This window comes from Streptomyces daqingensis (assembly GCF_014645895.1).
GTDB lineage: Bacteria > Actinomycetota > Actinomycetes > Streptomycetales > Streptomycetaceae > Streptomyces > Streptomyces daqingensis.
In genome coordinates, this window is record NZ_BMMP01000014.1 from 1 (window position 1) to 57,671 (window position 57,671).

At 70.9% G+C, this 57,671-nt stretch carries 41 protein-coding genes (1 of these 41 running past the window's edge); 15 read left to right on the top strand and 26 right to left on the bottom strand.

Translation table 11 applies throughout. The annotated features are described in order from the left end of the window. Nucleotides 1-380: 380 nt before the first annotated feature. The 21 genes from IEY56_RS20355 to IEY56_RS20455 all read right to left on the bottom strand — a co-directional run bounded on the left by IEY56_RS20355 (nucleotide 381) and on the right by IEY56_RS20455 (nucleotide 29,415). The gene (locus IEY56_RS20355) at nucleotides 381-851 is read right to left on the bottom strand and encodes an Ig-like domain-containing protein (protein ID WP_229712068.1); all 471 of its coding nucleotides are present in this window, start codon (nucleotides 849-851) and stop codon (nucleotides 381-383) included. A 324-nt stretch (nucleotides 852-1,175) separates the two neighbouring features. Then, complete coding sequence (locus IEY56_RS20360) at nucleotides 1,176-2,225, bottom strand: IPT/TIG domain-containing protein (RefSeq protein WP_189038703.1); 1,050 nt, start codon at nucleotides 2,223-2,225, stop codon at nucleotides 1,176-1,178. A gap of 74 nt (nucleotides 2,226-2,299) precedes the next feature. Then, on the bottom strand, nucleotides 2,300-3,043 hold the full coding sequence (locus IEY56_RS20365; RefSeq protein ID WP_189038704.1) for an IPT/TIG domain-containing protein: 744 nt from the start codon (nucleotides 3,041-3,043) through the stop codon (nucleotides 2,300-2,302). A gap of 1,767 nt (nucleotides 3,044-4,810) precedes the next feature. Next, on the bottom strand, nucleotides 4,811-5,446 hold the full coding sequence (locus IEY56_RS20370) for a DUF4232 domain-containing protein (protein WP_189038705.1): 636 nt from the start codon (nucleotides 5,444-5,446) through the stop codon (nucleotides 4,811-4,813). 627 nt (nucleotides 5,447-6,073) lie between these two features. Further along, nucleotides 6,074-6,424, bottom strand: coding sequence for a hypothetical protein (locus tag IEY56_RS20375; RefSeq protein ID WP_189038706.1), 351 nt, complete (start codon nucleotides 6,422-6,424; stop codon nucleotides 6,074-6,076). A 462-nt stretch (nucleotides 6,425-6,886) separates the two neighbouring features. Then, nucleotides 6,887-8,470 (bottom strand): adenosine deaminase family protein, encoded by a 1,584-nt coding sequence (locus tag IEY56_RS20380; RefSeq protein ID WP_189038868.1) that lies wholly within the window; start codon nucleotides 8,468-8,470, stop codon nucleotides 6,887-6,889. Nucleotides 8,471-8,980: 510 nt separating this feature from the next. Then, a complete protein-coding gene (locus IEY56_RS20385; protein WP_189038707.1) occupies nucleotides 8,981-9,556 on the bottom strand; it encodes a transcriptional regulator in 576 nt (191 codons plus the stop codon). After that, entirely contained in the window at nucleotides 9,549-10,949 is a 1,401-nt protein-coding gene (locus IEY56_RS20390) for a helix-turn-helix transcriptional regulator (protein ID WP_229712069.1), read from the bottom strand. Before IEY56_RS20390 ends, IEY56_RS20385 begins: the two co-directional genes overlap by 8 nt. Nucleotides 10,950-11,437: 488 nt before the next feature. Next, on the bottom strand, nucleotides 11,438-11,890 hold the full coding sequence (locus tag IEY56_RS20395; RefSeq protein WP_229712070.1) for a dihydrofolate reductase family protein: 453 nt from the start codon (nucleotides 11,888-11,890) through the stop codon (nucleotides 11,438-11,440). Between the two features lie 102 nt (nucleotides 11,891-11,992). Next, the gene (locus IEY56_RS20400) at nucleotides 11,993-13,165 is read right to left on the bottom strand and encodes an HTTM domain-containing protein (protein WP_189038709.1); all 1,173 of its coding nucleotides are present in this window, start codon (nucleotides 13,163-13,165) and stop codon (nucleotides 11,993-11,995) included. 26 nt (nucleotides 13,166-13,191) lie between these two features. Beyond that, complete coding sequence (locus IEY56_RS20405) at nucleotides 13,192-13,755, bottom strand: DUF5819 family protein (RefSeq protein ID WP_189038710.1); 564 nt, start codon at nucleotides 13,753-13,755, stop codon at nucleotides 13,192-13,194. 503 nt (nucleotides 13,756-14,258) lie between these two features. Then, nucleotides 14,259-15,638, bottom strand: coding sequence for a hypothetical protein (locus IEY56_RS20410; protein WP_189038711.1), 1,380 nt, complete (start codon nucleotides 15,636-15,638; stop codon nucleotides 14,259-14,261). A gap of 357 nt (nucleotides 15,639-15,995) precedes the next feature. Continuing rightward, entirely contained in the window at nucleotides 15,996-16,502 is a 507-nt protein-coding gene (locus tag IEY56_RS20415) for a GNAT family N-acetyltransferase (RefSeq protein WP_189038712.1), read from the bottom strand. A 186-nt stretch (nucleotides 16,503-16,688) separates the two neighbouring features. After that, complete coding sequence (locus IEY56_RS20420) at nucleotides 16,689-17,966, bottom strand: ATP-grasp domain-containing protein (RefSeq protein WP_189038713.1); 1,278 nt, start codon at nucleotides 17,964-17,966, stop codon at nucleotides 16,689-16,691. A gap of 143 nt (nucleotides 17,967-18,109) precedes the next feature. Continuing rightward, entirely contained in the window at nucleotides 18,110-18,859 is a 750-nt protein-coding gene (locus IEY56_RS20425) for a thioesterase II family protein (protein WP_189038714.1), read from the bottom strand. Further along, a complete protein-coding gene (locus IEY56_RS20430; RefSeq protein WP_189038715.1) occupies nucleotides 18,856-21,942 on the bottom strand; it encodes a type I polyketide synthase in 3,087 nt (1,028 codons plus the stop codon). The genes IEY56_RS20425 and IEY56_RS20430 overlap by 4 nt, the downstream gene beginning before the upstream one ends. Further along, the gene (locus IEY56_RS20435) at nucleotides 21,939-24,539 is read right to left on the bottom strand and encodes a non-ribosomal peptide synthetase (protein WP_229712071.1); all 2,601 of its coding nucleotides are present in this window, start codon (nucleotides 24,537-24,539) and stop codon (nucleotides 21,939-21,941) included. Before IEY56_RS20435 ends, IEY56_RS20430 begins: the two co-directional genes overlap by 4 nt. Nucleotides 24,540-24,579: 40 nt before the next feature. Further along, on the bottom strand, nucleotides 24,580-25,152 hold the full coding sequence (locus tag IEY56_RS20440) for an aspartyl/asparaginyl beta-hydroxylase domain-containing protein (RefSeq protein ID WP_189038716.1): 573 nt from the start codon (nucleotides 25,150-25,152) through the stop codon (nucleotides 24,580-24,582). A gap of 85 nt (nucleotides 25,153-25,237) precedes the next feature. Continuing rightward, nucleotides 25,238-26,506, bottom strand: a complete 1,269-nt coding sequence (locus tag IEY56_RS20445) for an MFS transporter (protein WP_189038717.1) — start codon at nucleotides 26,504-26,506, stop codon at nucleotides 25,238-25,240. Further along, nucleotides 26,503-29,103, bottom strand: a complete 2,601-nt coding sequence (locus IEY56_RS20450; RefSeq protein ID WP_229712072.1) for an ATP-grasp domain-containing protein — start codon at nucleotides 29,101-29,103, stop codon at nucleotides 26,503-26,505. The genes IEY56_RS20445 and IEY56_RS20450 overlap by 4 nt, the downstream gene beginning before the upstream one ends. 60 nt (nucleotides 29,104-29,163) lie before the next feature. Continuing rightward, nucleotides 29,164-29,415, bottom strand: a complete 252-nt coding sequence (locus tag IEY56_RS20455) for a hypothetical protein (RefSeq protein ID WP_189038719.1) — start codon at nucleotides 29,413-29,415, stop codon at nucleotides 29,164-29,166. Nucleotides 29,416-29,725: 310 nt separating this feature from the next. Between IEY56_RS20455 and IEY56_RS20460 the strand changes: the two genes are divergently transcribed. Continuing rightward, nucleotides 29,726-30,952 (top strand): helix-turn-helix domain-containing protein, encoded by a 1,227-nt coding sequence (locus tag IEY56_RS20460; RefSeq protein WP_189038720.1) that lies wholly within the window; start codon nucleotides 29,726-29,728, stop codon nucleotides 30,950-30,952. Between the two features lie 72 nt (nucleotides 30,953-31,024). Here the strand turns inward: IEY56_RS20460 and IEY56_RS20465 are convergent, their stop codons facing one another. Further along, nucleotides 31,025-32,227: an MFS transporter gene (locus tag IEY56_RS20465; protein WP_189038721.1), complete on the bottom strand. Its 1,203-nt coding sequence runs from the start codon at nucleotides 32,225-32,227 to the stop codon at nucleotides 31,025-31,027. Between the two features lie 147 nt (nucleotides 32,228-32,374). Between IEY56_RS20465 and IEY56_RS20470 the strand changes: the two genes are divergently transcribed. From IEY56_RS20470 to IEY56_RS20505, 8 genes are all read left to right on the top strand, one after another. Next, entirely contained in the window at nucleotides 32,375-33,652 is a 1,278-nt protein-coding gene (locus IEY56_RS20470; RefSeq protein ID WP_189038722.1) for an ATP-grasp domain-containing protein, read from the top strand. Beyond that, complete coding sequence (locus IEY56_RS20475; protein WP_189038723.1) at nucleotides 33,649-35,928, top strand: ATP-grasp domain-containing protein; 2,280 nt, start codon at nucleotides 33,649-33,651, stop codon at nucleotides 35,926-35,928. The genes IEY56_RS20470 and IEY56_RS20475 overlap by 4 nt, the downstream gene beginning before the upstream one ends. Continuing rightward, complete coding sequence (locus IEY56_RS20480; protein WP_189038724.1) at nucleotides 35,925-37,886, top strand: prolyl oligopeptidase family serine peptidase; 1,962 nt, start codon at nucleotides 35,925-35,927, stop codon at nucleotides 37,884-37,886. Before IEY56_RS20475 ends, IEY56_RS20480 begins: the two co-directional genes overlap by 4 nt. Before the next feature lie 57 nt (nucleotides 37,887-37,943). Then, entirely contained in the window at nucleotides 37,944-39,110 is a 1,167-nt protein-coding gene (locus tag IEY56_RS20485) for a fatty acid desaturase (RefSeq protein ID WP_189038725.1), read from the top strand. Continuing rightward, entirely contained in the window at nucleotides 39,107-40,084 is a 978-nt protein-coding gene (locus IEY56_RS20490) for a proline dehydrogenase family protein (RefSeq protein ID WP_189038726.1), read from the top strand. The genes IEY56_RS20485 and IEY56_RS20490 overlap by 4 nt, the downstream gene beginning before the upstream one ends. Nucleotides 40,085-40,348: 264 nt before the next feature. Further along, nucleotides 40,349-41,503, top strand: coding sequence for an aminotransferase class V-fold PLP-dependent enzyme (locus IEY56_RS20495; protein WP_189038727.1), 1,155 nt, complete (start codon nucleotides 40,349-40,351; stop codon nucleotides 41,501-41,503). Then, nucleotides 41,500-44,589, top strand: coding sequence for an AMP-binding protein (locus tag IEY56_RS20500; protein ID WP_189038728.1), 3,090 nt, complete (start codon nucleotides 41,500-41,502; stop codon nucleotides 44,587-44,589). The genes IEY56_RS20495 and IEY56_RS20500 overlap by 4 nt, the downstream gene beginning before the upstream one ends. After that, the gene (locus IEY56_RS20505; protein WP_189038729.1) at nucleotides 44,586-45,788 is read left to right on the top strand and encodes a cytochrome P450; all 1,203 of its coding nucleotides are present in this window, start codon (nucleotides 44,586-44,588) and stop codon (nucleotides 45,786-45,788) included. The genes IEY56_RS20500 and IEY56_RS20505 overlap by 4 nt, the downstream gene beginning before the upstream one ends. 226 nt (nucleotides 45,789-46,014) lie before the next feature. On the opposite strand, the gene IEY56_RS20510 is transcribed toward IEY56_RS20505, so the two are convergent. The 4 genes from IEY56_RS20510 to IEY56_RS20525 form a co-directional block, all read right to left on the bottom strand. Then, a complete protein-coding gene (locus IEY56_RS20510) occupies nucleotides 46,015-47,217 on the bottom strand; it encodes a DUF1266 domain-containing protein (protein ID WP_189038730.1) in 1,203 nt (400 codons plus the stop codon). Nucleotides 47,218-47,320: 103 nt separating this feature from the next. Continuing rightward, on the bottom strand, nucleotides 47,321-47,662 hold the full coding sequence (locus tag IEY56_RS20515; protein ID WP_189038731.1) for a YciI family protein: 342 nt from the start codon (nucleotides 47,660-47,662) through the stop codon (nucleotides 47,321-47,323). 319 nt (nucleotides 47,663-47,981) lie between these two features. Then, complete coding sequence (locus tag IEY56_RS20520; RefSeq protein WP_189038732.1) at nucleotides 47,982-48,977, bottom strand: aldo/keto reductase; 996 nt, start codon at nucleotides 48,975-48,977, stop codon at nucleotides 47,982-47,984. 364 nt (nucleotides 48,978-49,341) lie between these two features. Continuing rightward, a complete protein-coding gene (locus IEY56_RS20525; RefSeq protein ID WP_189038733.1) occupies nucleotides 49,342-51,228 on the bottom strand; it encodes a RiPP maturation radical SAM C-methyltransferase in 1,887 nt (628 codons plus the stop codon). Between the two features lie 538 nt (nucleotides 51,229-51,766). On the opposite strand from IEY56_RS20525, the gene arsL reads away from it, so the two are divergent. From arsL to IEY56_RS20555, 6 genes are all read left to right on the top strand, one after another. Then, entirely contained in the window at nucleotides 51,767-53,017 is a 1,251-nt protein-coding gene (gene arsL, locus IEY56_RS20530) for an arsinothricin biosynthesis radical SAM protein ArsL (protein WP_189038734.1), read from the top strand. A gap of 29 nt (nucleotides 53,018-53,046) precedes the next feature. After that, a complete protein-coding gene (locus IEY56_RS20535) occupies nucleotides 53,047-54,306 on the top strand; it encodes a GNAT family N-acetyltransferase (RefSeq protein WP_189038735.1) in 1,260 nt (419 codons plus the stop codon). A gap of 32 nt (nucleotides 54,307-54,338) precedes the next feature. Next, the gene (locus IEY56_RS20540; RefSeq protein WP_189038736.1) at nucleotides 54,339-55,445 is read left to right on the top strand and encodes a GTP-binding protein; all 1,107 of its coding nucleotides are present in this window, start codon (nucleotides 54,339-54,341) and stop codon (nucleotides 55,443-55,445) included. Between the two features lie 17 nt (nucleotides 55,446-55,462). Beyond that, entirely contained in the window at nucleotides 55,463-56,260 is a 798-nt protein-coding gene (locus IEY56_RS20545; RefSeq protein WP_189038737.1) for a methyltransferase domain-containing protein, read from the top strand. Between the two features lie 105 nt (nucleotides 56,261-56,365). After that, nucleotides 56,366-57,451, top strand: coding sequence for an inorganic phosphate transporter (locus tag IEY56_RS20550; protein ID WP_189038738.1), 1,086 nt, complete (start codon nucleotides 56,366-56,368; stop codon nucleotides 57,449-57,451). A gap of 13 nt (nucleotides 57,452-57,464) precedes the next feature. After that, on the top strand, nucleotides 57,465-57,671 hold the 5' portion of the coding sequence (locus IEY56_RS20555) for an ArsR/SmtB family transcription factor (protein WP_189038739.1). The gene runs 123 nt beyond the window's last position; only the first 207 of its 330 coding nucleotides appear in the window; the start codon lies at nucleotides 57,465-57,467; its stop codon lies off the right edge, out of view.

Genomic DNA, 57,671 nt, shown 5'->3' on the forward strand with positions numbered 1-57,671 from the left:
AACTAACCGATCGACCTGAGGAGCGGGCATGGCGAATCCACTCGTAGGCGGCCCCGCCCGGAACGTGACGGAGCCCGCGTCACTGCCACTGGGCCCCTTATCTCACGGCGTTGGCGACGCCCCGCCCGAGATGCGTCGCCGGTGTGCCGTTGCGGGGCCGAGAGTGTGTCGGGCGGCGGTGCACTCAGGCAGAAGCAGGTTCATCGAGCTGATGGCCGCCGGAGGTGCCCTTCATGTCGAATCTCCTGAAGTGCTGAACCCGTCCGCCCCCGGGCGGGGGTCGGACGGGTTCGGCGGCTGTGGTCAGGGGCTCTGAGAGCAGGCCCTGTTCTCGCCGGTGCACGCGCGGCGCCAGGTAGTGGCGCGGGTTTCGAAGTGCGCTACTCGGTGTGGATGTTGATGCTCTGCGCGGGGCCGCCGCATCGGCAGGGAGTTTGTGGAGAGGCGGGGGGCGACGGGGGTGTGGGTGTCGCGGAGACCGTGACCGTCGTTGAGGCGCTCGAGGCGAAGCACTCGGCGTTGCCGTTATAGGCCGCGGTGATGGTGTGGGTGCCGACGGTGTCGAAGGTGGTGTCCGGGAGTCTCGCGGTGTTGTCTGCCCCCACCTGCTTGGTATCCAGGATGTCTCCTCCGTCGAAGAAGGTGACTCCCAGGCCTCCGCTGGGATCGTTCGGGCAGGAGACGGTGGCGATCAGCTCTACGGGGGCGCCCACTGCGGCGCTGGACGGTACTGCCTGCACCGTCGTGGTGGAGGATTCCTGTGCGGCTGCCGGGGTCGCGAAGGCCACTACGGCGACCAGCGCCGTGGCGGCACTCCCCCACCAGTTTCTCGGTACTCGTCGCCGTTCCACATTTCCTCCTCCTCGACGGGCGGGCCGTCGATGATCGACTGACTTCGCCGGTCTTTCTACGTGGTCACCCTGGAAATCGACGGAGGAGTGAGCTGCGTGGCTCCACATGGACCAGGGAGCTCACCTGAACGAGGAGGCATGCAGAGGGACTACGTGCGGATGCGCGTTCGCCTGCCTCGGGAGCCTGTTTCGGGTTCGGGCAGGCCAACGATTCGGCGGAAGACGTCACTTCCAAGTCCGGCCGTGCAGCAAATAGCAGCACCGAGGGGCCGGCAGCTGGGAGGCGTCTCAGGTATCGGGCGCCCGGTGGCCCCGGGGCGGGGGTTAAAGCATCGGCGGCGGCACGCGGGTGTAGTTCAGGGAGACGCTGTCGCCGCCGGCAGTGGTGACGCCGACCGGGACGATGCCGGCCGGACCCGCCGGGGCCACCGCCGCCACGCTAGTGTCCGATTCGACGGTGAAAGGGGCGAGCACGGCACCGAACCGGACCGCGGAGGTGGTGGTCAGCCCGCTGCCGGTGAGAGTGACGAGGGCGCCGGAGCTGACCGGGCCCTGTTGCGGCGTCAGCGCGGACAGGACGGGCGGCGCAACGTAGGTGTAGACAGCGGGGTTGCTCACGCCTCCAGGGGACGTGACGGTGACCGACGCCGAACCCGCCGACCGCGCCGGAGTCACCGCGGTGATCTGCGTCGAGGAGTTGACGGTGAAGCCGGCCGGGGTTCCTCCGAAGCTGACCGCCGTCGCACCCGTGAGACCGCTGCCGGTGAGGACGACGGTCGTTCCCCCCGCGGTCGGGCCGCGCACCGGGAGGACCGCGCTGAGCACTGGAGGCGCGGCGTAGAAGAAGTAGACGGCGTTGGAGGTTCCACCGGGAGTGGTGACAGTGACGGGCGCGGCGCCGGTGCCGGCCGGTGTGACGGCGGTGATCTGCGTGGCTGAGACGACTGTGAACTGCGCGGGAACGGCAGCGAAGTTCACCGCTGTCGCACCCGTGAGGCTGGTCCCGGTGAGCGTCACAGTGGTGCCTCCCGAGACGGGCCCCTGCTCGGGGGAGATGCCTGTGAGCTCGGGAAGTGCCGCGTAGACGTAACTGATCCCGTTGCTGGTCGATGTGCCGACTCGGACGGTCACTGTCACAATTCCGGTTCCTGCGGGGGCCAATGCGGTGATCTTGGTAAGGGAGTTGACCGTGAACCCGGGCGAGGCACGAGTGCCGAAGTTGACGGCAGTGACTCCCGTGAAGCCGGTGCCGTTCAGGATGACGGTGTTGTTGCCCGGGGGCGGACCGCCGGCCGGCACCACGGAGGCGAGAGTGGGCGCGGCGGCAAGAGCGGCGACGGGCGCTGGCGTCTTTGCGTGATCGCGGTCGTTCACTACGTCTCCCGTGGTTCTGGGCCCGTGGTGCACCGCCCGGGTCGGGCCGGTGCACCACGGGCTTCTTGCGGTTCTCAGATGCCGGGACCCGCGATGTAGGTGTATGCGTCCGCTGCCGTGGCGCTGCCGGCGTCGTTGGAGACGACCACGTCCACCGCACCGGCGGCCCCGGGCGGTGTCACCGCGGAGAGGGAGGCGTCGGAGAGAACGGTGAAGGGAGCCGGCGTCCCGTCGAAGGTGACCGAGTCCGTGGTGGTGAGAGCGGTGCCTGCAATGGTCACAGCCGTACCGCCCGAAGTGGGTCCGGAGTCCGGAGTGAGCGAAGTGATGGTGGGGTCGGCGACGTAGGTGAAGGTCAGGCCGTTGTTGGTGCCGCCAGCGGTGGTGACGGTCACTCCGACCGGTCCCGCGGCGCCGGCCGGAGTGACGACGGTGAGCTGGCTGTCGGAGACCACAGCGGGGGTGGCGCTGTTGGCGCCGAACGCGACGCTGGTGGCGCTGGAAAGACCGGTGCCGTTGATGGTGACGGTCTCGCCTCCGGCCGTCGAGCCGCCGGTCGGGCTGATGGTCTGCTTGAACGGCGCTCCGACGTAGAAGAAGGACACCGGATTGCTCGTTCCTCCAGGGGTCGTCACCGTGACCCCGACCGTCCCGCTGCCGGACGGTGATATGGCAGTGACCTCCGTGGGGGACACGTTGGTGACTCCGGTGGCTGATTTGTTCCCGAAACGGACCGCGGTGGTGCCGCTGAGGTTCGTCCCGGTGATCGTGACGGTGGTGCCGCCTCCGGTGGAACCCTGATTCGGACTGATGGGCATGCTGGCTCCTCCTCGCCCGGAAATGCTGTACATTCCCGAGCAGTAATGAAAACGGTTCGGAATTCACGTACGTCGGGGTGAGCGCGAGGTGCACTCGCGTTCTCTGCCAACGAAAACCCGGTCGGATGCCTGCGAGTTCTTCGACGAAGCATCAGCAGGGGTGTCTGACGGTTTTCGGGGCCAGGTCGCACGCTTACCGAAATCTCATGCAACAAGTAGCCCATCCGGCCGTTCCGGTGACAACAGCTCAGGCACTTCCTCGCCCCATCGAGGCAGGCGCCAAGAAGTGAAAACGAGCGCAACACAGGCGTATTCGTTAAGAACTGCTTATAGGCTAGTGTGAATTACAGTTACGGAGATCAGCGGCACGCCGACGTGGCCGGTCCACGGGGGCAGAGAAAGCGCAGTCACCAACCAGGGCCCCGGCCACCCTCAACATCCCGAGGAAGCCAGGCGGCGATGACCGTCAGGTGCGCCTGCCCGCGGCTGTCCAAGATCCCCAACTCCGGGCCCGGCCCAACGCCTTCGACGCCGCCACCGCCTCGCCGATCGTGACAAGAGACCTCACGGTCACCTTCTGACGACACAGCCGTTCACTCCGCGCGGCCACGGCATCACACCGAGACCGCGGCATCAGGTGCCGCCTCTCAGTACAGTTGGCAAGGCAGACAAGCACAAGAGTACGGACGCGATGCTGCAACCTTCGATGCCGGATATCCGCTGAAGGCCGTTAATGCTGGGGCCGGTGCCCCTTGCAATCACGGTGATCCCGCCATGCGACGATGCGGCCAGCGAGCCCAAGGTGACACTCATGGACTTCGAGATCCGTCCGCGTCAGGGAATCGCCCCTTCATCCTCGGCACGGCGATGGACGACGCGGCCAGGACCGCAGAGGAGTGGGCATGCACGCCGTCCAACTCGAAGACTCCGGCGGGGATGAACTCAAGGTGCCAGTGCGCACCCACGCTTTCTCACCATCCTGGTCGCCAACGAACGCACTCGACTCAACGCCGTGGCCGTCCGTCGCTTCCAAGAGGAGGATGCGCCCGTCCGCGTCCTGTTGCACCGTACTGATGTCTTCCGCACCCCGCTCGACGACCTCCCGGCAGTACTGGAGGGCCAGGGGCACGAGCTACAAGAGGGAGTACGGACTCGAGGTGCTCGACCTCGGACTGATCTTCTCCAACGAAAGTAGCTTCGAATACCCCGAAGGCGACGATGGAGACCCCTCTACTTCGACACCGTGCTCGTCAGCGACAACAACCACCCCTTCTTTCATGGGCGTTGGTGAGGTCAGTAGCGGACGCCTAAGCTCACAACACGGTCCTCTGCTCGTTTGGCAAGGCGGACACCCGCTGAAGAGCGTGCCTCCGGCCTGGTTTGGCCCTGCACCAGCAACGAAGTGGACGGTGCCGTCTCTGGCGACTGCGTGGCACGGCGAGCACTGCAGGAGCTGACCAACCACCGAGGTTGGCACTTCGATCCGACCACGTTGCAGTGAAAGGACCATCGACGTTCAACTCCGCCCCCGTCGGGGCGCCGGTCCGTTCAACCTGGGCGCCTCCCTCGATGAGACGCAAGACGTCGCCGAAAGCATCGAGGGGGCGCGTGTAGAGCGCGACGTGACCTCCGGAGGTCAGGAGGTCCGCCTGTTCGTCCGACTGCCTCTGTTGCCCAAGGGGCATCTCACCCCGCTCCCCTACGGTTGGGCACCGTCGCCTGTGCGCGCAGCCGAAGGGGACCGAGGGGAGCTAGGGCAGGTGGTCGCTACTTCGCCGTGTGCGTGGGGTATACCTCGACATCGGTGTAGGCGCCCTTGATGTCCCCTGCTCCTGCCGGCCACTTCACAGTCACCGGGTGGGTCTCATTCGGGGGCGTCACCAACAGGTGGGTCGGGTGCGCGTGGCTGTCGCCGCTGGGGTCGATGTCGTAGGCGAGGTTGAAGACAGCCGCGTCACCGGGCTTGAGCGTAGTCACACGCGGCTGGGCCTGGGCGCGGCTGATGGGGTTGGAGGTGTTGTCGACGTCCTTGATATCGACGCCCGGAAAGCCCGTCGCCGAGCAGGTAGTCGAACCTCGGTTGACCATGGTGACGTTGATCCTGCCGGCGTCGGCGTCGGGAGCGGCGTCCTCGGCGGTGACAGTCAGGTTCGCGGTCTTGCAGAAAGCGGCCTTCCCTTCCGCTTTCGCCGCCTTGCTCGCGGAGCCGGCGCGGGCCTGCATGTCCTGCTCAGAACCAGCCTTTGCCTCCCCAGAACCGGAACCGCCGGACGATGCCGACGAAGAGGGCGAGGTGTCCTTGGAGGACGTCTTCTTGCCGGAGTCGTCACTCCCGCAGGCGGTGAGTGAGAAAGCGGCAGCGACGCTGACAGCGGCGAATGCGGCGACACGGGTGTACTTCACGATGTTCCCCCCAGCGATACGTAGTGCAAACGGTCAAGAACATTTGTATCCCGCACCACGTCACAGGCAGCTCTTCACGAAGTTGACGTTCCGTCACAGCTGCGGGCCTCGGTTCCTGACCCAGAGATCGAGCCGCGCGGGACTACTTCGCGCGGTGGTAGGTGACGGTCTCGTCCGGGCAGCCGCGGGCGAGCTGGGCGAGTTTCCTCTGCTCGGCCCGATCCACGGCCAGTTGCCAACGCAGTCTCGTGGAAACCCAGCCGGGCCGTGTAACGGCAGGCCGCCAGCTTCGCAAGCGGCATCCACTCGGCCAGGGCACGCTCACCACAGCCACCAGCGCTCAGGTCGTCGGCGTAGCGCTCGCGCTTGCCTGCAGGCCACTTCGACGCCCCGCCCCGGATGCCCAGACTTCGGCCAGGGGCACGAGGCGGTCGATGTCGAGGACACGCTGGTCGGTGACGGTCTTGTCGTCGTAGTAGGAGCGCCCGGGGCCGCCGGTGAGGGCGCAGTCCTCGCCGTGCTTCGGCTTCTTCCGCGTCGGTGGCGACGTCGGAGCGCACGGAGCCGTCGTTGACCTCGGCCTCCGGCACCTGGCCCTCCTCGGACGAGGGCCGGGGCCTCCAGCCCTCACCTGCGCCTGAAGCTACGCATCCACTTGCGGCTGGTGAAGAAGCCCATCAGGAGTACCACAGCGCCGAAGCACCACCACAGGAAGGACTCCAGCACCGCCCCGAACCCGGTCTGACGCACAAGGAAGTCGCTGCCCAGCACGACCTCGTAGGCGCCCACCTGCTTGCCCTTCGGATAGTCGTCACCCGCATCTTCCAGCTGCACGGCAGACCGGTCGCCCCTGGCCGCCCCCTGGGGGAGGAATTCCCCGTGACACGAGTAGTCGGAATTCTTGCTGGTGGGGTTGTCGTCCGAGCAGTAGTCCACGGTGAACGTTCCCGTCGTGCCGGCAAGTCCTGTCGCCTGCACACCCTGGACGGAATTGACGAGCACTGACCCGGCACCGAACAGCGTCAACACCGACCCCAGCAACAGCCCCACCACACGCCACCCGAGCGCATGTTCCGACGCCTTTCTGCCCCCCCGACGCCACGCCCCCGGCACTCTCGTTACTGGCCTGCTCGCTCCCCGTTCCGGCGCGAGCGCCAGACGTCGTCTCTCCACCCATCGAAGCATCGTAGAGCCAGGCGATACCCGAACCAGCCGTTAGCACGAAGGCCAGCGGCCGGCGGGACGATGATTGTTTACCAGCGCAACCGCAGCCCTGGACTTATGTCGTCACCAGCGCCGTCGGACGCCTCCAACTCCTCCCCAGCGCCGGCTGACCAACGGATCCATCCGTCCCTGCGGTCGTGCCCTCCGACCGCAGGGCCCCGGCCCCGCCCCGGCTCGTTGGCCGAGACGGGGCGGGGTGGGCGACGAGGTCAGAGGTCAGCGCTTGCCGGGGTGCGTGCGTTCGAAGGTGGTGAAGGCGGACTCCAGGCGCCACTGGGCGGCTGCCTTCGGGCTGTCGGCCAGGAGACGGCCGCAGGCACCGCGGGGCCAGCCGGTTCCGGGCAGTTCCGCAGCGCAGACCGAGGCGGGCCGATGACCGTCGCGCGTGGGGTTGCCGCGCCACAGGCTGCGGCCGGGCAGGAAGGCATACTCCAGCGAGGCGCGCGCCATGTCCTTCAGTTCGGGGTAGCGCAGCCGGTAGGTGGTTGACGCGTACTGGTACTCGCGGCTGATGTCGGTCCGGGAGATGCCCGGGTCGTCGGTGGACAGCACGACAGGCACGCCGTATGCGCGGTAGGTGTTGAACGGGTGGTCCTCACCCTTCACACCGAGGATCTGCGCGTTGCTGGTGAGCGGCACCTCGACGGCTGTCTCCCGGCGCGCCATCGTGCGGGCCAGCTGCTGCCAGTCGTTCTCGTGGACGAGGTCGACGCCGTGGCCGATGCGCTCGGCCTTCGCCACATTCACCGCCTCGCCGATGTGGAAGGACAGATCCTCGGGCTTGACCAGCCCGGGCCACAACTCCCCGGCGTGCAAGGTGATGTGGGCCTTCGGGTACTGCTTGCCCAGGTAGTTCAGCATCCGCATCTGGAGCCGGTAGTTGCGCAGCGCGCTCTCCCCGTCCTCGGGCTGGACGAGGTTGACGGCGACGAATCGGGGATCGCGTTCGGCCAGCCGCAGTCCAAGGGCGATCTGGGTGAAGACGCGCTCCGGTGAACTGCCGCGGGAGACCTGCGAGATCCAGCGGACGGGCAGCCGGCAGGCGCCGCCGGGGTGTGCGGTGTCGCAGCGTGCCTCAGCGCGGAACTCGGCGTTGGTGCGGTCGGCCTCCTTCCGGGCCTGCGCCACCAGCCGGTCCAACTTGCCCCCGGCTAGCAGCTTCTGGTGCATCCGTGCCGGGTCCGGGTCCCAGCCCGTCTCTTCGGCGAGCTTCTTCGCGCCCTCGGAGGCGGGGGTCGCCATCGTCTCCAGGTAGGACTGGTTCTGCCGGGTCGCCTGCTCGGCGACTTCAGCGAGGAGCTTGCCCGGATGGCGCCAGGTCACCTCGCCGAACTTGCCGAAGGCGGCGAAGAAGTGGTCGTGCCCGGACTCGCCTTGCGGGAAGTCCTCCATGGACCAGGCCCGCACCAGTTCCTTGTGGAATGCCTTGTCGGTGCGCGCGTCGGCGGCCGGGCGGGCGCGGTCCTTGCACGGCGGCTGCACTGCGGTCATCGTCTTCTTCTCGATGCACAGCCCGTCCTGCGCGGCGAGTTCGATGAGGTATTCGGTGCTGACGGCGCCGGAGAGGTGGTTGTGCAGGTCGCCGCCCTTGGGCAGCTTCCGGAAGAAGTCCCGCAGCCGGCCGGGGTCGTTGCGGGCGGATTCCAGATAGGCGGCGGTGCCCGCCTCGGCGGGTGTGGCGGGCAGCCGGGCGGTGAGACGGGCCTTGTCGGACCGGTCCCCTTCGGACTGGGCGGCGGCCGGCGCTGCGGACAGTGCGGTCAGGAGACAGAGTGCGGCGGCGCCCGTCGGGTACAGCATCCGACGGCGGCCGATCCGGGATCGATGAGTCACCTCGTCATGATCAAGGGATCGGGCGCTGTATGAGGGCGGCCGCAGAACTGTCACTCGATCGTGCGATCGCCCCCCGAGGCAGCGGGAGTTGGCAGTCGACCATCCCTTCCCGAGACGAGCGGCCGGTTCCGAACGCCCCGACTCGTCTGGTCGGACTGGCAGAAACGACCTGCTGTTCCAGGTCACCTCATGGTGGCGATTTGCCTCGACGGCCGTGTGACCGGATGGATATCGAGCGCCAAGAGGGCACCGCGCGTGCAGAGTCAACCGGGCAGCACGACTCCCTCCCGGGACGCACGCGGCGTGGGCATGGCTGCGGGATGGACGTTCTACCGCCTATGGCAGCACCGCAGTTGGGCCGACGCCGGGGTGGGGCTGAGGCACCACAACTAGGGTTGCCGTTCCACTGCCCACCGTCCGTGTGATAGCGGCTCGGAATCCTGTCGGGGCGGGCGCGCCGGGTTCCTTGAGCCTGTGTCAGGCGGAGAAGGCGACTGCGGTGACGTATTCGTATTTGCCCCATTCGCTGCCGAGGTCGGGAAGGGTGTCGTCCCAGGCGTCGGCGAGGGCTTGGTCGTCGCCGGTGTCCCAGGCGTGGATGATGCGGTCCCAGTTGCGGATGGTGAAGCGACGGAAGTTCAGCACCCTGCGGTGCCGGTTCTGCACGCTGGTCTGGTCGAGGGGGTGGATCTCCACGCGTGTGCCGCCTTGGGCGTTGAGGCGCTGGCGTAGGTGGTTGGCGATGTTGTGGCGACGGTAGGCGCGGTAGGCGGCGTCGATACGTTCCCTGTTGGCGGGACTGGGGGTCTGGGTTCGCCGACGCCAGGCGCGCAGAGTGCGGGGGGTGACGGTGATACCGGCCTCGCGCATGGCCCGGTAGCCCGCGGCGGAGCGGGTGAGGTAGTTGAGGCGGGCGTTGAGGCCGCGGCGGGTGGTGACCGGGGAGATGATGCCGCCTTCGAGGGCGAGGCGGTCCAGGACGTCGGCGGCGGCCTGGCTGCCCTTGGTGCCGTCGGCGCCGAAGAGGCCGAAGTTGATGTTCCGCTCAGGCACCGGCCGCCTCCCCGCGGGTGAGGGTGTAGGTGTTCTTGATCTTCACCTGGGCGATGTCGCGGCCTTCGGTGAAGACCGTTTGCCAGTCGCCGATGAGGTGGAGTTCGTCGGTGCCGAGGATCCCCGCGACGGTCAGCCCGTTGGTGTGGGCCTTGTAGGCCTTGCCCCACAGGTTCGCGAACGCCTGGGAGCGGATGATGTGGACCCAGTCCTGCCGGTTCAGCTCGCGGTTGTAGGTGGAGGAGCCGGCGGTGGAGACGAACTTGGCGTACATCGCTTTCACATACGCCAGGGTGACCTCGTCGTCTTTCTCCAGCGCGTTCTTCCGCGCGGCCGCGAAGGTGAGCCGGAGACCTTCCAGGAGGCCTTCGCTCTCGCCGGAGGTCCACGATTCGTGGATCAAAGGTTCTTCGCAGAGGCCGTAGCGGGGGCTGGAGCAGCGCTGCAGGAGGCGCAGGGTGGATTCGGTGACCCACAGCCGGCCGGGCTCTTCGCGGTTCCCGATCGGGTTGGGCAGCGCCTCGTGGTGCCAGTCGGGCGGGGTGATCAGGTGCACGCCGGAGCGGCGCTTGTCATAGGCGGGGCCGCCTTCTGCTGGGCCGAGGTGGTGCTCCAGGGTGCCGATCGGCAGATGCGCCTTCAACGCGGAGAGGTAGGCGCCGTTGACGTCCAGCGCGGTCACCTCCGCACCCGGGGGCAGAACCGCGTCGGGAGCGCTCCACTTCGGGCGGGCTTCCCAGATGTCGTTGCCCTCACGACCGGGCTTCTTGTCGAAGATCGGCGGCAGGACGGCGTGGTAGGTGAAGTCGTACCGGCCTGTGCGGCGGCTGATCTCCAGCAGATGCATCGCATCCGGGATCGCCTTGTACTCCAGATCCGCGATCGCCGCCTCAGCATCCCCACCATTCTCCGACAGCGCTTCGTGGACACGGTCCGCGATGAACAGCTCACCCTCACCCGGAGCGTCCTTACCGCTCGCCCGCCCGGGACGCACCTGACGTGCGGGGCGCGAAGTTGAGGCATAGCGCTTCGAGGATGGGACTCTCGGGGGCGGGGCCGCAGCAGACGGAGCGCGTTCCGCGTGGGCGGTGTTCTGGGACGCAGTATCCGCCCCGGGGGCGGTGGGCCCGTCGTTCCGCGTCTGCGGCTGCTGAGCCGCTTCACGAACTTCCAGGCGCTTCTGAATACCGGTCAGCAAGTGCACGTACAGGGCGCGGGGCTTGCTCCCCGGCTCCGGCTCCCACCGGCCGGTCTCCCACCCGCTGACCGTCTCTCGGGACACCCCGACCTTCACGGCGACCTGGTCCTGCGTCAGCTTCCACGCCCGGCGCAGGCGGCGCCTCTCCGCGACAGCGGGGAGGCCGTCGTCCACCGGGCCGGTCGCGTCGAGCAAAGCATCAACGGCCGCGAAGTCAGCCTGGGCTCCCGGTCTTTGCACACCGCTCCCCTTTCACTTGCGCATCACCTCACAGCATATTCCACAAAGTGGGGCTGGTCTGCAGTTTCAGCGAACCGCTGATCCTTACGCGACCAGGCAGGCAAGAACGAGACGCGACTGCGTGAGATCAAGGTCCCAGCCCGCCGTCAAGCAACGGGAGGAGCGACTCAACCGATGACTAGACCCGTCCCCTGCGCATCAACGGCAACGACCTGCAGAGGCCTCTGCCTCAGCACTGGGGCAGAGGGCAGCCAGGCCGCCTCGGGCGCCACCAGCCCAGTCGTTCAGCCGACAAAGAGGGGGGCGAACTCAACGTTGGACCGGGTATCGCAGATGAAGGGCGCGGCGTCCCTCTACGACGATCGGGTCCTCGAGGAATTGGCGGCCTCGATCCAGCTTGCCGAAGTAGGGGATTCCCTCGCCGAAGAGCACCGGCACCAGGCTTACGCACACCTCATCCAGCAGACCGAGATCGAGTGCAGCCTGGATGACGGTCGCGCTCGCGACGGTGACGTCCTTCTCCCCGCGATCTGCCGAGCCCGGCCGATCGCCGCCTCGACACCGCTGACGAAGGTCGTCGTCGGCCACCTCGTCTCCGCGTTCGCGGGCGGTCGGTGAGTGACCACGACAACGGGAGCGCCCGCTGGATGCTTGTCCCCCCAGCCATCGGCGATGTCGAACAACCGCCGCCCGGCGACGATCGCACCGCATTCGTCGGTCAGCTCCCGCAGCATCTGCGCGCTGGCGTCATCGACGCGGAAGGAGACGGTCTCGTTGGGGTTCGCCACAGGTACGTCCCCCGCCTCGTACCACTCGAACAACTCCCCTGGCCGGTCCTCGAAATCCGCAACGAAGCCGTCCAACGACATCGTCATATGGCTGATCACTTTGCCCACCGGAGGCTCCCTGACTGATCGTCGACTGTCCTCCTGTACCGACCTCGTGTGCAGGGGAATTCATCGCCACGCCGCTCCGGGCCTGAAGAGGAACTCCAATCCCTATGTGGGCAGCGGCGTTCCGCTCGGTGTGGACTCCTCGGAGGCCTTGGGTGAAGGCAGCGACGGAGCATCGGTGTGTACCTTCTCGGAGGACGCGCGGGTGCCGAAACGCTTCAACGGGCCTGCGGGCAACCAGATCGCATCGGCGGACAGCATGGCAAGCGAGAAGTACGGAAGTCCCATCAAGAGTGCGATGCCGCAGTGTTCGAAGAAGGTGGCGGCCAGCATCCAGTTCTTCGCCCGGGGGTGCAGCAGCGCAAGGGGGAAGCAGACCTGCAGGAACAGCGTGGCCCAGGTCAGCAGGGCGACGAGGGTCTGACTGGAACAGATGGCGTCGGTGAGGGCTGGGAACGGGGTACCTACCGCGCGGAGGGCGTAGTAGACGGCGGTGCCCTCTCTCCAGGTCTCCCCGGCGAGCTTCGCCGTGCCCGCCGAGTAGTACACGAGAATGACCTGTCCCAGCATCAGAGCGACAGCCGCGTTGTGTACGGCGTTGCCCGCTGCCTCCAGCCAGCGTGCCTGCACGCTCTCAGGGGTCCGGCGCGCCCACCAAGCCCAGCCCTGGCCGGCCCACGCCAGCACCAGTGCAGTCACCAGCCAGAGACGGCCGGCGCTCGCTCCCAGGACACACACGGCAAGCAGAGCACCCACCGCCAGCCACACGACGACGCCGTGCCACCCCACTTGGGCGCTGCCCCTGCGGGCTCGCCGGGCATCAAGCGACCACTCCCGCCCGCATCGTGAAGCCAGGAGATAGATGGCGGTGTAGCGGACAAGGCTGTCGGCACCGTACTCCAAGGGCTGGGCGTAGTTCTGCAACGAGCAGACGCCCAGCAGGAACAACACGCACGCCAGGCGCGTATGCCAGCCGACCAGCAGTTGCACACTCGCGACGACGGCCAGGAGGTATACACACAGGTGCCAGCCCGGTGACGCGGAAAGCGAGAGCAAGCTCAGGGAGGGGGCGCTGTCGAGCGCGTCCGAAGCCATTCCCCACGTCCACGCCCCCTCGAGGCCGTAGATGCTCTCCCGTTGCGGCCAGTCGCAGAACAGCGCAACCAGCCAGGAGACTGCGACCCCGATGCGGACCAGTGCTACCTGCCGCCCGCGGCGTGATTTCTGCGTCAGCCAGTCCGCTGCCCGGGTGAGCGCACCCGTCCTGGTTCCGGCCACGGAAGCCTTCTCGTAACCTGCCCCCGTCATGACTGCCCCTTCACGTCCTGGTCTTCGGCCTGCACCTCAAGCCACTGCGATGCTTCTCGCACGAAGCGCATACGCTCCCCGCCATGCAGCGCCGGCTGCCACGGCGACCTCGTCCAGTCAGGGACGATCACTCGGGCCTGCACCTTCGTGATCCGGCCCTGCGGAACATGGCCGGCGAGCCGCGACACCAGCACGCGGGACAGGTAACGCTGCATGCGCTGCCTTTGCTCGGGGTCCCTGGCCGCGCGGAAACGCGGCAGGGCGGTGGGGAGTTGGTTGAGCTCGGCGTGGCTGAGGAAGATCCGCCCCTGCGTAGTCCTGCTCTCCTGGGCAGTGAGGTCGATCCACCGTGAGGTGACCGTTCCCCGTGACCCCTCGACGCGGACGCGTGCCTCGACGTACCCCGCGTGCGGTTCAGGAGCGAACAGTCGCCATCGCGCGTGCCATTCCGGCAGCAGCCAACTGCGCGTCACCGTCGCCGTGGCCTGGGACGCGGAAGCGGGCGCCGCCACGTATCCCAGCGACATCAGCGCGTGTACCACCGCCAGCAGCACTGCCATTACGCAGACACCCCAGGCGGCCCAGCGTGGCCCACGAGAAAAGGCGCCCAATCCGGCCCTGGGAGTGGCTTGTTGCTCTTTGGCCCAACTCTCTGTACGCATCGCCAGAAAGATCGTGGAACTGAACTACGCGCTCAAAACCACCACGCCCAAGCGGAACGCCGAGCCACCCGCACGAGTGAAAGAAGGGATCGCGCTACCGGGAGAGCATTCGGCTCGCGGCGATGCACCGCGCTGCCCCTGGGACGAGTCCTCACAACACCCGGTAGAGGCAGGGGATTTGGTGGGGGCCCGGGCTCTTTCCTCACGCAGGACGGCGGGTCTCAGAAGGTGGTGCCGTCGCGAAGCATGGCGAGGCTGTCGTCATACAAGCGATAGGCCCGAGACGCCGCTGACGACGTCGACGGCGCCGTAATCGCACGTACCTGACCGCACCACCCTCGACCGGCTGCGGGAGCGAACGCGAGACGAGCCGCCTTGGAACCCTCGGCTGCTCCTTGAGGTCAGGTGCCCGCCGGGAACTTGCCCTCGGTGATGAACCATTCGCGGTTGATCGATGGGAAGTCGATGTGCTTCGACGGGCGGTTGCCGATGATCACGAACGGCAGCTGCGCGAACAGCGAGCTCTCGAGGGTGAGTCCCCCGTACAGCTTCCACTGGCCGCCCCCCTGAGCGCCGTCGGTGAACTCGCCTGTCGCCCGCAGGTACGGGCCGATGAAGGCGACAACGCCCACAGTGTCGTAGAGGCTGACGTTCGCCTCAGGACCGACCGCCGTGCGCAGTTCGCCCTTGCCGGAGACGTCGACCGTGCCGCCCGGAAGCGTCTCGCCGTCCGCACTGCTCTCCGGCTCCCAGCCCGACGCGTCCGAGTACCGCGTGCCCACCTTCACCGATCCGGTCGCGTCCTGGTCGACGTCGACCTGTACTTGGCCGTTCGCTTTCACCTTCGCGACCAGGCTCAGCTTCACTGTGACGACGACCGGCACCGGGCCGACCATGATCACGGGGTGGGCCGTCGCCTCGGCCAGCGGGAGACGCCGGTCGAAGTCGGCCTCGACGGTGCCCTTCACGCGCCAACTGGCCTTGTAATCCGTGCCGATGCCGACCGATGCGGTGACTTCGGCCGGGTCGTCCGAGCCGTTCCCGTCGTAGGAGAAGTCGACCTCGGGTGAGACCTCCAGGGAGCCGTCCAGCACGGTCCCGGGGATCTCCCCCTCATCGGGGCCGGGGAGCTCGGTGTCGAAGTCGAAACGCAGGTCGCTGCCTCTGGTGCCCGCGCCTTGCGATTCCTTCCCGGGTCCCGTCGTTCCGCGTGCGCTCTCCGCCCCGTTCCTCGCCACCTCGAGCCCCTGCACCTGCGGGTCGACCTTCCAGGCTGAGGACGAGACGGGGACCTGGCCGTCGGCCTTCGCCCCGCCGAGAACCTCCGCCAAGTTGGTGCGGGACGTGCGGAGTTCGGCCTTGCCGCTCTCCTGGGACCGCACCTTCCTGACCTTGACGAGCGCACCCTCGGGGGCTGCGTCCGTGGGCGGGCTGGCGATCACGTCGCCCTCGCGGACGTCGATGCCGTCGGTGCTGCCGCCCCGGTCCTTCTGGCTGAGAACGGCCCGGCCCGCCTTGGCGTCGTAGGAGGACAGCGTGACGTCCGCGTCCTTGAGGGTGTTCGGCCCCCGGCGGTCCGAGGGACGGCTGATCCTCGCGGAGTCGGACCGGGCTCGCGCGACTTTGAGTTCGGAGGCCGGGTTCCGGCTGCCGTCCGCGGAGGCGCCGTTCGGGCCGGCGGCCTCGGAGGTACCGAACGCGCTCGGAACCGCGATGCCCGCCGCCAGCAGGCCGGATATGCAGATCACGGAGAACCAGGCGCGGCCAGTAACACGCTTCACGTGGAACCTCTTCGCTCGCGCGGGCACACGGCCCGTGGGGGGTGGGGGCGCCACAAGCTACTCCGCGGTTATCCGGGTTCCAAGCACGCGGCGAATACCTGTCACGATCCGAGCATTCGCGCCGCGGGGAGTCGTGTCACGTGCGTTTCGAGAGCGGCACACACGCACCGCCGGCCCCGTGCCCGGCGCCCTGATGCTCTCGGACGTGCCTGCTGGCTGACATCGGGAACGGAGCACGGGGGCGCGTCAACCGGGAGTGGCTGCGCGTTGGTTCTGCCTGCGCCGGCACGTCGCGCCCGGACCGTATTCCGGCGGGTCGGCCTGCCGGCGTACGGTCCGGGTGCTCGCGGTGTTGCTCTACGCCTCTGCCGGCTCGCGGAGCGAGCGGTGCATGATGTGCAGCCCGACGTAGCCCTCCGTCGGATGCCGGAACCCCTCGGGCAGCGTGCCCAGGATCTCGAAGCCGAGGGACTCGTACAGCTTCACCGCGTGCCTGTTCGTCTCGACGACCGCGTTGAACTGCATCGCCCGGAAGCCGGCCGCGCACGCCCACTCCATCGTGTACTCGCACAGCGCCCGGCCCACCCCCCGTCCGCCGTGCACCGGGTCGACCATGTAGCTGGCGCTGGCGATATGCGAGCCGTTGCCCTTGTGGTTCGTGTTCATCTTGGCGGTGCCCAGGACGGTTCCCGCGTCGTCGACGGCGACGACGGTGCGGTCCGGGGCCGGCAGGAGCCACCAGCCCTGGCCCTGCTCCTCGCTGAGGTCGTTCGGGAAGGTGAAGGTCTCCCCCGCTGCGACGATCTTGTGGAAGAAAGGCCAGATGGCGGGCCAATCCTCGGTACTGGCTTCCCTGATCAACATGCGGACACGATGCCGGTACAGCGTGCGGGACCGCAATCGCTTTCGCTGCCAGGGCAACTACCGGGCGCCGCCCGCAGATTCCGCAGAGCGGCGCGTACGGGGGTGGAATCCGCTCGGCGCCCGCCGCAAGGCCGGTCCTGGCCTCGGGACGGGCGCCGGTGACGGCACGATGCGCATGCGGAGAGGTCAGACCGTGCCCGGCTCCGGGGATGTGACGCGGAAGAGGAAGGACAGGCCGGCGGCGTTCTCCCGGGCGCGGGCGAGGGCCTCCTCGGCGTCCGGTGCCGACGCACGGGCCCGTGCGATACGGGCGAAGGAACCCTGGCCCGACAGCTCCTCCCCCGGCGACAGCAGCACGGTCACACCCGGGTCGAGGTCGTCGGCCTCCACGCCGTCCGCGAGTCCCACGTAGGTTCCCGACGCCTCAGGGGCGGTGTACCAGATCGCCTCGCAGCGCGGTTCGGCGTCCGCCTCCAGGATGGAGCGGATGTCCGGGAGGACCTTCTCGCCGAAGGCCTGCCGGGTCTGGAAGTCGATCATGTCGACGCCCACCGCGTCCTTGACCAGGTTGAAGATCTCGTCGCCGCCCACACGCAGGTGGGTCTCGATGACTCGCGGCCCGTCGGCGGTCAGCACGACCTCGGTGTGCGTGGGGCCGAACTCCACGCCCAGGGCGTCCAGGACGCGTCGTGCGTGGTCCTCGACCGCCTCCCTGACGTCCGCTTCCAGGGGCGCCGGCAGGACGTGGCCCAGCTCCACCATGTTGACGGGGTCCGAGAACTTGCGCGTGACGGCGAGGACGACGTGCTCGGCCGCCTCGGAGAAGGCCTCGACGCTGTACTGCGGCCCCTCGTGGTACTGCTCCGCCAGCACCCCCAGCCGGGCGATGCCCGGGAAGTCACCCGCAGCGGTGCGGTAGGCGGCTGCCGCTTCGTTCGGCGAGCGGACGACGGTGACCCCGAAACTCGCGGTGCCCGCCGTGGGCTTGACGATGAACGGGTACCCCGCCTCCTCGCCGAACGCGAGCAGGTCCGCCTCGTTGTACGCGCGTCCCGCCTTCGTGTCGTCCACTCCGGCCTCGCGCAGCCGCTCGCGCATGGCGTGCTTGTCCTGCACGAGACGTACGGTCTCCGGGCTGTGGGTGGCGACGCCGAGGGCCTCGCCGACGGCCGCCGCTCGGTCCTGGTCGTGCTCCCAGAACGTGGTGATCCTGGTGACCGGCTCCAGCGCGTGGACGGCCCGCGCCAAAGCGATGACCTCCTTGACCGGGGTGTCCTGACGTACCGCCAGCACCCGCTGGTAGTCACCGGACTCGGTGATGCGGGCCAGGTGCTCGGGCCGGCAGATCACCGAGATCCGCACCGACTCGTCGAGGGCGCGCAGCCGCGCGGCGTAGTCCAGCCGCGGGCCGATCGCGAACATCAGGAAGTGGTCCGGCGTGCGCTTCGGGTCCAGGTCAGCCATGGGAGGGCCTTTCGTCAGGTCGGGAGGGTGGGGACGGGGTGCGGGGCGTGAGACGGAGAGCAGCTGTCGCGTGCGGGTGGAGCGAAGGTCTCGGGGCGCGGCGGTCCGGAAGTGCGGGACCGCGTACGGCCGTTCCGTGTGCCCTATCCGCCACTCGGCACGGCCCCCGAGGCCAGGGCCGCTTCGACGAGGAGGTACGGCGGGTTCGGCGTCAGGTAGAAGTGGTCGCCCGGAACGGTGTGCCGGGTGAAGCGTCCGCCGGTCACCGCCGCCCAGCCGTCCGTCTGCGACGGCGCCACCAGCGGGTCGCTGTCGGCGGCGATCGCGGTGACGTCGCAGCTGAGCGCCGGCCCGGGACGGTGGACGTAGGCGTCGAACATCCGGTAGTCCCCGCACACGTACGGGAGGATCAGCTCCCGTACCTCCGGGTCGGCGAGCAGCTCGGCGTCGGTGCCGCCGAGGGAGGCGAGTGCGTCGGCCACGGCGTCGTCGTCCAGGTCCGACGCCTTCGACGCCTCGGGATGCGGCAGCTGCGGGGCGCGCGCGCCGGACGCGAAGAGGTGGCTGATCCGGTGGCCGTCCGCCTCCAGCACGCGAGCTGTCTCGTAGGCGACGACCGCGCCCATGCTGTGGCCGAGGAAGGCCACGGGCCGGCCGCCGAGCAGGGGCCGTACGGCATCGGCGATGCCGGCGGCCATGGTGAGCAGTTCGGTCGGCGGCGGTTCGGCCAGGCGGGCCGCACGCCCCGGGTAGCACACGGCGTGGATTTCGTACGAGGGGAGCCCCGCGGCCCACGGGTGGTAGAAGGACGGCGATCCGCCGGCGTGGGGGAAGCAGATCAGCCGGTGTTCCGCCTCGGGGCGGGGGGTCGTGCACTTCAGCCAGGCGCTCATCGGCGGTCTCCCGTCACGAGCAGGGACTCCACCAGCGCCGTGTGCCGTCCGAGCGTGGTGCCGGTCATGAGTTCGCGGATGGGGACGCGGACGCCGAGGTCGTCGCCGATCCGGCGGGCAAGCCGGACCAGTTGGAGGGAGTCGCCGCCGAGGTCGTAGAAGTCGGACTCCGCCGAGAGGCCGGGGCTGCCGAGCAGGTCCGTCCACAGTGCCTCCACCGCTTCGGCCGGGGTCCTCCTGGCAGCCGCCGAGGCCGCTGCGTCTCCGGAGGGTACGGCCGGGGCAGCCGGTGCGAGGGGGTCGCCCGGGGCGGCCTCCGGGGAGCCGGCGTTGTCGTAGGACCGGGTCCCGGCGGGTGAGGCGGCGCGGGGTCTTGCCGCCGGGGCGAGCAGCCGCGGGCCTGCGAAGGCGTGGCCGGGCAGGTGGGCCGGGCGGCCGTCGCCGGCGAGGGCGGCCGCGTCCACGGGCAGGCCCCTGGTCCACAGGCCCGCCAGGGCCAGAAGCGTCTCCTCGGCCGGACGGTCCGACTGCCCGGGGCTCAGCGGTACCGCGGTCAGCCCGGCGGCCTCGGCCATCGCGCTGAGCGTCTTGCCGGGGCCCGCCTCGACGGCCACGGCGCCCGGGTACGCCTCGGCGATCGCGGCCAGGCCCGCCGCGAACCGCACCGTGCTGCGGGCCTGCTGGGCGAAGGTCCCCGGCTCGACCGTGCTGCCGGTGGCAAGCAGGGTGCCGGTGGGGTTGTACACGTACGGCAGGCCGGCGCGCCCCAGCGTGAGGCCCGTCGCGGCCTCCCGCAGGCGGGCGGCCGCCGGGTCGATCATCGAGGTGTGGAAGGCGTGGCTGGTACGCAGCACGCGCGCCTTGCCGCGGTCGCCGAGCCATTCCGCGAAGGCGTCCGCGGCTGCCTCGGGGCCGGCCAGCACGCAGCTCTCCGCCGTGTTGACCGCGGCGAGTTCCAGCCGGTGGCCGGTGTTGTCGGCGAAGTCCCGGGCCAATTCCAGGGTGCGCTGCTCGCCGAGGGCGAGCGAGACCATGGTGCCGGGCGGGCAGGCCTGCATGGCCCGTCCCCGCTCCGTCACCAGTGCGACGGCGTCGGCGAGGCCGAGGACGCCGGACAGGGCGGCGGCAGTGATCTCCCCGAGGCTGTGCCCGGCGAGGGCGACGGGCCGGGCTCCGAGGGTGCGGAGTGCCGTGGCGGCCGCGTACTCGACGCAGAACAGGGCGGGTTGCGCCAGTTCCGTCCGGGCTAGTTCCCCGGCCGGGAAGCAGGGGTCGTGGAGGGCGGCCCGGACGCGGTCCGCGAGCTGGGGCTCCAGGTGTTCCAGGCACTCCTGCAGTACGGCGGTGAATCCGGGCAGCGCCTCCTGGAACGGCAGGGCCATTCCGGGGTGCTGGCTGCCCTGCCCCGGCAGCAGGAGCACCACCGGCTCGGCGGCTGCGGTGCGCACGGGGGCGGTGCGCAGGCGGTCGGCGAGTTCCTGGTGGCTGCGGCCGGCGACGGCGGTGCGGTGTGCGAGGCCGGCGCGGCCGGCCGCCAGTGTGTGTGCGATGTCGGTCAGCGGCACGCCGGTGAGTTCGGGGAGCCGGTCCGCGAGCCGCCGTGCCGTGTGCCGTAGGGCGTCCGGGCTGACGGCGGAGAGCATCAGGACCCGCTCCTCCACGCTGTCAGTCCGCTGCCGGCCGGCGGTGACGGGCGCGGCGGCGGACTGCTCGATGACGACGTGTGCGTTCGTCCCGCCGATACCGAAGGAGCTGACGCCGGCGCGTCGCGGTCCCGGGCTGTCCCACTCTTCGCGCGCGACGGGTATGCGCAGCGGTGAATCCCCGGTCTCCAGCAGCGGGTTGAGGCCGCGGAACCCGGCCACGGGCGGCACCTCGCCCTCGCGTACCACGAGCAGCGCCTTGATGAGCGAGGCGAGGCCCGACGCGGCGTCGAGGTGGCCCATGTTGGCCTTCACCGCGCCCAAGGCGATCTGCCCCGGCCGGGCGCCGAGACGCCGCAGGACGGCAGACGCGGCGGACCATTCGATGGGGTCGCCGACGCGGGTGCCGGTGGCGTGCGCCTCCAGGTATCCGAGCGAGTCGGCGGGGACGTCCGCGGCCGCGAGTGCCGCGCCGATGACGGCCTCCTGGCCGGTGGCGGAGGGCGCCTGGTATCCGGCTTTGGCGGAGCCGTCGTTGTTGACGGCCGTCCCGATGATCGCCCCGTACGGGTCGCTTCCGTCGGCGACGGCTTCCTCGTAGGGCCGCAGTACGACTGCGACGACGCCTGAGCCGGCGAGTGTGCCGTCCGCCTCCGCGTCGAAGGGGCGGCAGGCGCCGGACGCGGAGAGGATGCCGCCCGGCAGGTGGAGGTGGCCTGTCTGGGGGAAGTCGACGGCCGCCGCGACGACCACGGCCTGCTCGCACTCACCGTTCAGCAGCGCCTGCACGGCGAGGTGCACCGCGACCAGGGAGGAGGAGCAGGCGGTCAGCACGCTGAGGGCGGGGCCGGTCAGCCCGAGGCGGTAGGCGATCCGGGTCGCCATGTAGTCGGGCTCGGTCGCGCGCAGCACCTCCTCGATGTCCGCGGGGTTCAGGCTGCCGGAAGTGAGCATGGCCCGCAGATACGCGCTGCTGCTCGCCGACGCGTACACGCCGGTGACCCGGGACTCGGTGACGGGGTCGACGCCCGCGTCCTCGAGCGCCGTCCACGCCGCTTCCAGCATCAACCGGTGCTGCGGGTCCATGAGTTCGGCCTCGCGCCTGCTGATGCCGAACAGGGTGTGCTCGAAGCGGTCGGCGTCGGCCAGGAGGCCGCGTACGGGGACGTAGTCGGGGTCGTCCGCCACGCCGGCCGGTTCACCGGAGGCCAGGAGGGTGTCGCGGTCGATGCGCGTGGTGAGAACTTCGCCGCGCAACAGGGCGCGCCACCAGGTGGGGATGTCGGCCGCGCCGGGGAAGCGTCCGGCCATGCCGGTGACGGCGACGTCCAGTGAGCGGTCCCGCTGGGTGTCCTCACCGGGATATGAGGGGCCGGACGGCGGTTCGGAGTCGGCCCTGTGCTGCGCCGGGCCGGGTATGTGCGGCAGCGGATCGGTCATCGGGCCGCTCCCTGCTGTGCGCGGCGCCGGCGGGCGCGGGCGGCGCGCTCACGGCGTGCCTGCTCGACCCGGGCGCTCGTCCCGGCCGCTTCCGCGCCTCCGGCGGCACCGGAGCGGACCAGCGTGGCCTGGGCGTCCACCGTGGAGCAGCGGAAGAGATCGACGACGGAGGGCCGTACGCCGGTATGCCTGCCCAGGGCGTCCTGGAGCTGGATGATCAGCAGTGAATGGCCGCCCAGGTCGAAGAAGTTGACGTCGCCGGGCACGGCCGCCGAGGTCTCCAGGACCTCCGCCCACGCCGCCCGCACCCCCGCGACGGGGTCGGCGGCCTGGTCAGGCGAGTTCACCCCGCCCGCCGACTGCGGCTCCGCGGCGGTCGGTTCACGCCGCTCGGCGAGTTCCGCCAGGGCTGCGCGGTCGGCCTTGCCGTTGACGGTGACCGGGAGGGCGGTCAGCGCCCGCAGCCGGGACGGCACCGCGGCCTCGGGCAGCGTGCGGGCGAGCTGCTCCCGCGCGGCGGGCAGCGTGTCTGGCGCGTCGGTGACGACGAAACCGGTGAGGCGGGTCCCGGCGGCGTCCGGTACGACGACGGCCTCGCGCACGCCGGGGCAGGCGCGCAGCGCCGCCTCGACGGCGTCCGTCTCGACGCGGTGGCCGCGGATCTTCACCTGGTTGTCGCGGCGCCCGAGGAACTCCAGGGCGCCGGCCGGGTTCCAGCGCACCAGGTCGCCGGTCCGGTACATCCGGGCGTCGCCGCCCGCGAAGGGGTCGGCGAGGAAGGCGCGGGAGGTGGCGTCGGGGCGGCCGTGGTACCCGCGTGAGACGCCGGCGCCGCCGATGTGCAGCTCTCCGGTGATGCCGGGCGGCACCAGGCGGCCGGCGCCGTCGAGCACGTAGAGCCGGGCGCCCGGTACGGGCCCGCCGATGTCGACGGGCCCGGCGTCCTCGAAGCGCCGGTAACTGGCCCAGACGGTGGTCTCGGTCGGCCCGTACTCGTTGACCAGGCTGCTGTGTCCGCCCAGCGTCCGCACGTGACGCCGCAGCAGCGCCTCCGGGAGTGCCTCGCCGGCAGTGATCACGGTGGTCAGCGAGGCGAGGCGGGAGGGGCCGAGGCGCTCTGCGGCGGCGAGCAGCGTGTCGTACAGCGACGGCACGCACAGCAGGTGCGTGACGGCGTGCCGTTCGACGAGCCGCAGCAGGGCCTCGGGGTCGCGGAACTCATCCGGACCGGCCACGACGAGGCGACCGCCGGCGGTGAGCGTGCCCCAGAGGGCGGCTGCCGAGGAGTCGAAGGCGAGCGGGGAGAGCAGCAGGAAGACCGGGGCGCCGGGGTACACCTGACGGCGGGCCAGGGTCGCGGCGGCGAGTTGGCCGTGTTCGACGACCACGCCCTTGGGGGCTCCGGTGCTTCCGGAGGTGTAGATCAGGTACGCGGCGTCGTCCCCGGGTTCCGTCTCCGCGAGCGGGAGGGGTTCGCCCTCGTGGCGCACCGCGGGATCGTCGGCGGTGACGAGGGCCGCCCCCAGCGGCGCCACGCGCTGCTCGGCCCCGCCGGTCACCACAACCGCCGAGACCTGGGCGTCGGAGAGCACCGCCGCGATTCGCTCGTCCGGGTTGGCCGGGTCGACCGGTACATAGGCGGCCCCGGCCCGCAGGATGCCGAGCACCGCCGCCACCATGGCCGCGGAGCGCTCGGCGAGGACGCCGGCCCGGTCACCGGGCCGGACGCCGGACGCAACCAGCCTGGCGGCGATCCTCCCGGCCCAGGCGTCAAGTTCGCCGCGGGTGACCTGCTCGTCCCCGCAGACCACGGCCACGTCGCCGGGGCCGGCGGCCGCCAGCGCGGCGGCCCGTACGTGCACGGGCTCGGGTCCGTCCTGCTGCAGCGGCTCGCCCAGCCCGTGCTCCAGCAGCTCCCGCTGCCCGGCCTCGTCCAGCAGCGGCAGCGCGCCGGCGGTCACGGCCTCCTCGCCGCACAGCGCTTCCAGCACCGTGCGCAGCTGGCCGAGGAGGGCGGTGACGCAGTCCTCGGTGTACCGGCCGGTGTCGTGCAGCGCAACGAGCTGAGCGCCGTCCGCGGCGCCGGTGCCGTCCCGCAGGGCGATGCTGATCTCGCGGTCTCCGTGGAGCGAGCCGGCGGCCTCGCCGAACCGGAACTCCACCAGCGGGTTCGGCAGTTCGGGTGCCGGGGCGCCGGCGCCGCACAGGGCGGCGGACCGCTTGAGCGAGAGGTCCGTCCCGGCCAGCAGTTCGGCGCGGGTCAGGTCGTCGCGCACCGCGAGTGCGACCGGCACGTCGGGGGCCGCGGCCAGGACGTGGTGCGTCCCGGTCCTCCGCGTCAGGGTCACGGCGAGCGCGGTGAGCCCGACGGTCAGCGGCGTGACCGCGTGCTGCTGCGCCGTGCGTGCGACCGCCGCCCGCAGCCCGGCGTCGAGGGGCAGTCGCACGGCCCCTGTCCGTCCGGCGGGGGCGCGTCGGGGCCCTCCGACGCCCAGGGGACGGTCGTTGACGGCGGCGCGGACCTCGTCGGCCCACTGCTCCCGGCTTCGGTCCGCGGCCGGGGAACGGCCGAGGGAGGCGGCGGACGGCGATGGCATCTTCAGCTCCTTGGGTGGCGGTCGGTGCGCGGGCGGCAGATCAGTCGGCCAGCGTCATCGTGAGGTGGATGCGGTCCGTGGCACCCGCGTTGTAGGCGGAGTGGTGGCGGAGGGTGTTGAGGATGTGCACCCGGCCGTCGGTGGGCACGTGGTAGGTGTGGCCGCTGCGGAAGAGCAGGCGGCAGTCCTCGTTGGTCTGGATCGCCACGTGCGCGACGCGGGAGTGGTCGGTGTGCATGTGGTAGATCTCGCCCGGGTGGAGCGTGACCAGGCGCATGCGGCCGGGTCGGAACGGCAGCTGCCGGTACAGCTCGTGGAAGTAGGTGTCCCTGAGCGCCTCGTTGAAGAACGCGAACTCGCTCTCCTCGAAGTTCTTCTCGCCGGTCTCCTGGTTGAACTGGCCGGTGCCGGCGTCGCGCCACGGGTCGGCGGCGCCCGCACGGTGGGTCAGGCCCAGGCGGCGCAGGCGGTCCTCCGGCTTGCCGGAGGGCGCGTCGGGAAGGCGCTCCAGGTACTGGTGGTAGGCCGCGACGATCTCGTCGTGGTCGAGCTGGAGACCGGCGACGATCTCGACGAGCTCGCTGTCGATGGTGCTGAGCGTGGGCGTGGACATGGGGTGATCTCCGATCTTTCTGCGGGCGGATGCCCGTACGGGACGTGCCAGGTGCGAGGCGTGCGCACCGGCGGGAGGGGAGGGTTCAGGGAGTGGTCGCGTGCGGCCGCGTCTGCTGCGCGGTGCGGACGGACCAGGAGACGAGCGGGCGGCTGACCAGCCCGACGAGGAGGAACAGCCCGCCCAGCAAGAACCAGCCGGGCCGGCCGAGACCGAAGGCGAGACCGCCGAGCACCGCGGGCGCCAGCGCCTCGGCGACGCCGCCGCCGAGGCCGAAGACCCCGGAGTACTGCCCCTGGGCGTGTGGGGCGGCGAGTCCGAAGGAGTACTCCATGGCGGCGGCCGCGTGCCAGAGTTCGCCCAGCGTGTAGACGGCCACGGCCGTCACGAGGAGCGCGGCGGCGGCCCAGCCGGGCACGCTGCCGGCCTGCATCGTCAGGATCAGTCCGGCGCAGATCGCCCCGCCCGCCCAGCGCATCCGGCTGCCCGCCGACTCGGGGTCGGAGACGTTCTTGCTGACCGCGACCTGGAGGGTGATGACCAGGACGGTGTTGAGCACGAGCACTCCGGAGACCATCCAGCGGGGCGCCTGCGTGTGGTCGACGATCCACAGCGGCAGCAGGAACGTCGGGACCGCGAAGTGCAGTGACATCACGCAGTTGAGGACGGTGGCGACCACGTAGGGCCGGTCGCGCAGGGCGTCCCAGCGGCCGCTGAGCGGCGGTGCGGGGATGCGCGCCGGCCGGGGCAGCCGCAGCAGGGCGAGTGCGCTGCCCGCGAAGGCCAGGGCCCTGCCGCCGACGAGCATCAGGTACGCCGGTGCCGTGTCGAGCTGGATGGCGACTCCGGCGGCCAGCGCGCCCAGCGAGATGCCCAGGTTGGTGGCGGCCCGCAGGTAGGCACGGAAGCGGGCCGGGTCGTCGCCGCCGAAGGCGCGGATCAGGGGCGCTCTGCTGGACTTGTCGGCTGCGAACACGATGCCGGTGAGGACCGAGATGAGGAGGAACGACCAGAAGGAGCCGACCAGAAGGAAGCAGCCTATGAAGACGGTGCCGGAGAGCATGACCGCGATCTGGGTCTCGCGGGCACCCCACCGGTCGGCGACGCGGCCGCCGAGGACGCCGGCGACCAGGCCGACCATCGCCCCGGCGAACAGGCCGAACGCCACCTGGGACATGGGCAGTCCGACGACCCTGGTGAAGTACAGGGCGCTGGAGGACATGAACATTCCGCTGCCGAGGGCGTTGACGAACGTCGCACCGGCGAGCGTGCGCTGCGGGCCGCGTCCGGGCAGGAGCCGCGTGAGCACTCCCGGCTTGCCGGCGGGCGTGCCGGTTCCGGGCTTCGTCGTCACGGCCACAGCGCGTCCCGGAAGTCGGCGTCGGGGCGCTGCTCGCGTCCCCAGGCCCGCAGTTCGCGGCCCGTGACGCCCTGCGGGGCCACGACCAGACGCTCGTCGAACCAGGCGCGTACGGCCTCGAAGCGCTGCTGCAGCTCTTCCTCGGTCGATGCCGAGACCAGGACCTGGCCCATGCGGTGGTTGGTGTTGTCGATGTCGCCGAGGAAGGTGCCTCCCGCGGGGAACTCCACCCTGGCGTACTCGACGCCGGGCAGGGCCCGCAGCTCGGCCGGCGCGGGGCAGGACAGGAGCGTCCCGGCGCGGCCCTTGAGGTAGCTGGTGCCGAACAGCTCCGGGTGGTGCTCGACGTCGGCGGCCGGTTCCCGGCCGAGGGCGCTCAGCAGCGCGGCCTCGCCCAGGTGGATGCCGAACTTCGCCTGGATCTGCTCGTGGATGAGGGCGCCGCCGCGGCGGGCGGCGCATTCGCTGAAGGTGAGCCGGTCCGTGCCGGGGTCGTGGAAGAGCTCCATGTGGAAGACGCCGTCACGCAGGCCGAGTACTTCGAGGCTGCGGCGGACCACCGGTTCGGCGAGGTCGTACGCCCAGGTCTCGTCCTTGGGGTCGAAGTGCCGCAGCCACAGCGGGGTCTGCTCGTCGATCATGGTCAGGCAGGGGGCGCCGTAGCGGCCGACGGCGAGGAAGCGCACCTCGCCGTCGTGGAGGAAGCCGTCGGCGATCCACTCGTCCCCGCCGACGTACTCCTCCAGCACGAACGTGCGCTGCGCGGTCCGGTCGGAGCGGTAGCGGCGGCTGAGGGTGCGGAGCGCCTCCGGGCCGTCGACGGCGGCGGTGCGGGCGGTGGCGGCCCCGGCGACCGGCTTGAGTACGGCCTTGTCGTACTCCCACGGGACGTCCGAGACGTCGTGCACGTCCTCGATCACCGTGACCCGGGCGGCGGGGATTCCGGCCTCGGCGACCTTGCGCTTCTGGAGCGACTTGTCCCGGAAGTACACGGCTGTCACCGGGTCGAGGGCGCGGCAGCCGAGGCGCGGGGCGAGGAGACCGGCGGTCACGAGCGCCCACTCGTCGGAGGTGAGGACGGCGTCGAACCGGTGGTCGCCCAGCCCGGCCCGGTGCAGGGCCATCAGGATCGCCTCGGGGCTCTTGGGATCGTCGACCAGGAGGACGTTCAGCTCCTCGGGGACCTCGGCGAGGCCGTGGTCGTAACCGGCGGCCCCCCAGGCGACGACGGCGTCCACGCCGTGCCGTAGGCAGGCCTGCATGACGTACTTGTCGGTGCCGAGCAGCAGCACGCTGGGACGGCGGACTTCCGTGGTCACGAGGTACACCTCGTCCTTCAGGCTCTGGATGGTGTCGCGGTCCGCGCGGATCGCCGCCAGGTCAGGCGCGGTCATGAAGATCCTCATGGGGCTGGTGAGGAGGTCGGCCGTGGGTCTGATCCGCTTGCCGGCGGCGAGCTTGACACCGGCGAGGTACACGCTGGGCAGGGCCGAAATGCGGTCCACCGCGTCCTGGTCGACGGCCTCCACCACCCCGTCGGACTCCGTGCTGGTGCTGTGCACGGCAGCCGCGGCCCGCGGGGCGTAGACCAGGCCCGCGTAGCGGTCGGTGAACTCCCCGGGGCGGGCGTACGCGAGAGCGGTGAGGTCGGCCTGGTTGGCTCCCAGGCAGGCGTCGTGGAAACCGGGGTTCATGTTGCCGTTGAGGCGGGCGCCGATCTCGACGAGCGCGGGACCGTCCGGAGTCATGATCACCTCGGCGTGGGCCGGGCCGTGCCGGATGCCGAGCGCCTCCAGGACGCTGTCCACGTAGGCGATCAGTTCGGGCACCGGCGCGGCGTCCGGCTCCAGCAGGACGTCGAGGTCGTAGACGTTCTTCCCGCCGGGCAGGAGCTGCTTCTCGTACTCCCAGACCCCGCACACGTACCGCCCGCCGTCGACGCTGACGGTGTCGACGATGTACTCGGTGCCCTCCAGGAACGACTGGACGAGGGCCTCGGTGTTGGGCCGGTCGAAGATGTCCGTCGAGCCCAGCACCGCGCGGGCGGCAGCCAGGACCTCGGCGTCGTCGTGGCAGCGGTAGACGTGGTCGGTCGACGCCGAGCTGAGCGGCTTGACGACGACGGGGTACGAGCCCGCCCGCTCGGCCCACTCGACGAGGGCCTGCGGGTCGGAGCTCCTGTACTGGTCGGCGCAGCGCACTCCGGCGCGGCGCAGCGCCTCGATCATCTCGTACTTGTCGCGGCGGGCACGGGAGAGGGCGGTGCCGTTGGTCGCCAGGCCGAGGCGCTCGCTCAGCGCGTCGGCGAGCGGGACTCCGGGCTCCTGCCCCGCGAGCACGGCCACCGGGCCGAGTGCGGTGAGGGCTTCGGCGGTCCGCTCCAGGGCCGCCTCGTCCGGGCAGTGGAAGTTCTCCCGGTAGGCGCCGAGGTCCGGCTGGAGCATGGTCGACATGGGTTCGGCGGTGCTGTGGACGTGCACCACGTCGATGCCGAGCCGGGCGAAGGCCGGCGGCAGGAAGGTGCCGGTCGAGTACCCGTCCACGATCACTGCGGTCTTGACCGGGCGGGCCGGGGTCGAGTCGGGAGCCATCGAGTCCATCACTCTCTGTGCGGCGTGCAACGTACGAGACGGGGCCGGTGGGCCCGGGCCTTACGCGGCCGGGGCGACCGGCCAGCCGATGTCGTCACCCGCGCGACGGCCGGCAGCCAGCGGGACGGGCCAGCCGATGGCTCTCTCGCCCTCAGCGGTCGGGGCGACCGGCCACCCGATGTCGTCACCGGCGTGGTGACCGGCGACCGGCGGGGCGGGCCAGCCGATGTCCGGCGTGGGGCCTGCGACGACAGCGGACAGGGCGACGACGGCGACGGCACCGGCGGCGGTGCGGACACGAGCGGGATGCATAAGGGACACGACTCTCCTCGGAGAACGGATTGGGTCAGAACCGTTGAAGCAGCCGTGGCCGCCCCGTTGCCCGAGAAGTTAGAGCAGGAAGTCAGCATTTGGCAAGTCGTTGCCAAATCTACTGGCAACTCCCTCCAGGAAGCGGAGGGGCATTTCTCCGACAATGTCGCAGGTCGGCGGGCAAGTTTTGCCTAAGTGGCCGTTCCCCGGCTAGCCTCTGCCCCCACCACGGCGATGTGCGCAGGGTTACCGTGACAAGCCCGACCCGGCCGCTCCTTGCCAGGCCTGTACGACCACTGGGGTTGATCACGTGCTGGAACAGCCTTTCTTCGGGCGTCGGCTCAAGCAGCTGCGCACCGAGCGAGGCCTGTCGCAAGCCGCGCTCGCGGGCGACGGCATGTCGACCGGCTATCTTTCCCGGCTCGAGTCCGGCGCCCGGCAGCCCACCGCGCGCGCCGTCGAGTACCTGGCGGCGCAGCTGGACGTGAAGATCACGGCCTTCGAGGAGCCCGGCGCCACCGATTCGCTGGCACAAGCACTCGCCATAGCCACCTCGGACCACTCCGACGAGACCATCGAGGCCCTGGAGCGCTCGCTGTCGACCGGCGACGGCCAGGACCCGCTGCTGCGCTGGCAGGCCCTGTGGCAGGTGGCTCAGTGGCACCGCAGCCACAACCGGCACACCCGGGAGCGTGACCACCTCGAGGAACTCGTCGCCGTCGGCGACACCCTGGGCCTGCCCGCGCTGCGCGCGCGAGGTCTGACCCAGCTGGCCCGCTGCCTGCGCGCCTGCGGTGAGATCACGCCGGCGGTGGAGGCGGCCAGGGCCGCCCACCAGCTCGCCGGCGACCACGACCTGTCCGTCCAGGACCTGGCGGGCAGCCTGCTGGCGCTGGTCTCGGCCGAGGCGGAGGCCGGCAGGCTCTCCGAGGCGCGCGCCCACGCGGACGATCTGACCGCCCTGACCAGCGGCCGGTCGGACGCCCTATGGGCCGAGGCGCGGTGGACCGCCGCCGCCGTCCGGGTGCGCCAGGCAGACCTGGAGTCCGCCCAGCCGCTGCTGGAACAGGCACTCGAAGGCTTCAGCAGCGCGGAGGACCTCACCCTGTGGACTCGGCTGCGCGTCGCTGCCGCCCGCCTGCACCTCCTGAAGTCCCCGCCGGAGCTGGACGCCGCGGAGCAGTACGTCGAGGAGACCGAAGCCGGCCTCGCCTTCCTGGGCATCCCCGCCCTGGAGCAGGAAGTGCTGTCCCTGCGGGCGGACATCACCTACCAGGCGGGACGTTTCGCGGACGCGCGTACGCTCCTGGACCGCGTACGCGGGCTCGAGCTCCAGATGACCTACCGCAACCGCGTCCGCCTCGACGTCCTCGACAGCCGGCTGCTGATCATCGAGGGCGAGGAGCAGGAAGGGCTGCGCCGGATGCGGGCGCTGGCCGAAGAAGCACAGGCCGCGTCCAACATCGACCTGGCGGCGGAGATATGGCGCCTGCTCGCCGAGACGCTCGCCCAGGCCCACGGGCCCGCACAGTCCTGAAGCCCCCGGGCGTCGCCGCAGCCCTGGAGCCTCCCTCCCCAGCGGGCGCGGGAGGCTCCAGGGCTGCGGGAGTCACCCGAGGCGGCGGCCCCGGACCAGTCCCCCGGCGGCGAGGAACAGGAAGCCGCTGCAGCCGAGGACCATGCCGGTCCAGCCGTACGCCTGGTACAGCGCGGTGCCGATCATCGTGCCGACAGCGCCGCCCACGAAACTCACCAGCATGAACAGGGTGTTGAGGCGGGCGCGGATCCTCTCGTCGAGCCGGAAGATGCGCACCTGATTGGCGATCTGCGTACAATTGCCGCCGTAGACGAGCAGGTTGGCGCCGATCACCAGGGCGGCCATCGAGGTGTCGCCGGCCGTGCCCAGCAGCAGGAAGGCGACACCGGCGCACCCCAGGGCGAGCATGTTGCCGAAGTACGGGCCGCGTTCGTCGCTCAGCCGCCCCGCCGAGTAGGACAGCAGCGCCGCCGGGAGGCTGAACAGGCCGAACAGCCCCGCCCAGGCGACTCCCTTGCCGAACGACGGCCCGGCGAGGTGGAAGGCGAGGGTGGCCCAGAAGGCCGCGAAGGCGGCGGAGACGGTCGCGCCCAGGTAGGCCGACAGGCGCAGTTCGGCGTGCGCGACCAGCAGGCCCGGCATCGAACCGATCAGTTTCCGGTAGGGGACGCCCTCGCCGGAGCCCCGCCGCCGTTCCGGCAGCAGCCGCGGCAGGAAGAGGACGAGGCCGCCGGTGAGCACGGCGGCGACCAGGTAGGCGGTGCGCCAGTCGTCGCTGAGTTCCACCACCGTGCCCGAGAGGGTGCGCGAGAGCGTCGAGCCCAGGGTGAGGCCGATCCCGATCGTCCCCACCGCCCGTCCGCTGTGCTCCGGCCCCGCCATGGAGGCGGCGGTCGGCATGAGGATCTGCGGGATGACCGTGGTGGTCGACAGGGCGACGGTGGCGACGGTGAGCGTGGCCAGGTTGGGGGCCGCGGCGGCGGCCAGCAACCCGGCGGTGGTCAGCACCAGCAGCACGGTGACGAGGCGGCGCAGCCGGGCGGCGTCCGCGAGCGGGACCACCAGGCTGATGCCGATGGCGTAGCCGACCTGCGCGGCCATGGCGACCAGGCCGGCGGCCGAGTCGGACACCCCGAGGCCCGAGGCGATGGCGTCCAGCAGGGGCTGCGGGAAGTAGATGTTGGCGACCGTCAGGGCGCCTGCGACGGCGAAGGTCAGTGTGATCCCACGCGACAGGCCGCTGCGGCCCGGCGCGGGGGGTGCTTCGACGGTCAAGGCCGTTCCCCTCTGCGGTGACGTTGTCTGTTGAGCACGGAGCATATTGCCATTTGGGCAACCCTTGTGGCAACCTCTTGCCAATTCCTGGAAACCCCCGTTGCCGACAACGGCTCCGGCGGTGTCCCCGAACGCAAGGTGGAGTACATGAGGAGCCAGCAAGTGCCCCCGACAGCCGTGCTCGTGGATGCCTACACGAGCGGCAATCACCTTCCGCCCGCATTCGCCAAGCTCGGTGTGGACGTCGTGCACGTACAGAGCACCCCCGAGCTGATGACCTCCATGCGGCCGCCCGACCTCGGCGCCTACCGGGAGGCGGTCCCCCACGGGACGCCCGAGGAGACCGCCGCACGCCTCGCCGAGTTCGCTCCGATCTGCGTGATCGCCGGCCAGGAGCCCGGCGTCCCTCTCGCGGACGACCTGTCCGAACGGCTCGGCCTGCCGGGCAACGGCACCGCCCTGTCCACGGCCCGCCGCGACAAATACGAGATGATCGAGGCGCTGCGCCGCGCGGGGGTGCGCTGCGCCGACCAGCTCAAGAGCGGAAGCTCCGACACGCTCGTCGCCTGGGCAGAGGAACGCGGCCGGTACCCCGTGGTGGTCAAGCCGCTGTCCTCCGCCGCGACCGACGGCGTCGCCATCTGCCGGAACGCCGAAGAGGTCCGCAAGGCCGCCGACGCGGTCCTCGGCACGGTCAACATCTTCGGCGAGCACAACGACGAGGTCCTCCTCCAGTCCTTCCTGGACGGCGAGGAGTACATGGTCGACTTCGTCTCGTACGCCGGTGAGCGGTACGCCTGCGGCATCTGGCAGTACCACAAGAAGCTCAAGGACACCCATCGCATCTACCACCGCGACTCGATCACCCCGCCGGACTCGGGAACCGCCCGCGAGATCATCGCCTACATGCACGAGGCGCTCGACGCGCTGGGCATCCAGTACGGGCCCACGCACGCCGAGGTCATCGTCACCGCGGAGGGCCCGGCCCTCGTCGAGGTCGGCGCGCGGCCCAGCGGCGGCCTGCTGCCCGACTTCCACGACCGCTGCCTCGGCGCCAACCAGGGCGACGTCACGGCCCTCGCGTACGCCCGCCCGCGGGAGTTCGCCGAGCACTACGCCGGCCGCACGTACCGCAAGGTGACCGAGGCGACGCTCATGTTCCTCGACACCGAGCTCGACGGCGTCGTCGAGAGCATCGACGAGGACGTCGTCGCGGAGATCGAGGCGCTGGAGTCGGTCCACACGTTCGTCCCCAAACTCGCCCCGGGCAAGCGGATGCGGCCCACCGTCGACCTCTACACCGCCACCGGCTCGGTGCACCTGTACAACCGGTCCGCCGACGCTCTCGGACGGGACGCCGCCCGCATCCAGCAGCTGAAGGACCGCGTCTACCGGCTGCGCGACGACACGGGGTGGACCGCATGAGCCCCTCGTCCCGCACCCCCGCGCCCGAACTGCTCCTCGTCGGCGGCGGCGGAGCGATGACGCTCAGCGTCGACGTCGCCGTCCAGGCGCTCGAGCAGGCGCACGCCCGCGGGCTGCGCACGCACGTCACGAACACCGCGGACACGCTGGCCGCGACGCCCGCCGTCGCCGCCGCGGCCGGTGCCACCAGCGCCGTCGACTTCGCCGACCCGGCCGCTACCGCGGACTGGGCGGCCGCCCGCGCCGCGAGCGGTCAGCGGAGCGCCGTCGTCTTCGGCGTCCGGGAGATGGCCCAGGAAGCCGTCGCCGCGACCGCGCGCGCCCTCGGGCTGCCCGGCAACCCGCACGAGTCCGTCCGCCGCATCCGCACCAAGGACGCCTGCCGCAGCGCGCTGGCCGCCGCCGGATTCCGGCAGCCCGCCGTCCGGTTGTGCGCCGACGAGGCCGAGGCGCGTGCCTTCCTCGCCTCCTCGGCCGGCCCCTGGGTCGTCAAGCCGCGCGACGGGGCCGACAGCGCCGGCGTACGCAAGGTCGGCGGCGCCGCGGAGCTGCCAGGCGCGCTGGCCGAACTTCCGGACCGTACGGCCCCGTTCCTGGTGGAGGAGTTCGTCGAGGGCGCCGAGTACAGCGTCGAGGGCGTCTTCGTGGACGGCCGTCCGCGCGTCCTCGCCGTCACGGCGAAGGAGAAGCTGGAGCCTCCCTACTTCGTGGAGATCGGGCACGTGCTGCCCGCCGGCCTGCCCGAGGGCACCCGACGCGAGGTCGAGGACACCGTCACCCGGGCTCTCACCGCGCTGGAGCTGTCCTTCGGGCTCTTCCACGTCGAACTCTGGCTGACCGCCAGGGGGATCGTCCTCGGCGAGGTCCACGCCCGCATCGGCGGCGGATGGATCCACCGGATGCTCCCCTACGCCCTGCCCGGCCTGGAGCTGTACGGCGCCGTCTACGACGACGTCCTCGGCACGCCCGTGGAGCTGCCCGCCGCCACGCGGGCTGCCGCCACCCGCTACTTCGCCCCGCCGCCCGGCCGGGTGACCGCCGTCGAGGGGTGGGAGGAAGTGCGCGCGCATCCCGCCGTCCTGTACGCCGAACTCGCCGTCGCTCCGGGCGACTTGATATGGGGTTACCGCTCCGGAGGCGACCGCGTGGGTGCCGTCGTCGTCGGCGCGCCGACCGCGGACGAAGCACGCGAACTCGCCCGCCGGCTCGTCGAGTCCGTCACGTTCACGGTCGAGGCGCCCGAGACCGCGCCGGACGGCGCCGCTCCCCGGGTGTCCGTCACCGTCGAACAGCGGCCGCTGACCGCCTCGTTCCAGATCTCCCACATGACGATCGAGACGGTCGACATCGTGCGGCTCCGGCTGCTGCCGTCGGACGGCACCGCATCCGGCGAGGGCGAGATCGCCGCCGACATCGGGTACGGCCAGGACGGCTCCGCCATCGCCGCCGAGGCGGAGGCCCTCGCGTCCGTCCTCGCGCCCGCCCTCGCGGGGCCCGTCGCCGACCCGGTCGCCGCGCTGCGCGCCGGTCTGGACAAGGCGCACGCCGACGGCGTCAGCGCCCCCGCGCGGATGCTGGTGGAGATGGCGTTCCTCGACCGGGCCGCCAGGACCGCCCAAGTGCCGGTGTGGCGGCTGCTGGGCCTGCCCGAGCCCGGCCGCGTCCACCTGCTGCACACCGTGCCCATCGGCGACCCGATCCCCCGGGACGGACGCCCCCTCAAGATCAAGCTGGGCGGTCCGGACGACGAGGAGGTCCTCCGCTCGCTCGCAGGCGTCGACGCCCCGCTGATCCTGGACGCCAACCGCGGCTGGGACAGGCAGGACTGGGAACGTGTGCGCCCCCTGGTGACCGCGCTCGCCCCCGCCGTGCTGGAGGACCCGGTGCGCGACCCCGCGCTGCTGCCGGAGATCCGCGCCGCCCTGCCGCGCACCGCCGTCCTCCTCGACGAGGGCGTCGCCACCCCCGCGGACGCGGAGTTCGCCGTCCGCGCGGCCGGAGGCCTCAACGTCAAGCTGATGCGCTTCGGGGGCATCCTGCCCGCGCTCACCGCCCTCACCACCGCGACCGACCAGGGCGCGGGACGGATGCTGGGCTGCTTCCTGGAACCGCCGCGGGCCATCGCGTACGCGGCCCAGCTGGCCGGGCTGTCCGACTGGTCGGATCTCGACGGGCACTTCTGGGTCAGCGACGACCCGGCCGTACCCGGCTACACCCTCGACAGCAGCGAGCCGGGCATCCCCCGCATCTCCTACGCGAAGGGCGGCCCGGCATGACGGACACCCTGCGCGGCACCGCCGGACCGCGCGAACTGCCGTACGGCACCTGGGAATCGCCCGTCAGCGCCGAGGACGCCGCCCGCGGCGACGTCCTGCTCGAATGGACGGGCTTCCTCGGTGAGGACGTGTGCTGGACCGAGGTGCTCCCCGAGGAGGACGGGCGCAGCGGGCTGATGGCGGCCTCCGCCGGCGGCGTCCGGGAGGTCCTGCCCGCCGGGGCGGGCTGGGACGTGCGAAGCCGGGTCATCGAATACGGCGGGCGCCCGTGGCTCGCCCTGTCCGGCCGGGCCGAGGACGGCATCGTCTTCAGCCACGGTCCCGACCAGCGCGTCTACCGCTGGCGTCCCGGCAGCGACCCGTTCCCGCTGACCCCGCCAGGAGCCTGGGCCGGGGAGTTGCGGTACGCCGACTTCGCGGTGCGCGGCGGCGAGGTGTGGTGCCTGCGCGAGACGGTCGCCGACGACACCGCCCGTACGGCCGAGCGGCACCTGGTGGCGCTGCCGCTGGACGGCAGTGCGGCCGACGCCCCTTCGCGCGTACAGGTCCTGGCGGCCACCCACCACTTCATGACGGGCCCGCGCATCGGGCCCGGCGGGGACCGGGTGGCCTGGCTCGGCTGGAACCACCCCGACATGCCCTGGGAGACCACCGTCCTGATGGTCGCCGACGTCCATCCGGACGGCACCCTCGGCCGGGCGGCGCCCGTGATGGGCGGCGACGGGGAAGCGGTCACGCAGGCCGACTGGGCCACCGACGGCTCCGGCACCCTGTACGCCGTCAGCGATCCCGGCGGATGGTGGAACGTCCACGCCATCGGCCGCGACGGGAACCCGCGCAATCTCTGCCCCCGCGCCGAGGAGTTCGGCGAGGCGCTGTGGCGGATCGGCCTGCGCTGGTGCCTGCCGCTGCTGGACGGCCGCCTCGCCGTGATCCACGGAGTGGGCGAGCGCAGGCTCGGCGTCCTCGCGGCCGACGGCACCCTCACCGACGTCGCCGGCCCGGCCACCGAATGGCACTTCGCGGCGACGGACGGCCGGCGGATCGCCGCCGTCTGCTCCTCACCGGCCCAGCGGCGCACCGTGGTTCTCGCGGACCCCGCCCGCGGCACCCTCGACGTGGTCCGCGCGCCCACCGGGGCCCCCCTGGACGCCTACGCCAGCACCCCGTACCGCCGCACCTACAGCGGCGGCGACGGGCCGGTCCACGCCCACGTCTACCCCCCGTACCATCCCGACGTCACGGGTCCCGACGGTGAACTGCCGCCGTGGCTGGTCTTCGTGCACGGCGGCCCCACCAGCCGCACGCACATGGTCCTGAACCAGGAGATCAGCTACTTCACCAGCCGCGGCATCGGCGTCGTCGACGTCCAGTACGGCGGATCCACCGGTTACGGCCGGGCCTACCGGAACCGGCTGCACGGCAACTGGGGCCTGACCGACGTAGCGGACTGCGCCTCTGTCGTGCGCGGACTCGTCGCCGACGGCCTCGCCGCCGCGGAGCGGATCGCCATCCGGGGCGGCAGCGCGGGCGGCTGGACGGCTGCCGCGTCCCTCACTGGGGAACCGGACCTGTACCGGGCCGCCGGGATCTACTATCCGGTGCTCGACCCGGTGAGCTGGCGCGACGAGACCCACGACTTCGAGTCCCGGTACCTCGACACGCTGATCGGACCCTGGCCCGACGCCGAGGACCGGTACGCCAAGCAGGCCCCGCTGCACGGCGCGGAACGCATCCGCGCCCCCTTCGTACTGCTCCAGGGACTGGACGACACCGTGTGCCCGCCGGCCCAGGCGGAGCGGCTGCTCCGCGCGGCCGGCGACGGCCCGGCCCCGTACCGCTACCTGACCTTCCCGGGCGAAGGGCACGGCTTCAGGCGCTCCGCCACCATCGCCGACTCGCTCGCGGCCGAACTGCGGCTCTACGGCCGGGCCCTCGGCTTCGCCCCCGCGCGCTGAGCGTGCCGCCGCGCCCCGCGCGGTCCCACTCTCCTCGACCGAATAAGAGGCATCCTCATGTCCGCATTCGAGCAACTGGACTTCGACCGGCTCGCACCCGGCATCCGCAGACGTCTCAGAGACCTGCGCACCCTGGACAACCACCACGCCCCGCTGGCGATCCTGTTCGAGTACGCGCTCGTCGCCGCGTCCGTGGCGCTGTGCGTGGGCGTCTCCTACTGGTTCTATCCGGTGGCGCTGGTCGTCATCGGCTCCGTGCAGCGCTTCCTCGCCCACTTCCTGCACGAGTCCAGCCACAAGGTCCTCGCCAGGAACAAAGTCCTGAACCTGGCCGGCGGATCGGTCTTCTCCGGCTACCTGGTGTGGCACCTGTACGGGCCCTACCGCAGCTCCCACGTCGGCAGCCACCACCGCAACCTGGGCAACGCCCAGAGCGACCCCGACTACGGGTTCCACATCGACTGCGGCCTGTACGACACCGAACGCTCCGACCGGCACTTCTTCCTCAAGGAGGTCGTCGCCTCCGCGCTCGGCCTGCGCACCTTCACCTACCTCGGCTACATCGCCCGTGAACGGGTCTTCTGCGACAGCTCGCAGATCACGGTGTCGGTGCCCGTGCCGCTCCGCACCGAGCAGGCCGTGTTCCTCGCCCAGTGGGCCGCCGTATTCGGGGCCTGTGCCTGGTTCGGGGTGCTGCCGGAGCTGCTGCTCTTCTGGTTCGTGCCGCTGTTCACCACCAACGTGGCCATCGGCTGGCTCGCCGAGCTCTCCGAGCACTACCCGATGCCCGAGAGCGAGAACAAGCAGGTCCTGCTGACCCGCAACCGCCACGGCGTGTTCCTGGAGCGCTTCCTGATCAGCCGTCACAACGACCGGTACCACCTGGTCCACCACATGAACACCGGCATCCCGTTCTGGAAGCTGGGCCAGGCGCACAAGGTGCTCCTCGACGACCCGGCCTACGCCGCCTGGGACGGACTGTGGGCCGGCGCCTTCACCCGGCCGCGCGGCCGGCGCGACAAGGAGACGGTGATCAGCTACGCCGCCAAGTACCGGACCTGGCGGCGGCTGGGCGGCGATCCGGCCGCCGTCGGCCCCACCTTCGCCCAGCTGATGATCCTCGCCGCGGAGGCGGGCAGGCCGGCGGACGCCGCCGGTTCCCTCCTCACCAGCACGGAGCGGCACTCCCACGACGACGAGAAAGCGAAGGTTCCCTCCTCATGAAGCCGACGATGTCCCAGCGCGCCCTGCACGAGGCCGCCGGCCAGGGGCTGCGTCTCCTCGCCGCCGACGAACGCTGCCGGACCGCCTTCACCACCCCCGGGTCGGTACTGCAGGACGTGCTCTCACCGGCCGCCCGCCGCTACGTGCTGTCGCCCGGACGGGACGAGTTCCTCGACCACCTGGGCGTCCTGCGGGGCAAGGCGTACAGGATCGCTGTGGAGTTCGTCGGGGAGGAGAACTCCGACCCCGCCGAGATCGACCGGGTCGTCGACGAGTACCTCACCGTCCTCGCCCACGAGCCGGTCCCCGAGCAACTCGGCTTCGACCTGTCCAACGTAGGGCTCACCGTCTCCCGCGACCTCGCCGCGAAGAACACCGCGCGGATCACCGAGGCGGCCGCGGCCCGCGGCTCCGACGTCGTCCTCAGCATGGAACGGGCGCACGCCGTCGACGACGTCCTGGGCACCTACCGCGACCTCGCGGACGCCCACCCCAACCTCGGGATCACCCTCCAGGCGTACCTGCACCGCACACCGGCCGACATCGCCTCGATCCCGGTCGACGGCCGCAAGATCCGGCTGGTCAAGGGTGCCTTCACGGTGCCCCCGGAGATCGCCCTCGGCCGCGGCCCGGCACTCGACGAGCGCTATCTGAGCCTCGCCGCCCGGCTGCTGGACCGTGGCGCCCGGCTCAGCCTGGCCACCCAGGACGGCACCGTCCTCGGCGCCGCCAGGGCGAGCGGTCTGCTCGACCGCGTCGAGGAGGTCGAGATGCTGCACGGCGTGCGCCCCGGTCTGCTGCGCACCTACCGGGAGGCCGGCTACCCGTGCCGGATCTACGCCACGTACGGCGAGAACTGGTGGCTGCACCTGCTGCACCGGCTGGCCGAGCACCCCCCGATGGTGCTGACCGCGCTCGCCGACATCGCGGAGCGCCACCAGGACGACGGCCACAGCGTCGGCGCCGGCTACTAGGGGCTGTCTGACAAATGGCGCCGTTCGCCCGGAGGGCGGGGCTCGCGTCGTCTGGTGCGGGCGGATGCAAGGCGGAGGTCCGTCCTCGTAGTGGGCTACTCGGTCGGTCCGACAACGCAGCAGACGTGCGTGCCAGGCGGCGCGAGCCAGGCGGGATTTGTCAGACAGGCCCTAGGCCGCATCGACCACGAACACGGCCACACACGGCTCAGTACAGCTCAGCACAGCAGTGCCTCGGCACACGACGACAGCGGGTGGAGAAGGATGGAAGACACGATGGCCGGCCGGCCGATACACCTCAACACGGCCGGGGCCGGGCGCGTCCCCGAAGACGTACGCCGCACCATGGCCGACGTCCTCGACCGCGAGGCGGCCACGGGCTGTTACGAGACGGAGGGCCACCTCGACGGCATCGTCAACGACGAGATGTACCGGCGGCTGGCTCGCGTACTGGGAGCACCCGTCGGGGACGTGGCCGTGTTCGACAGCGCGACCCGCGCCTGGTGCTCCGTCATCCCCCGGCTCGGACTCGGCCCGGGCGACCGGGTCTGGGTCACGCCCTACGAGTACGCGGGCAACCTCATCCTGCTGTTCAACCTGCGCGACCGCACCGGCTGCCGGATCGAGGTCGTCCCCACCCTGCCGGGCGGCGACCTCGATCTGGAGTGGATGGCGGCCCACATCGCCGACGACGTGGCCCTCGTATCGGTGACGCACATCCCGTCCGGATGCGGCATCGTCAACCCGGTCGAGGAGATCGGACGCCTCCTCGCCCCGTACCGCTGCTTCTACGCGGTCGACGCCTGCCAGTCCGTCGGGCAGATACCCGTCGACGTGCGCCGCATCGGCTGCCAGCTGCTCACCGGCGCCGGGCGGAAGTTTCTGCGCGGCCCGCGTGGCACCGCCTTCGCCTACGTCGCCCCAGAGCTGCGCGCCGCGCTGGCCACCGACTTCCACGACCTGCACGTGGCACGGATCGACTCCGCCACCGGCTACCGCGTCCACGACGGCAGCGCCCGCTCCCTGGAGCTCGCCGAGCGTTCGACCGCCGCCATGGCCGGCTTCAACACGGCCCTCACCCTCTTCGAGGAGGGCACGCCCTTCGACAACAAGGAGGTGTTCGAGGCGCTGCGCGCCACCCTGGAGGGCGTCCCGGACGTCGACCTCATCGCCCCCGGCACGCAGCAGTCCGGGATCCTCTCCTTCCGGCACCCCGCCGTCCCCGCCGGGACGATCGTGGCCCGCCTCGCAGAACAGCACGTCAACGCATGGAAGATCGTCGGCCACCACACCCCGCTGTACATGACGGAGCGCGGAGTGGACACGGCGGTACGCGTCTCGACGCACTACTACAACACCGTCGGCGAGATCGACCGGTTCGGCGGCGCCCTGCGCGAGATCCTCCGGGAGCATGCATGAGCACCTCCTCCGGGAAAGCGCTGCACACCACCGTCAGCCGCTGGGCCGTCGCCCGCCCGGAAGCCACCGCCGTGGTGCACGGCTCTCGCAGGACGAGCTACGCGGAGCTCGACCGGACCGCCGACGCATGGGCCGCCGGCCTGGCCTCGCGGGGCGTCGGCCGCGGCGACCTGGTTCCCGTCCTGCTGCCGCGCGGCACCGAACTGGTGGCGGCGGTACTCGCCGTGCTGAAGTGCGGCGCCGCGTACGCCCTGCTCGACCCGGCGTGGCCCGCGCGGCGGATCCAGGAGGTCACGGGGCAGCTGTCGGCCCGGCTGATCGTCACCGACGCCCCGGAGGCGCACGCGGGGCTGCCGGCCTGGTGGCCCGCCGTATGCGGGGACACCGGAGAACCGGCCGGGTTCCCGGCCGGCACCGCAGCGCCCACCGGGTTCCGGCCCGCCGAGGTGGGGGCCGACGCGCCCGCCTGTGTGTTCTTCACCTCCGGAACCACCGGGCGCCCCAAAGGAGTTCTCACGCCCCACCGCGCCACCGCACGCCTGGTGCGCGCCGGCACCTTCGCACGGTTCACCCCCTCCACCGTGATCCCGCTGGCGGCCGCGCTGCCCTGGGACGCCTTCTCGCTGGAGCTGTGGGGCGCGCTGCTCGGCGGTGGGACCTGCGTCGTCGTCGACGAGCCCTACCTGTCGGCGCAGGCGCTGCGCGAGGCGGTCGCCGTCCACGGCGCCGACACGGTCTGGCTGACCAGCAGCCTGCTCAACATGATCGTCGACGAGGACCCGGACGCCTTCCGCGGCCTGCGGCAGGTGATGACGGGCGGTGAACGGCTGTCCGTCCCGCACGTCCGCGCCTTCCTTCGCCGCCATCCCGGCATCGCCCTCGTCAACGGCTACGGGCCCGTGGAGAGCACCGTCTTCGCCACGACGCACCGCGTCACCGAGTCCGACTGCGATCTGCCCGGCGGCATCCCCGTCGGCCGGCCGGTCCCCGGCACCGCCGTCCACCTCGTCGACGGCGAGATCTGCGTGGCGGGCGACGGGCTCGCCCTGCGCTACCTCGGCGAACCGGCCCTCACCGAGGCCGCGTTCCCCCGCATCACGGTGGACGGCCGACAGGTGCGGGTCTACCGCACCGGCGACCTCGGGGAGCTGGACGAGGACGGCGTCCTGCATTACCGCGGCCGCGCAGACCGGCAGGTCAAGATCCGGGGCCACCGGATCGAACCGGCAGAGGTGGAACGGCAGGTCGAGGCGCTGCTGCCAAGTGTCCGCGCCTGCCGTGTCGTTGCCACCAGGGACACGGGTGGCAACGCGAACGGCCTGCTGGCCTTCTGCGTGCCCGCCGAGCGCGGAGAGCTGCCGCCCGGGGCCGAGGAACAGGTGCGGACGGAGCTCGTGCACTACCAGCGGCCCGACGCCGTGGTCGCCGTCCCCGCCTTTCCCGTCACGCCCAACGGAAAGCTGGACGAGCGGGCCCTGTTGGAGCTGGCGCCGTCCGCCGTCCCGACCGCCGCGGCGGCCCCGGAGACTCCACGGGCCCCGGCCAGGGAGACGGACGAGCCGCTCGTCGAGCTGGCCGCGGCCGTCTTCGCGGCGGTGCTCGGTGTGGCGTCCGTACCGGAGGGCACCGCCTTCGCCGATCTCGGCGGCACCTCGCTGGGCGCCGGCCGGGTGTGTGCACGGCTCGCGGCGGAGCTGGAGCGCCCGGTGCCCCTCTCACGGCTCTACGAGCACCCCACCGCCCGCGCCCTGGGCCGGTGGCTGGCGCTCACGGGCGGCACCCCGCGTGCGGACGCCGAGGAGGGCGACGACGTACCGCTCAGCCCCATGCAGGCCGGCTACCTGACCAACCATCTCCTCAGGCCCGAAGACCGCTCGGCCCACTGCCTGCTCCTGTTCCGCATCGACGGCGAACTCGACCTGGACGCCCTGGACGCCGCCGTCGAGGCAGTGCACGAGCGCCACGAAGTGCTGGGGACGGCCTACTGCGCCACGCCCAGGCTCCTCGCCCGTCCTGCCGAACTCCCTGCCCCGGTCCTGGAGATCATGGACACCGCGCCCGACGCGGACGCCGCCACCGAGGAGCTGTCCGAAAGCCTCGGCGCCCCCCTGGAACTCGCCGACGGCGAGGTGTGGCGAACCGCGCTGGTCCCGCTGGGTTCGGGCCGCTCCTGGATCTTCGGCTGCGTGGTGCACCACATCGCCTTCGACGGCTGGTCGGAGTCGGTGCTGGCAGCGCACCTCGCCGAGGCGTACAACGCGGCGGCCGGGGGCGCTCCCCCGGCGGCGCCGCTCACCGCGCCCACCGCCGCCAAGGCCGCCCGGCTGCGCCACGACCGGCTCGCCCACGCCGATCTGGCACGGCAGCGGGCCGAGCTCGAGGCCGAACTCACCGGCGTACCCGAGCTGGTGTGGCCCGCGGCCCCCTCCCCCGCGGACGCAGCCGGCCGGTCTCCGCAACGCATCGAACACGTCCTCGACGCGGACGCCGCCGCCCGGGTGGACGCGGCCGCCGCCGGCGCGGGTACCACCCGCTACGCCGTCCTGCTGGCCTGCTACGGGCAGGTCCTGGCGGAGGTGACGGGCGGACGGGACTTCGCCGTCGGTACGCCGGTCGCGCAGCGTTCCGACAGCAGGCTCGACGAAGCGGTCGGCTGCCACATCGAGATGGCGTGCCTCCGGCTGCGCGGGGACGTCCTCGACGGCGGCCCGGGCTCCTTCGCCGCGGCCGCCCGGATCGCCGACCGGGCCTTCCGCTCCCAGGACGTGGCCTTCCAAGACCTCGTACGGCTCCTCAACCCGCCCCGCACCGGGCGGCCGCCCGTCTTCCAGACGCTCCTCGTCCTCCAGGACAACGCTCCCCCGCAGCTCCCGCTGACCGGGCTGACCACCACGCACCTGCGCCCGCCGTACCTGGACATCCCTCTCGAGGTCCAGACCGAGTTCTGGCCGCTGCCCGGCGGCCGGCTGCGGCTCACCGTCAACTACCGGCCGGACACCGTCCGGAGCACCACCGCCCACGAGCTCACCAAGCGGCTCGCCGACCTCGTCCACACCCTGCCGCTGCCCGAAGGAGACCCGTCATGAGCACGCTCGCCCCGGAGACCGTCGGCCTCGCCGACCTTCTCGACCCCGAGCTGTACGCGACCGGGGACCCGTACCCCACCTGGCGCTGGATGCGCGACCACGACCCGGTGCACCGTCACGAGGCCACCGCGTACCCGGCGTTCTGGTCGGTCACCCGGTACGACGACATCCGCGGCGTCTACAACGACGCACGCGTCTTCAGCTCGGCCGAGGGCATCCTGCTGCGCCCCCTCGTCCACGGCGACGACCCCGGCGGCGGCCGCACGCTCGCCCTCACCGACCCGCCGCGGCACAAGGCGCTGCGGTCGCTGGTCGCGGACTGGTTCACCACCCGTTCGGTGCGTGCGCTGGAGGACGCGATGCGCGGGGCGGTGCGGCAGGTCGTGGCCCGGGCCACCGCGCTCGGCGAGTGCGACTTCCTCACCGACGTCGCGGCACGTCTGCCGCTCTACGTCATCTGCCGGCTCATGGGCGTGCCCGAGCACGAGCAGGAGATGCTCTTCACGCTCACCAGCAAGGCGTTCGGCGCGGGCGACCCGGAGGTCCGCAGCGTCGCGCACCAGGAGATCATGGCGTACTTCGTCGAGCTGATGTACCGGCGGATGGACCAGCCCCAGGACGACCTGGTGAGCGCGCTCGTCAACGGTGAGGTCGACGGGGAGCTCCTCGACGAGCAGGACGTCCTCCTCAACTGCGACAACCTCCTCGTCGGCGGCACCGAGAACATCCGCCTCGCGGTGTCCGGCGGCATGGCGGCGTTCCTGGACCACCCTGCCGACTGGGAGCGCCTGCGCTCCGACCGGAGCCTGATGCCCACGGCGGTGGAGGAGGTCCTGCGCTGGACCTCCAGCGCCACCCACATCATGCGCACGGTGACCGAGCCCGTGACGCTGCACGGCCGCACGCTGGAGGCCGGCGACCGGGTCGTGCTGTGGACGCCCTCGGCCAACCGGGACGAGCGCCACTTCACCGACCCGGACGTCTTCGACATCACCCGCCGCCCCAACCGCCACATGGCGCTGGGCGCCGGCGAGCACTTCTGCCTCGGGGCGATGATGACCCGCACCGAGATGCGCATCCTGTTCGGTGAACTGCTCGACTCGGTACGGCACATCGAGAGGACGGGGCCGGCCGTGCCGCTGCGCTCGATCGTGGTCAACGGGCTGGAGAGCCTTCCCGTGAGGATGACCGCGCTGTGAACCTCTACGCCCTGATGCGGCTGGCCGCCCCGCCCGCCCGGGCCGCCCGTCCGCCGGGGAAACGCACCCGCGTGGCGGCCGCGCGGACGAGGACGTGGCCTTTCGGCGGACGGGGTGGGGCCGGGACGAGGGCCGGGGCCGGGATCGAGGTGGGAACCAGAACCGGGGGCGGGAAGGAACCTCCGTACGGGGTCTAGCAGTCGGATCGCCCGCCGGTCGTGCTCCGCTACCTCCAGGGGACGGTCAGCCAGGGACTCTCCGGGTGCGACTCCAGGACCCGGTACGCGTCCAGCATCTCCGTGTACCAGTTGCCGAAGTGCTCCTCGTCGAAGTGGAGGCAGCGGCCGAGGATGTATCCGGCCGCGAAGTCCTTCCAGGAGTGGTAAGTGACCTGGCTGACGCGGGAGGTCCGGATCACCGCCTGCTCCGCCTCCGCGATGTCGCAGAAGCGGGTGCTGACGCCCCAGCGGGCCATGCTGGCGGCACGTCCGTAGTCCCATGCCAGGACGGAGCGGACCTGGTCGTTGGCGCCGAGTACGCCGTCGGCGCGGAACCGCGCCTCGTATCGGGTGATGCGGCCGATGAGCTGCTTCACGCCTGCGATCTCCGCCTCCGGTGCCTCTCCCCCGGACTCGGCGGCGACGCCCCGCAGTTGACGCTCGGCGGCGTCCCGCCAGTGCGCCACGTCGACCTGGCCGCCGAACTGCCGGGCGAGGGACTGGCGGACGTCCAGCACGAACTCCCACACACCGCTGACGCCCCGGCCGTTGAGGAGGTCGTCCTGGGCCTTCTGCCAGCTGGGCCGGTCCGTCACCCCCCACCAGTCCTCCAGGGTCTGCCGCTCCGCGAAGTAGCCCCCGCCGTGATAGCCCATCGCGTTCCACAGCGATCCGTTGAGGACGCTCATCAGCGCGCCGCAGCCGAGGCCGTGGGCGACCCGCCCCTGTTGCACGCCACCCACCCTGAGCGTGCGCAGCTTCCCCAGATTCCCGTTCGGTCCCTTCCCCCGTCCTGCGTGCCACTTCCACAGAGCGGGATTCGGCGGGAAGTACGCCTCCAGAGGGGTGCCGGGGTTCACCGCCAGCCACTCGGTGTTCTCTTCCCACAGCTTGGCGACCGCGTCCAGCGAGAGGAGGATGAAGACGAGGTCGGGTGACGGGGCGGGCAACACGCCCTCGGTCACGACGACTTCGCACCACTGCCCGACGACGGGGCTCCAGACGGGCGGAGCAGGGGGGCCGCTGTCCAGCCCGTCCGCCTGGAGCCGGGACATCGACATGAACAACTCGCAGTCGGCGAGGACATCGAAGTAGCCGGCCCAGTCACCGCGCATCTTCGCCTCGTACAGCCGCTGCTCCTGCTCCGTAGGTGCCTGCCATGCCCCCGAGTTGGGCGGGGCGACCGCCGCCTGCCCGTTCCACGTCTCCATGAGCTAAGACCCTACAAACGCCGCCGGGCCGGTCTGCTCGCCGGTCCGGCGGCGGACGACGCGAGCGGCACCTGGGCTGCCCCGCAGCCCAGGGCGCCCACCGTCAGGCCGTCGGATCGGGCATGAACTCGCGGAGCTGCTGAGGACAGCGGCAGGCCTGGGCGATCCTGGCGGCCCACTTCACCGCGTCGTCGCGGGAGGCCACATCGACGACCGCGAATCCGCCGAGGTGCCCCGCGCCGTCACCCTTGGGGCCGTCACTCACCGCACCGTCGGTGCCCACCACGCTCGTCTCCCCGTGGTCCTTCAGCCCGCCGCCGAACACCCACACGCCGGCGTCCTTGGCTTCCTGCTCCACAGCGTGCGCGGCCTTCGCCACTTCGAGCAGTTCCCCTTCCGGGAGGGTCATCGCCGCCTCGTCGAACGAGATCAGGTACTGCGTCATCTCTTCACTCCTTGTCCCGGCTGCTCCCCCGTCGGCCACTTCCCGCCTGTGCCACGGAGGTCTGACTCCGCGTCCGGCAGGCTGTCCTGCAGCCTCCCGGCCCGGGCCAAAGGGGCGCTAAACAATCCTGTCGAGGCCGCATCGCCGGCTCTTCCGCCGATCCAGGAAACCGCGGGAAGCCCCGGGAGGTTCGCGAAGTGCCGTCTGTGGTCGGGGCGTTGTACCGGCACCGGCCGGAGGACGCACCCCTGACGCGGCCACTGCCTTCACGCAGGAACGCGCCCGTGCTCTGTCAGACGGGTCGCTGCCGACCGGCAGTTCAGTGGCCGAGGCGGGCCAGTGCCTGCGCGGGGTAGCGTCCGCCGGTCACGGCCTGCGCCGGCACCGCCTCGCTCAGGAGAGCCACCTGGGCCGGAGTGAGCGTCACGTCCGCCGCTTCGCAGTTCTCCTCCAGGTACCGCCTGCGCTTGGTCCCCGGAATGGGAATGACATCCTCGCCTTGGGCGAGGAGCCAGGACAGAGCAGCCTGGGCGGGTGTGCAGCCGATCTGTCCGGCGACGTCCCGCACGGCTTCGACCAGCGCGAGGTTGCCGTCGATGTTCTCCTCGGCGAAGCGCGGCCACCTTCGGCGGTTGTCCTCTTCGGACAGAGCCTCGCGGGAGCGCAGCGCGCCCCCGAGCATGCCTCGGCCGAGCGGTGAGTACGCCACGACGGCGACGTCGAGTTCGCGGCAAGTGTCGAGCATCTCGCCCTCCACCACGTCCCTGGTGAAGAGCGAGTACTCGAGCTGGACGGCGGCGATCGGGTGCACGGCATGCGCCCGGCGCAGGGTCTGGGCGCTGACCTCGGAGAGGCCGAGGAAGCGGACCTTCCCGGCGTCGACGAGCGCCGCCATGGCGCCCACGGTCTCCTCGACAGGTACGGCCGGGTCACGGCGGTGCATGTAGTACAGGTCGATGTGTTCCGTCCCTAGCCTGGCCAGCGAGGCGTCGCAGGCCTCCGGCACGTACGCGGCAGAGGTGTCGACCTCGTCCACTCTCCCCGTCGTGGCGCCCCGCTTCAGTGCGAACTTGGTCGAGAGGAACACGGCGTCGCGGTCGCGACGGCTCAGCCAGCGGCCGATGAGCTCCTCGTTCGCGCCGAGGCCGTAGACGTCAGCCGTGTCGAGGAGGTTGACGCCCAGTTCGGCGGCACGGTCGAGGGTGGCGAGACTCTCCTGCTCGTCAGCTGGACCGTAAGCGATGGACATGCCCATGCAGCCGAGTCCCACAGCGGATACCTGTACGGCGGGATCGCCCAACGGACGGAACTTCATCGCTTGTCCCCCTCTGGTCATGTGGCACGGGCGCCTACGACGGCCGGTGTCCTCTGCGGCCCGTCGCCGGACCTCGCCGCAGCCACGAGACACCACCGCCCCTGCCCTCCGCAACGGCGGCGGGTCAGGGCCAGTTGAGGAATCGACATAACACTTCGCCGCCACGAGGTCGCCCGTTCAGATCACCCCCGAACGGCCGCGTGGCTCGCCGGCGTTCGACGGCAAGTCGTTGACCGTCCCCCTCCATCCCGTTGCTGAACGCCGAAGCCGGTGCTCACCAGCGTGATGTCCGTTGCCCGAGGTCGGGGACCGCTGCAGTGCGCCCGCTGCCCAGGCTCGTACCCGGCCGGCGCTGCTCGCTCCTCTACAGGTGCGGGTTGTCCGGGAGCGCGAGTGCGAGGTACTTGCCGTCCTCGGAGATCATCACGCCGCTGTCGCAGCACTCGTCGAGGAACGCGGAGACCTCGGCCAGCGCCACGTCGGCGCCGGCGTCGAGGAGGTCCTGGTGGAGGCGCTTGGCGCTGTGGGCGGTGTCGCCGCACGCCTCGTACGCCTCTGCCCGCCAGCCGTCGAGTACGGTGCGCTGCTCCTGGCCGGAGCGCCGGTCGACGATGTCGACGCGCGCGGGAAGACGGCGGTAGGTGAGAGACGGGGGTTCCTGTTCACGCCACACGGCCCGCCACCCACCGACCGCGCCGTAGAGCTCCTCGCGAGCGCTCTGTGAGGCAACGGCATCCGTGTCGTAGTCGAAGTAGTACGCGATCTTGGAATGGTCGAGGGTGTCCGGATAGATGTAGCCGTAGCAGGAGCGGGGACGCACGTTCGACAGGCCGAGGGACGGATCGGTGAAGTACGGGCTGAAGCGCTCCAGCCAGATCACGCCGCCGCAGGCCGGGGGCTGCAGGTGGTGCAGCAGCGGCACCAGCGCCGCCTGCTCCTGGTAGTCGGCGTCGGTCTCGCCGGGGAAGCCGCTGAGGATGTTCCAGTCGACGGTGATGCCGTGGTAGCGCGCCCACTTCAGCAGCCGGACGTTGATCAGCTGGGTGGAGCCTTTCCGCATCAGGTCGAGGATGTGGCTGCTCAGGCTCTCGATGCCCGGCTGGATGCGGTTGATCCCGGCCCGCTTGAGGACGGCGAGCTGCGCGCGGGTCAGGTTCGCCTTGACCTCGTAGAAGATCTCGACGTCCCAGTGCCGGGACGCGAGGTCCGTGCACAGCGTCGTCAGGTGCTTCATGTCGAGGATGTTGTCCACTGCCTCGACGTGGGCGACAGGATGCGCACGCAGCAGGCTTTCGAGTTCTTCCAGCGCCCGGGCGCCCGACTTGGGACGGAAGCCCATGCCGAGTGCGTTGAGGCCGCAGAAGGTGCAGTGGTGCTTCTGTCCCCACCAGCAGCCGCGGGAGAACTCGACGAGCAGCTTGACCTCCGCGTCGCCCAGGACTGCTGTTTCGCCGTGCCGGCGCAGGCTTGTGAAGTAGTCCGAATAGTCCGGGGCGGGGAGCGTGTCGAGGTCCTGCGTGCGCGGGGACTCTCCGGTCGGCGCGGTCGCCCCTCTGGATCGCACTCCGGGAACACCTGCGCCGTCGCCGGCGGCGATGCGGTGCAGGAGCGTGGGGAAGGCGATGTCTCCTTCTCCCGTCACGACGTGGTCGATCCAGGGGAGGGCCGTGAGGTACTCCTGGCCCATCTCCCCGTCGAAGTTGGCGCCGCCGTAGACGACGGTCAGCTCGGGGTGTCTCTCCTTCAGGATGCGGCCCATGGCGAGTGAGGCGGTGTTCTGCAGGAAGGTCGAGGAGAAGCCGACGACGTCGTAGGACGCCCAGTCGATCTCCTCTGCGCAGCGGGCCAGCCACTGCGGCAGGACTTCACGGCGCAGAGCGCTGATCTCGGGGCGGCCTCCTCCGGTGACGTCCCTCCAGATGTTCTCCACCTCGGGGAACTCCGCGTAGTAGTCCTCCTCGGGCCGGACATCACCGAGGGCGGCGTAGGAGAAGAGCCACTCGCCGAACTGGTGGAGGCGCTCGCCGCCCGCCTCGGCGATGCCGGTGTACGTCGCCGGTCCCACGACGGCCGCCAGCTCGACGTTCAGGTAGTGCACCGCGCAGTCGTGGCCCGCCTCCCGCACGACGGATGCGAGCAGTCCGCACTGGATGGAGGGCGTATCGGAGCGCGCCCACGGCATGTTGACGAGTGCGACCCGGAGTCGCCGCGCCGGAGCACCGAGCGTCTGCTGCGGCTGGGGTGATGCCACGAGGGGGAGCGTCTTCGGCGACATGCCAGTCCTCTCATGTCCGGTTCTGTCCGTGTCGGCGTCGCGAAGTACGGGGTGCGGACACGCCGAGTGGGGCCGTGGTTCGAACTGGGTCTGGCTTGGGGAGTCCGTCAGGAGTGTAGGGACGCCTCCGTCGCGTGGGAAGACCTCGGCACGGGATCACGATCGAAGGATGCCGATGGAGTATCACGGGGGCACCACACGAGTCACCGGCTGCGCAAAGCACGCCTTCCCAGGGCGGCACCGGTCACAGGGCCGGAGGACGAGCGAGCTCAATTCGACTTCTGAAGTCGGCACATGATGAATTTCGGCAGCATGACGGAACTCCCGAAGGGCTCCCAGCGAACCGGTGCCGAGGCTTGCCATGACACGGGTGCAGCGATGGACTCCGTATCGGTCTATTGACATGTATCGCTAGAGGCGGCAGTGTTCCGGCCGTCCCGAGCCTTCGCACACCGACGGCACAGCGCGTTTCGCACGGTTCGCTTTCTTGGATTGACTCACTCCCGGGGGAAGTGTGACTCAGCCACGTGTGCTCGTCGCCTCCGCTTTCGAAGCGGAGATGCAGCCTCTGACCTGTGCGTACGCGGCGGCCTCCCTGCAGGCTCACAGCGTGGAGACCGTCGGCTGGGACGCGCATTTCCAGCCCGACGCCGCCCCTGAGGGCCCGTTCGACCTGGTGCTGGTGTCGGTCCAGCAGTTCGAGGGTCTGGAACGGGGACTGAGCCTGGCGGGCGAGCTGAAGGAGCGTTACGCCACGACCGTCGTCGCATTCGGTCAGTACGCGCAGATGAACCACCGCGAGTTCCTCGATGCGGCGGACGCCGTCGTCATGGAAGAACCCGAGCTCATCAGCGAGGAGTTGTCCGGTCTGGCGCGCGGAACTCTCGGCCTGCACGCGGTCCCGGCCCTGATGACGTCGCGCGGCATGCGTCCGAGGCCGCCCCGCCGCCGGATCTCCGTATCAGCGCCGGACCGGGACCTCTTCCCCTCTCTCGTCCACTACCCTGCCCATCACTCGCCCTTCGGGCTGATGGGGAACATCGAGGCGTCCCGCGGCTGCCACCACAAGTGCACTTACTGCTCCGTCTACGGCGCCTACGACGGCGGAATCGCCGTCTACGAGTCGGACAGCGTCCTGGCCGACGCACTCCAGCTCGCCGACGAGGGCGTACGCCACTTCTGCTTCATCGACGCGGAGTTCTTCAACTCCCGCACCATCGGCGCAGGAATCGTGGAACGGCTCGTGGACGCCGTCGGGCCCCTCACCTTCGAGTTCACCACCCGCGTCGACCACGTCCTCAGCTACCCCCGTGAGCTGGAGAGACTGGTCTCCCTCGGGCTGCGCCGCGTCACCTGCGCACTGGAGTTCCCCTCCGACCGCATCCTGCGCATCTTCGACAAGCACATAGACGTCGACCACATGCGCCAGGCGGTCGTCGAGGCCAAGCGCATCGGCTTCGAGCTGTATCCGACCTTCATCCCCTTCACCCCCTGGGTCGAGTACGACGAGCTGCTCGGCTTCGAGGACTGGCTGGTCGATGCGGACCTCGCCCACGTGACCGACCCCACGGCCCTCCAGACCCGGCTGCTGCTGTTCAAGGGGTCGCCTCTGCTGTCCTCACCGTGGATGGAGGACATCGCGACCGTCGACCGCGGCTTCTGGACGGAGTGGAGGCACCCCGACAGGCGGGTCGAAGAGCTGTGGCAGCAACGAAGATCGGACGCGGAGGACGCGGGCAGGGTCCGTTGCTGCGTGAAGTGCTGACCGGTCCCTCCCACCCGAAGGAGCCCGAGATGGGCGGATCACCCCGCGTCGTCGTCTCCACCGGCCAGGCTCTTCCGCGGATGGCCTGGTCCGAGGAGCTCACCGACCTCACCGACGTCTGGCCGTACCTGGGCCCCACCTGGCTGGCGGCCACCGAGAAAGTCCTCCCTGAAGCCCAGCCTTGGCACACCGTCGCCACCCGCGCCCGAGGCGAACTGGCCGTCCTCCCCGGATACGTCATCGCGGAACCCCCGGCAGTGGACCACGAGCCCCGTACCTATCTGGGCTGGCAGGCACCCACGGGCGAGGAGGTCTGCTGCGGTGCTGAGACGGACTCCGCGCGCAGCGCCGAGATCGACGCGCTCGGCACCGACCCGTTCTTCCCCACCCTTCTGCTGGGCTCCCCGCTCGGCTACCGCACAGACCTCGCCTACAACTTCTGGACACCCACGCTGGTGGGAACGCTCGTGGAGAAGCTTCTGCCGGCGGCGTTCGACGCGGGCATCCGCTGCGTCCTCGCACCGTGGATCCCCGACCGGCGCGTCGGCCGGGACCTGGTGACCGCCCTCGACGCCGCCGGCGCACACCACACCTTCTGGGGCTATGAGGACTACCTGAGCCTGGACGCCCCGGACTGGGAAGGCCATCTCGCCGCGCTCCCGTTGAAGAAGCGCCAGCGCATCAAAGCGGACGTCCGCAAGGCCGCGGCCGCGGGCCTCACCATCGAGCGGGTGGACGGCACCGGCATCCGCCCGTATGTGGAGCGCATCGCGGAGCTGACCTGCCTCAACCGGGAGAAGAACGGTGCGGGCGAGGAGCCCGGCCACATCGCCGGCATCCTCACGGCACTCATCGACGAGGGAGCGGACGTACGAGCCTACCTCGGACGCAAGAACGGCGAGCTGATCGCGAGTTGCATCACCATACGCAAGCAGCACCGGCTCTTCCCCAAGTGGGCGGGTTTCGACTACGCGGCCATCGGCGAGCGCAGCGGCGTCTACTTCGCCCTCGTCCTCGACGCCCCCGTGCGCGACGCCTACGCCGAAGGGCTGCGGACCGTCGAGTTCGGTGCGGGCGCCCATCGGGCGAAGGTTCTGCGCGGTTGCACGCCCCGCGCCAAGACCACCTCGCTGCTGCTCGCCGACCCGGACCTGCGTCCCCGGGCCGCTGCCTGGCTCGACGCGTTCGGCTCGGGCAGGCGCAGCGCGTTCGGGGACGCGGTTCCGGCCCCTCCCGCCTCCCTGCCGCTGACGAACACGTCCTCCGGCGGCTGCTGCTCCGCAGGCTGAACCGGCCACCGACTCACGAGACGGGGACACACATGATCACTTTCATTCCGCTCACCGGATTCCTGGGAGCGGGCAAGACCACCACCATGACCACGACCGCCCTGGCCCTGGAGGAGAAGGGCCACCGGGTCGCCGTCATCACCAACGACCAGGGTGTGGAGCTTGTAGACACCCACCTGGTGCGCAGCAAGCTCGACAGCGTCGCCGAGGTCACCGGCGGATGCTTCTGCTGCAAGTTCGAGGACCTCGTCGAGGCAGTGGTCGCGCTCACGGAATCCGACGGCGTCGACACCGTCATCGCCGAGGCCGTCGGCAGCTGCACCGACCTGCAGGCCACCGTCGTACGGCCGCTGCGCCGCTACTACGGCGAGAACATGGTCGTCGCGCCTCTGACAACGGTCGTCGACCCGCTGCGGCACCGGGCCTTCGAGCGGGCGGCGCAGCGAGGCGAGCCGGAGTCGGACCTGTCCTACCTCTTCCGGCAGCAGCTCACCGAGGCCGACGTGATCGCCGTGAACAAGCTCGACACGATCCCCGCCGGCCAGGCCGGGGAGTTGCTCCTCGGGCTGCGGAAGCAGTACGGCGACGCCGCCGTCGTGGGCTACTCGGCGACGACAGGCGAAGGCGTGGACACGCTCCTGACCGCCTGGGAGGCCCCCGCCGGGAACCAGGCGGTGGATCTGGACGTCGACTACGACCGGTACGCCGCCGCCGAGGCCCAGCTGGCCTGGATGAACCAGGAAGTCGAACTGTCCGCTGTTGAAGGGGAGTTCGACGCGACAGAGTGGGCCCGTACCGTCCTCGCCCGTCTGTCCGGCTGGGCAGCGGAACAGGGCGCGGTGGTGGGACACGCGAAGCTCACCGTGGAGGTCGGCGACGGCGAGTTCGCCAAGCTGAGTCTCACCGAAGCGGGGGCGGAGCCCACCGTGGACCGCACCCCGGCTTCGGCTGCGGGCGGCGCCCGCGCGGTGATCAACGCCCGCGTGGCCTGCGAGCCGGACGACCTCGACCGCGCCGTCACCGATGCCGTGGCAGCAGCCGACCAGACCACCGGGGCCCGCTCCTCAGCCACCTCGCCGGTCTCCTTCAAGCCCGGCTACCCCCGTCCCGTGCACCGCCTCGCCCCCGCGGGCGCCTGATCCGAAGGACCCGTTCCATGACCGACACATCCACGGGCACCGCCGCGAAGCTCCAGGACGAGGTGCGTGCGTACTACCGAGCGAAGGCCGACGAGGCCGGGACGAACGGGTCCTGCTGCTCACCCGACCCGGAGACCTTCGGCCCTGCCGCTTACCAGGACGTCCGTCCGGGGGCGGCGACGGACGCGGCCCTCCTGGCCAGCCTGGGCTGCGGCAACCCCACCGCCGTGGCCGAACTGCGCGAGGGCGAGACCGTATTGGATTTGGGGTCCGGGGCGGGCCTGGACGTCATTCTCAGCTCCCGCCGTGTCGGGCCCGACGGGAGGGTATTCGGCCTGGACTTCCTCGAGGAGATGCTCGCCCTGGCCGCCGCCAACGTGGCGGACGCCGAAGCGGACAATGTGGTGCTCCTCAAGGGCACCATCGAGGCGATCCCCCTGCCGGCCGCGACCGTCGACGTGATCATCTCCAACTGCGTCATCAACCTGTCCGTCGACAAGCCCGCCGTGTTCGCCGAGATGTCCCGGGTCCTGGCACCGGGCGGACGCCTCGGCATCAGCGACGTCGTCGCCGAGGACCGCCTCAGCCCCGAGGAACGCGCCGAGCGCGGAAGCCACAGCGAATGCATCGCCGGCGCCCTCTCCGTCTCCGAGTACCTGGAACTCCTGACCGCTGTGGGGCTGGAAGACGCCGAGGTCGACTTCGTCCAAGAAGCCGCGGACGGCCTGCATGCCGCGATCGTCCGGGCCCGCAAACCGGCTGACGTCCGGACGGAACCCGCCCCGCAGGGCGCTGGAGGTGGCACCTGCTGCTGAGCCGAACGGCACGCCCGGAGCCGTGCCGGTGAGCGCACGTCCTCACCCGCCTCAGCGGCCCCGGTGTCCAGTGGTCCTTCCTTCGCCTGCGATGGAGACACCGCCATGTCTTTCACCACCGTGCTCGTCCTTGTGCTCGTCGCCGCGCTGGCCGCGGCCAACGGCGGCAACGACGTCCCCAAGGGCGTCGCCACTCTCGCGGGAGCGGGGGTGACGAAGTACCGCACGGCCATCCTCTGGGGGACCGTGACCACGTTCGCCGGGTGCGTCTGCTCGCTGGCGCTCGCCGAGAAGATGACGAAGCTCTTCTCCAAAGGCATCGTCACAGCCGAGCCGACCGAGGCGTTCGCCGTCGCAGTGCTGGCCGGCACCGTCAGCTGGGTCGCCCTGGCCACGGTCCTCCGTCTGCCGGTCTCCACGACGCACGCCCTGATCGGCGCGCTGCTGGGCGCGGGGATGCTGTTCGCCTCCAGCAGCATCGCCTGGAGCGCCATCCCCATGAAGCTGGTGATCCCGCTGCTCGTCAGCGTCGGCGTCGCCTACGGGATATCGCTGCTGCTGGCGCTCGTCTTCCGCAACGGCAAGAGGACCGGTGCGCAGGAGACATCCGCAACGGACGGCCCCGGCGTGGAGTCCCTCCCGGGCCCGGGCGGCGCTCCCGGCGCTGCAGCGGTTCTCACACCTGAGGCCTCCGCTGTCTCCTCCCGCGCCGCCACCGCCGAGGGCCCAGGCTGCAGACTGACCGCGCTCCACTGGACGACCAGCGGCGCCACCGGCTTCGCCCGGGGCCTCAACGACACTCCGAAGATCGTGGCCATCGGCGCCTTCGCCCTCGTACCGGCCGGGATGACGACGTGGCAGGTGGCGCTGCTGGTCGCCGTCGCGATGGCGGTGGGTTCCCTCACCGCCGGCATGCGCGTGGCCGAACGGCTGGGCGAGGGCGTCATCCGCATGAACCACAAGGAAGGGTTCCTGGCCAACCTCACCACGGCCACGCTGGTCGGCCTCGGCGCCGGCTACGGACTTCCCATGTCCACCACGCACACCTCGACCGGTGCCATCGCCGGATCGGCCGGGGCCGACGTCAGCCGGCTGAGCGGCAAGACCCTCCGCGACTTCCTCATCGCCTGGATCGTCACCCCGCCCTTCGCGGCGGCAGTCGCGGCAGTCGTCTTCCTGATCGCCCGTTAGGGGCCTGTCACCCGTGTCCGATCGTCCACTCGCCCACGAGACCCTCACCGAGTACGCCGGCTGGTTCCGGGCCCTGTCCGACCCCACCCGCATCCTCATCGTCGACTTCCTGACCCGACAGCCGCGTCCCGTCCCGGCGGGCGCCGTCGTGGATCACCTGAGGATGAGCCAGCCCACCGTCTCCCACCACCTGCGGACGCTCCACCAGGTGAGGATCGTG

What these genes read in the sequence shown, in the direction of transcription:
- IEY56_RS20365 (WP_189038704.1), bottom strand. Translation starts at nt 3,043, where the DNA reads ATGCCCATCAGTCCGAATCAGGGTTCCACCGGAGGCGGCACCACCGTC.
- IEY56_RS20380 (WP_189038868.1), bottom strand. Translation starts at nt 8,470, where the DNA reads ATGCTGTACCCGACGGGCGCCGCCGCACTCTGTCTCCTGACCGCACTG.
- IEY56_RS20405 (WP_189038710.1), bottom strand. Translation starts at nt 13,755, where the DNA reads ATGGCAGTGCTGCTGGCGGTGGTACACGCGCTGATGTCGCTGGGATAC.
- IEY56_RS20415 (WP_189038712.1), bottom strand. Translation starts at nt 16,502, where the DNA reads ATGTTGATCAGGGAAGCCAGTACCGAGGATTGGCCCGCCATCTGGCCT.
- IEY56_RS20420 (WP_189038713.1), bottom strand. Translation starts at nt 17,966, where the DNA reads ATGGCTGACCTGGACCCGAAGCGCACGCCGGACCACTTCCTGATGTTC.
- IEY56_RS20425 (WP_189038714.1), bottom strand. Translation starts at nt 18,859, where the DNA reads ATGAGCGCCTGGCTGAAGTGCACGACCCCCCGCCCCGAGGCGGAACAC.
- IEY56_RS20430 (WP_189038715.1), bottom strand. Translation starts at nt 21,942, where the DNA reads ATGACCGATCCGCTGCCGCACATACCCGGCCCGGCGCAGCACAGGGCC.
- IEY56_RS20435 (WP_229712071.1), bottom strand. Translation starts at nt 24,539, where the DNA reads ATGCCATCGCCGTCCGCCGCCTCCCTCGGCCGTTCCCCGGCCGCGGAC.
- IEY56_RS20440 (WP_189038716.1), bottom strand. Translation starts at nt 25,152, where the DNA reads ATGTCCACGCCCACGCTCAGCACCATCGACAGCGAGCTCGTCGAGATC.
- IEY56_RS20450 (WP_229712072.1), bottom strand. Translation starts at nt 29,103, where the DNA reads ATGGCTCCCGACTCGACCCCGGCCCGCCCGGTCAAGACCGCAGTGATC.
- IEY56_RS20455 (WP_189038719.1), bottom strand. Translation starts at nt 29,415, where the DNA reads ATGCATCCCGCTCGTGTCCGCACCGCCGCCGGTGCCGTCGCCGTCGTC.
- IEY56_RS20470 (WP_189038722.1), top strand. Translation starts at nt 32,375, where the DNA reads ATGAGGAGCCAGCAAGTGCCCCCGACAGCCGTGCTCGTGGATGCCTAC.
- IEY56_RS20475 (WP_189038723.1), top strand. Translation starts at nt 33,649, where the DNA reads ATGAGCCCCTCGTCCCGCACCCCCGCGCCCGAACTGCTCCTCGTCGGC.
- IEY56_RS20480 (WP_189038724.1), top strand. Translation starts at nt 35,925, where the DNA reads ATGACGGACACCCTGCGCGGCACCGCCGGACCGCGCGAACTGCCGTAC.
- IEY56_RS20485 (WP_189038725.1), top strand. Translation starts at nt 37,944, where the DNA reads ATGTCCGCATTCGAGCAACTGGACTTCGACCGGCTCGCACCCGGCATC.
- IEY56_RS20490 (WP_189038726.1), top strand. Translation starts at nt 39,107, where the DNA reads ATGAAGCCGACGATGTCCCAGCGCGCCCTGCACGAGGCCGCCGGCCAG.
- IEY56_RS20495 (WP_189038727.1), top strand. Translation starts at nt 40,349, where the DNA reads ATGGAAGACACGATGGCCGGCCGGCCGATACACCTCAACACGGCCGGG.
- IEY56_RS20500 (WP_189038728.1), top strand. Translation starts at nt 41,500, where the DNA reads ATGAGCACCTCCTCCGGGAAAGCGCTGCACACCACCGTCAGCCGCTGG.
- IEY56_RS20505 (WP_189038729.1), top strand. Translation starts at nt 44,586, where the DNA reads ATGAGCACGCTCGCCCCGGAGACCGTCGGCCTCGCCGACCTTCTCGAC.
- IEY56_RS20510 (WP_189038730.1), bottom strand. Translation starts at nt 47,217, where the DNA reads ATGGAGACGTGGAACGGGCAGGCGGCGGTCGCCCCGCCCAACTCGGGG.
- IEY56_RS20515 (WP_189038731.1), bottom strand. Translation starts at nt 47,662, where the DNA reads ATGACGCAGTACCTGATCTCGTTCGACGAGGCGGCGATGACCCTCCCG.
- IEY56_RS20520 (WP_189038732.1), bottom strand. Translation starts at nt 48,977, where the DNA reads ATGAAGTTCCGTCCGTTGGGCGATCCCGCCGTACAGGTATCCGCTGTG.
- IEY56_RS20535 (WP_189038735.1), top strand. Translation starts at nt 53,047, where the DNA reads ATGGGCGGATCACCCCGCGTCGTCGTCTCCACCGGCCAGGCTCTTCCG.
- IEY56_RS20540 (WP_189038736.1), top strand. Translation starts at nt 54,339, where the DNA reads ATGATCACTTTCATTCCGCTCACCGGATTCCTGGGAGCGGGCAAGACC.
- IEY56_RS20545 (WP_189038737.1), top strand. Translation starts at nt 55,463, where the DNA reads ATGACCGACACATCCACGGGCACCGCCGCGAAGCTCCAGGACGAGGTG.
- IEY56_RS20550 (WP_189038738.1), top strand. Translation starts at nt 56,366, where the DNA reads ATGTCTTTCACCACCGTGCTCGTCCTTGTGCTCGTCGCCGCGCTGGCC.